Here is a 57,671-nt window from a genome sequence, read left to right on the forward strand (position 1 = left end):
TCTTCGCTCCTGGTCTCCTACCGCTATCTGCCGATGAAGATGGCCACCCACCCGTGGCTGTTCGGACCGCTGCTCCTCCTGGCGATGGCCTCGGTCATCCACGTCTACATGCGCACCACCAGGCTGTGGGAGCCGAAGGCGGCGCCGGCGCCACGGCCCGAACCGCAACCCGAGCTGGTGTGAATCAGGCGGCGCCACCCGCGCCGCTCTGCTGACGGCTAAGACCGGCCTGGCCGGGCCGGTGTGATCACTACAGTCCCGTCTCATGACGACGACGACCGTCACCACACGCACGGTGGAATACCCGGCCGACGGCCTGACGATGATCGGGCACCTCGCGCTCCCCGCCGGTACCGACCGCCGGCCCGCGGTCCTGCTCGGGCCAGAGGGCATGGGGCTCAGCGGCGTCGAGCGCCGCCGGGCCGATGCTCTCGCCGAGCTGGGATACGTAGCGCTGGCCTTCGACCTGCACGGCGGGCGCTATGTGGGCGACCCCGAGGAGATGCTGGCCCGTTGCATGCCGCTGCTCGCCGACCCCGACCGGATGCGGGGCATCGGCCACGCGGCACTCGATGTGCTGCGCGCCGAACCGCGGACCGACCCCGACCGGATCGCCGCCATCGGCTACGGCACCGGGGGAGCGATCGCGCTGGAACTCGGGCGCGACGGGGTCGACCTGCGGGCGATCGGCACGGTCAACGCGCTGACCACGGGCCGACCGGGCGAGGCCGAGCGCATTCGCTGCCCGGTGTGGGCCGGGGTCGGCTCGGAGGACCCGATCATGCCGCCCGCGCAACGGGACGCCTTCACCGCCGAGATGCAGGCCGCGGGCGTCGACTGGCGCCTCGTGGTCTACGGCGGGGCCCTGCACGCCTTCCACCACCCGACGGTCGACCACCCCACGGTCCCCGGCGTCGGCCACCACCCGCTCCACGCGCAGCGGGCCTGGCGCGACATCGTCGGCCTGCTCGCCGAGTGCCTGCCCGTGACGGAGTGACGGAGGGACGGAGGGAGAAGGACCCGGAGACTGAGCACCCGCCGGGGGCGTGATCAGGTCTGGGCCATGTCCACGAAGCGCGAGTAGTGCCCCTGGAAGGCGACCGTGATCGTGGCCGTCGGACCGTTACGGTGCTTGGCCACGATCAGGTCGGCCTCGCCCGCGCGCGGCGACTCTTTCTCGTACGCGTCCTCCCGGTGCAGCAGGATGACCATGTCGGCGTCCTGCTCGATGGAACCACTCTCACGCAGGTCGGAGACCATGGGCTTCTTGTCCGTGCGCTGCTCGGGACCACGGTTGAGCTGCGAGAGCGCGATGACCGGGAGCTCCAGCTCCTTGGCCAGCAGCTTGAGGTTTCGCGACATGTCCGAGACCTCCTGCTGACGGCTCTCGGGGCGCCGGGCGCCGCCGGACTGCATCAGCTGCAGATAGTCGATGACCACCAGCCGCAGATCGTTGCGCTGCTTGAGGCGGCGGCACTTGGCGCGGATCTCCATCATCGACAGGTTCGGGGAGTCGTCGATGTAGAGGGGGGCGGCGGAGACATCGGGCATCCGGCGGGCCAGCCGCGTCCAGTCCTCGTCCGTCATGCTCCCGGACCGCATGTGGTGCAGCGCCACCCGGGCCTCGGCGGACAGCAGTCGCATGGCGATCTCGTTGCGTCCCATCTCGAGCGAGAAGATGACGCTGGGCAGGTTGTTCTTGATCGAGCAGGCCCGCGCGAAGTCCAGGGCGAGGGTGGACTTGCCCATCGCGGGGCGGGCGGCGATGACGATCATCTGGCCGGGGTGCAGCCCGTTGGTCAGGGCGTCCAGGTCGGTGAAGCCGGTGGGCACGCCGGACATCTGGCCGCTGCGCGAGCCGATGGCCTCGATCTCGTCGAGCGCGCCCTCCATGATGTCGCCGAGCGGCAGATAGTCCTCGCTGGTGCGCTGCTCGGTGACGGCGTAGATCTCCGCCTGGGCGTTGTTGACGATCTCATCCACATCGCCGTCGGCCGCGTATCCCATCTGGGTGATGCGGGTGCCGGCCTCGACCAGGCGGCGCAGCACCGCGCGCTCATGGACGATCTCGGCGTAGTACTCGGCGTTGGCGGCGGTGGGGACCGACTGGACGAGGGTGTGGAGATACGAGGCGCCGCCGACGCGGGCGATCTCCCCGCGCTTGGTGAGCTCGGCGGCGACGGTGATCGGATCGGCCGGCTCCCCCTTGGCGTACAGGTCGAGGATGGCCTGGTAGACCGTCTCATGGGCGGGTCGGTAGAAGTCGTTGCCCTTGAGGACCTCGACGACGTCGGCGATGGCGTCCTTGGACAGCAGCATGCCGCCCAGCACCGACTGCTCGGCATCCAGGTCCTGGGGCGGCACCCGCTCGAAGCCCGCTCCGCCGGTCTCCTCCCAGGCCCCCGACTCACGCCCGCGCTCATGCTGCTCGTCGCGGCCGCGTCCGCCTTCGCCGCGGCGGAACCGGGGGGAGGGGAACCGGTCGACCGGGCCGGAGTCCGCCCAGGGGTCGTCCATGGGCTCGGGCATGCTCACCCCGCCACCTCCTCCCGTCCGCGGTGCGGACCTCGCCGCGCGTCTCTTTCTTACGCCACGGCTATGACAAACAGGGCGCCCGACTTCCGGTTCCGACGCGGCGGATTCGAGGGGAATCGAGGCCGGAACGGGCGGCGGGCGCCGGACCACGGTAGGCCCGTCTCCCCCCTCAGCCAACTTGGTTATCCACAGGGCTTGTGGATGATGGAGGCCAACCTGTGGAGAAGTCCCGCGATCCTGTGCACGGGGCGGGGGACAGTGCTGTGGACAAACACACAATCACCCCAGCCTTATGCCCCTGACCTGCGGCTTCTTCATCCAGGGGCTGTGCAGGAGAAAAACTTCGGCACCTGGATCAAGATCGCGACAAACGACGCAGAGGAGAGCGTCCCGTACCATCACATGTAAGGGATGCAAGCCAGTTGTGTCTCTTACCTGTGGAAGATTAGATTGCCCCCATGACTCTGGCCCCCGCGACCGAGCGGAACACCGCCCGGCGACACGATCGCGAGATCGTCGCGCTCGCCCTCCCCGCCTTCGGCGCACTGGTGGCGGAACCCCTCTTCGTCATGGCCGACAGCGCCGTCGTCGGCCATCTCGGCACCCCTCAGCTCGCCGGGCTCGGCGTCGCCGCCGCACTGCTCACCACCGCCGTCAACATCTTCGTCTTCCTCGCCTACGCCACCACGGCCGCCGTGGCCCGCCGGGTCGGCGCGGGCGACCTGGCCGGGGCGCTCCGCCAGGGGCTGGACGGCATCTGGCTCGCCCTCCTCCTCGGCGGCGCCGTCATCGCCGTCACCCTGCCCGCCGCCCCCGGGCTCATCGACCTCTTCGGCGCCTCGGACACCGCGGCCCCGCACGCCGTCACATATCTGCGCATCAGTTCGCTCGGCATCCCCGCGATGCTCATCGTGCTCGCCGCCACCGGCGTACTCCGCGGCCTCCAGGACACCCGGACCCCGCTGTACGTCGCCATCGGCGGCTTCGCCGCCAACGCCGCGCTGAACGCGGCCCTGGTCTACGGCGCCGGACTCGGCATCGCGGGCTCCGCCTGGGGCACGGTCATCGCCCAGTGCGCCATGGCCGCGGTCTATCTCACCGTCGTCGTACGAGGCGCCAGACGCCACGGCGCCACGCTGCGCCCCGACCCGGCCGGGATCCGGGCCTGCGCCCACGCCGGGGTGCCGCTGCTGGTCCGCACGCTGGCCCTGCGCACCGTCATGGTGATCGCGACCGCGGTGGCGGCCCGCCTCGGCGACGACGAGATCGCCGGCCACCAGATCGTTCTGTCCCTGTGGAACCTGCTGGCCTTCGCCCTGGACGCGATCGCCATCGCGGGCCAGGCGATCATCGGGAGATATCTGGGCGCGGGCGACGCCGAGGGGGCCCGCGCCGCCTGTCGCCGCATGGTCCAGTGGGGCATCGCCTCCGGGGTGGTGCTCGGCCTGCTGGTCGTCGCGGCCCGTCCGCTGTTCATCCCTCTGTTCACCTCGGACGCGGCGGTACGGGACACCCTGCTGCCCGCCCTGCTGGTGACGGCCGCCATCCAGCCGGTGGCCGGTGTCGTCTTCGTCCTGGACGGGGTGCTGATGGGCGCGGGCGACGGCGGCTATCTGGCCTGGGCGATGATCGTCACGCTCGCGGTCTTCGCCCCGGTCGCGATGCTGGTCCCCTCGCTCGGCGGCGGGCTGACGACCCTGTGGTGGACCATGGCGCTGATGATGACGGTCCGGCTGGCCACCCTGTGGCTGCGCGCCCGCTCGGGCCGCTGGCTCGTCACCGGCGCGGTGCGCGCCTGACCCCCGAACACACCTGAGGGCCGCGACCCCGGCGTGGGTCGCGGCCCTCAGTCATGTCGTGCAGGTCGTGCCGACGTGTCGTGCCGAAGGCAGCGATCAGGCGGCGATGACCTCGACGCCCACCTTGGCGGCAACCTCGGCGTGCAGACGCACCGACACCTGGTGCGCGCCCAGGGTCTTGATCGGGGCGGCCACCTCGATGCGGCGCTTGTCCACCTCCGGGCCACCCGCGTCCTTGATCGCCGAGGCGATGTCGGCCGGGGTGACGGAGCCGAACAGACGGCCGGCGTCGCCGGCGCGGGTCTTCAGCCGCACCTTGACGCCCTCGAGCTGCGCCTTGACCTCGTTGGCCTGCTCGATCGTGGCGATCTCGCGGATGCGACGACCGCGGCGGATCTGCTCGACGTCCTTCTCGCCGCCCTTGGTCCAGCGGATCGCCAGACCACGCGGAACCAGGTAGTTACGGGCGTAACCGTCCTTGACGTCCACGACGTCACCGGCGGTGCCGAGGCCGGAGACCTCGTGGGTGAGGATGATCTTCATGAATCGGTCACCCTTCCCTTATCGCGCGGTGGAGGTGTAGGGCAGCAGCGCCATCTCACGGCTGTTCTTCACGGCCGTGGCGACGTCACGCTGGTGCTGGGTGCAGTTGCCGGTGACCCGGCGGGCACGGATCTTGCCGCGGTCGGAAATGAACTTCCGCAGCAGGTTCGTGTCCTTGTAGTCGACGTAGGAGATCTTCTCCTTACAGAACACGCAAACCTTCTTCTTAGGCTTGCGAGCAGGCGGCTTCGCCATTGTCTCTCTCCAGTGTGATCAAGAAGTTTGTGCTGGTCGCCCTGACCAGACCGGGCGCTGTTTCACGTGAAACAGCGCATCCGGCTAGAAGGGCGGCTCGTCCGAGTAGCCGCCGGAGTTGCCGGAGCCGCCGCCCCAGCCACCGCCGCCGCCCTGACCGCCGGCCGGGGCGCTGCTCGCCCACGGGTCGTCGGCCGGAGCGCCGCCCTGCTGGCCGCCGCCGGGGCCGCCGCCCCAGCCGCCGCCACCCTGACCGCCGCCCTGGCCACCGCCGTATCCGCCCTGGCCGCCGCGGCCGGCGGTCTTGGTGACCTTCGCCGTGGCGTTGCGCAGGCTGGCACCGACCTCGTCGACGTCCAGCTCATAGACCGTGCGCTTGACCCCCTCGCGGTCCTCGTAGGACCGCTGCTTCAGCCGGCCCTGCACGATGACGCGCATGCCGCGCTGGAGCGACTCGGCGACGTTCTCCGCGGCCTGCCGCCACACCGAGCACGTGAGGAAGAGGCTCTCGCCGTCCTTCCACTCGTTGGTCTGCCGGTCGAAGGTACGGGGAGTGGACGCGACACGGAACTTCGCGACCGCCGCACCGGACGGGGTGAAGCGCAGCTCGGGGTCGTCGACGAGATTGCCGACGACCGTGATGACGGTCTCGCCTGCCATTGGGGGAACCTCTCGGCGGGTACTGCTGGGCTGCTTGCTACTCGTTGCGATTCGGCCCGATGACCGCTGAGCGCTTACGCGGTCAGTGGGTCTCGGGACGGAGGACCTTGGTCCGGAGGACCGACTCGTTCAGGTTCAGCTGGCGGTCGAGCTCCTTGACGACCGCGGGCTCGGCCTGCAGGTCGATGACCGAGTAGATGCCCTCGGGCTTCTTCTTGATCTCGTACGAGAGACGACGACGGCCCCAGGTGTCGACCTTCTCCACCTTGCCGTTGCCCTCGCGGACGACGGAAAGGAAGTTCTCGATCAGCGGGGAGACAGCGCGCTCCTCGAGATCGGGGTCGAGGATGACCATCACCTCGTAGTGACGCATGTGGAACCCACCTCCTTTGGACTCAGCGGCCACGGTCGATCCGTGGCAGGAGGGTCGTGATGCGTACCGCACCGGTGTCTGAGCAGACACCACTGCGGACGGTACACACTACCCGCCGACTGCCGCCGGGTTGAAATCCGGGCGTCTCTCGCCGCAATCTGTACACATCGGGTGTGAGCGGCGTTACAGTTTCGCCGCTTTGCCATATGTGCTCTCCCCGGAGGTACCCCATGGCACAGGCAGCACGACCGCACCGCGGCCTCCTCTCCTTCCTCGACACCGACGGCAAGGCGCATCCCGTCGAGAACCGCTTCGCCGCGGCGACCCTGCTGATCGGCGTCATCGCCTTCATCACCGCCCATTTCCCCGGCCTGCACCTGGTCAGCTCGTGGACGGGCCTGGTGGGCATCGTCACCGGCCTGTGGGGACAGCTGATCTCCGCGACCACCGGTGAGCGCTTCCTGCTGATCATCGGGCTCGGCGCGGCCGGCGTCGGCTTCTATCTCGGCATGGCGCACGGCGGCCTGTTCGGCGGCGTCCTGGGCTGAACTCCGGCCCGGCCCATTGCCCCCGGGCCCAAACGGGGCATGTCCTTGGCGCAGTAGGCTTCGGCGCGAGAGCCGGAGCCCCGACCATGGGGACAAACCTGCCGAGGAGCGCCCCGCATGAGCCTGACCCTGAGGACGATCAGCCGAGAGCAGCATCTGGCGTACATCCAGAGCCTGCCCGCGGCCAGCCACATGCAGGTCCCGGCATGGGCGGACGTCAAGAAGGAGTGGCGCTCGGAGAGCCTCGGCTGGTTCGACGCGACCGGCCAGCTGGTCGGCGTGGGCCTCGTCCTCTACCGGCAGCTCCCCAAGATCAAGCGCTATCTCGCGTACCTCCCCGAGGGCCCGGTCATCAACTGGTACTCGCCCCACCTCGAGGACTGGCTGCGCCCGATGCTCGCGCACCTCAAGCAGCAGGGCGCCTTCTCCGTGAAGATGGGCCCGCCGGTCATCATCCGCCGCTGGGACGCCGCCGCGATCAAGGCCGGCATCCAGAACCCGGATGTGAAGCGGCTGCGCGACATCGAGGCGACCTTCATCGAGCCACGCGCCTTCGAGGTCGCCGACCGGCTGCGCCGCATGGGCTGGCAGCAGGGCGAGGACGGCGGGGCCGGCTTCGGCGACGTCCAGCCGCGGTACGTCTTCCAGGTGCCCCTGGAGAACCGCTCGCTGGAGGACGTCCACAAGGGCTTCAACCAGCTGTGGCGGCGCAACATCAAGAAGGCCGAGAAGGCCGGCGTCGAGGTCGTCCAGGGCCAGTACGAGCACCTGGCCGAGTGGCAGCGGCTGTACGAGATCACCGCGGAGCGCGACCACTTCCGGCCCCGCCCGCTCAGCTACTTCCAGCGGATGTGGCAGGCCCTCAACACCGAGGACCCCAACCGGATGCGGCTGTACTTCGCCATCCACGAGGGCGAGGCCGTCGCCGCCGCCACCATGCTGATCGTCGGCGGCCACGTCTGGTACTCCTACGGCGCCTCCGCCAACCACAAGCGCGAGGTCAGGCCCTCGAACGCGATGCAGTGGCGGATGCTGCGCGACGCCTACGCGCTCGGCGCGACCGTCTACGACCTGCGGGGCATCAGCGACTCGCTGGACGAGAACGACCACCTCTTCGGCCTCATCCAGTTCAAGGTGGGCACCGGCGGCCAGGCCGCCGAATACCTCGGCGAGTGGGACTTCCCCCTCAACAAGCTGCTGCACAAGGCGCTGGACATCTACATGTCCCGCCGCTGACTTCCCCGAATTCTTGACTCTCCACCTACGCTGCATACCTTCAATACACCGCGGCAACGAGAAAGGTTCCGGGACCGGCCAATGGCGCTCACCCTCTATGTCGACACCGCGCGCTGGCGGGCACACCAGCAGTTGGTGATTCAGCAGTTCCCCGGCATAGTCCCGGTCTGCAAGGGCAACGGCTACGGCTTCGGCCACGAGCGGCTGGCCGAGGAGGCCGCCCGCATCGGAGCCGACATCCTGGCGGTGGGGACCACCTACGAGGCCGCCCGGATGAAGGACTTCTTCAGCGGTGACCTGCTGGTGCTCACCCCCTTCCGCCGGGGCGAGGAACCCGTGCCGCTGCCGGACCGGGTGATCCGCTCGGTGTCGTCGGTCGACGGTGTGTACGGCCTGGTGAACGCGCGCGTGGTCATCGAGGTCATGAGCAGCATGAAGCGCCACGGCGTCGCCGAGGAGGACCTCCCCAAGCTGCACGCCGCGATAGAGAACGTCCGGCTGGAGGGCTTCGCCATCCACCTCCCCCTGGACCGCACCGACGGGCTGGACGCGGTCGAGGAGGTCATCGCCTGGATGGACCGGCTGCGCGCCGCCCGGCTGCCGCTGCACACGATGTTCGTCAGCCACCTCAAGTCCGAGGAGCTGGCCCGCCTGCAGCAGCAGTTCCCGCAGACCCGGTTCCGCGCGCGCATCGGCACCCGGCTGTGGCTGGGGGACCACGACGCGACCCAGTACCGGGGCTCGGTGCTCGATGTCACCCGGGTCGCCAAGGGCGACCGCTTCGGCTACCGCCAGCAGAAGGCCGCCTCCGACGGCCATCTGGTGGTCGTGGCCGGCGGCACCTCCCACGGCGTCGGCCTGGAGGCCCCCAAGGCCCTGCACGGTGTGATGCCGCGCGCCAAGGGCGTCGCCCGCGCCGGGCTCGCGACCGTCAACCGCAACCTGTCGCCGTTCGTCTGGGCGGGCAAGCAGCGCTGGTTCGCCGAGCCGCCGCACATGCAGGTGTCCATCCTGTTCGTGCCGGGCGACGTCGCGCCCCCGCAGGTGGGCGACGAGCTGGTGGCCCATCTGCGGCACACCACGACGCAGTTCGACCGGCTGGTCGACCGCTGAGTCACCGGGCCGGAAAGGGCCCGAGGCCGCGACCTTCCGGATCCGGTGGTCGCGGCCTCGGGCCCTTCGCCGTTATCGGGCGCCGGCGGAAGCTCACTCGGGTCTGACGCCCCACTCCACCCGCGCCGTCCCTTCGTACGCCGCCGCGCGCCGCGCCTCGCCCAGGACGAACGCGTCGGGGGCCCGGTCCAGCACGCCGCCCGACGGGTCGTCCGAGCCGTCCCGGCGCACCACGTCCCGCTCGGGCATCAGCACGTCCCGCAGGACCAGCGCGCACAGGTACAGCGTCCCCAGCACATGGACGATCACCGCCAGCTGGTACCCCTCCGGCGGCAGCCCGCGGTGCTTGTCACCGCTGCCCGTGTACGCGAGATACATCCAGATGCCGAGGAAATACATCACCTCGCACGCCTGCCACACCAGGAAGTCGCGCCACCGCGGCCGGGCCAGGGCCGCCAGCGGGATCAACCACAGCACGTACTGCGGCGAGTACACCTTGTTGGTGACCACGAAGGCGGCGACGAGCAGGAAGGCGATCTGCGCCAGGCGGGGGCGCCGCGGCGCGCACAGGACGAGCGCGGCGATGCCGGCGCAGGCCAGCAGCATCAGCAGCGTGGCGTACGTGTTGACGTTGTCGAGGGGGTCGCCGCTGCGCTGGGAGACCACCAGCCACAGGGAGCCGAAGTCGACGGGCCGGTCCCTGCTGAAGGTGTAGAAGGCGAGCCAGCCCTCGCGGAGGTGGAGACCCCCGCGGCTGCTGATCATGACCGGCACGTTCACCACCAGCCAGGCCGCCAGCGCCCCGCCCAGCGCCGTCCCGAAGGCGCGCAGCCGGCCGGCCCGCAGACACAGCACCAGCAGCGCGCCGAGCAGCAGCACCGGATAGAACTTCGCTGCCGTCGCGAGACCCAGCAGGACCCCGGCCGCCAGCGGGCGGCTGCGCGACCACATCAGTATCCCGGCGGACGTGAGCGCGACCGCGAAGAGATCCCAGTTCACGGTCGCGGTCAGGGCCAGGGCGGGGGCGAGGGCGACGAGCAGGGCGTCCCAGGGGCGGCGGCGGTGCGTACGCGAGACACAGACGGCGATGACGACGGCGCAGACCATCAGCATGCCCGCGTTGACCATCCAGTAGATCTGCTCCTGGTGCTGGACCGACCCGCTGTGCGGGGTGAGCCGGGAGGCGACCTCCATGAACAGACCGGTGAGGACCGGATACTCCAGGTAGTCCATTCCGTCCGCGGCGCCCGGTATGCGGTGGAAGTACGGAACGACGTTCTCCGCGAATCCGCGGCCCGCGTACAGGTGCGGGATGTCCGAGTAGCAGGCGTGGGTGTACTGGGCGGTGGCGCCGTAGAACCAGCCGCCGTTGTAGCAGGGCACCTTCTGCACCATGCCCAGCGCGAACATCCCGATGACGACGAGCGCGATGATCCGCACCGGTGTCCACCAGCTCGTCCCGAGCAGCGCACGGCGCCCGGCGGGCCCGCCGATCAGCTCGCTGCCGGCCGCGGCCACCGCGTCCTCGGCGGTCGGCCGTACGGGCTCGGCCTCTCGGTTGCTGCGTCGCACGCTCGTCATGGCCCCATCCTGCCGTACGAGCGGGGCAGGGGCCGTGAGGCCCGCCCCAGGGCCCCGGACGGCCGTCGGAGGGGCTGGGAGGCCCATGAGGCGGGAAAGGCGCCGTGCGGGGCCCACAAGCACCGAGAACGGCGGCGGCCGCGCCGGAGCGGGTGACGCTCCGGCGCGGCCGCCGTGAGGGGGAGGGCGGGGCGCTCGCCGACGGGCTCCGCAGCCCGGGCTAGCCGTTGCCCCCGAACCAGCCGCCGCCGTCGGCCGGCTGCTCCGTGGTCGGCGTACTGGTGCCGCCGCCTGGGCCGCCTCCCCCGTTGCCGTTGCCTCCTCCGTTGCCGTTGCCCCCGCCGTCGTTACCGCCGTTGCCCCCGCCGTTGTCGTTGCAGTTGATGTCCAGCGGGTCGCAGGTGTCCGTCGAGGACGGGGTGGTGGACGGGGTCTCCGAGGTCGGCGTCTCGGAAGGCGACTCCGAGGTCGGCGTCTCGGTAGGCGTCTTCGAGGGCGGCGTGGAAGGCGGCTGGGTGGTCGGGCTCGCGCCGTCCCCGAAGATCTCCTTGCCGATGGGGCCGGGCTTCGGGAAGTCCTTGACCTCCTTGTCCTTCATCGCCGCGCGCATGTAGTCGGCCCAGATCTCGGCCGGGAACGAGGCTCCGTGGATCGACGCGTTCGGTCGACCGGTGCCGACGCCGCGCATGGAGAGGAACTCCTGCTTCTTGGCCTTGTCGTCGACCCGCCACATGCCGATCGCCGTGGACAGCTGCGGGGTGTAGCCGGAGAACCAGGCCGACTTGTTCTCATCGGTGGTACCGGTCTTGCCCGCGGCGGGACGGCCGATCTGCGCCGAGGTTCCGGTGCCGTGCTCCACCACGTTCTTCAGGACGTCGGTGACGTTGTCCGCCACGGCCGCGTCGAACGCCTGCCTGAGCTTGGCGTCGTGCTTGTGGTCGTATTTGGTCTCGCCCTTCCGCTCCACCGTCTCGACCGAGTAGGGGTCGGCCTGCTTGCCGCTGGCCGCGAAGGTCGCGTAAGCCCCGGCGAGCCGGATGGCACTGGGCGCGGAGGTGCCCAGAGAGAACGTCGGGGTGATGGATGCCATCTGGTCCTTGCTGAGGCCCGCGTCGATCGCCGCCTGCTGCACCTTTTCCAAGCCGACGTCCATGCCGAGTTGGATGTACGGGGTGTTCACCGAGAACTGCATCGCGGTACGGAGGGTGATCTTGCCCCGGTTCTCGTCACCGTCGTTCCGCTGGTGCCATTCCTTGCCGTCCTTGTCGTGCCAGACGGCCCCCTTGTAGTCCCGCAGCGTCAGTTTGTTGTCGCCGTTGTAGACGCTCTTGGGGGAGACGCGGGTGCGCATCGAGGCGGGCTGGTCGGGGGGACCGGTCTTGTCGAGGACACCGTCCCTCATGGCGGCGGCCAGCACGAAGGGCTTGAAGGTCGAGCCCACCTGGACACCGGTGTAGTCGGCGTTGTTCCGGTAGTGCTCCAGGGCGTTCTTACCGCCGTAGATGGCGACGATCTTGCCCGTCCTGGGTTCCACCGAGGCGCCGCCGAACTGCACGTACTTGTCATACTTAGGCCGCAGTTTCGGGTTGATGTTCTCCTTGCTCACCTTCTTGACGGCCGCCTCGAGCTGGTTCATCTTCTCCCGGTCGAAGGTGGTCCGGATCTGGTAGCCACCCCTGTCCAGCATCGCCTTGGTGATGTTGGTGTGCGCGATGATGTAGTTGTCGGCGAGATCGGTGAGGTAGCCGATCTGACCTTCCTTGTTCGTCGCGATCTTCGGCTCCCGGGGCGCCGGGAAGCCCTTGTCGATCTGCTGCTGGCTCTTGGCCTTGGACATCCTCCCCACCTCGGCCTCACGCTTGAGGATCCACGCCCAGCGCAGCTTCGCCCGCTTGGTGTTCGCCGTCCTGCTGGCGGCGGCACCGTAGCCCCCTGCCGGGTCGTAGAGGTTGGGGCCGTTGAGGGTCGCGGCGAGGAAGGCGCTCTGGCTCGCGTCCAGGTCCTTGCAGTCCTTGTCGTAGTACGCGCGGGCCGCCGCCTGACAGCCGTAGGCGCCACGCCCGTAGTACGCGGTGTTCAGATAGCCGGCGAGGATCTCGCCCTTGCTCTTGGTCGCGCCGACCTTTATGGAGATGAACAACTCCTTGACCTTGCGCGTGACCGTCTGCGACTGGTCGAGGTAGGTGTTCTTCACGAACTGCTGGGTGATGGTGGAACCGCTCTGCGTCGCCCCGCCCTTGGCCATGTTCACGACGGCGCGTGCGATACCCATCGGGTCGACGCCCGGGTCGTCGTAGAAGCTGGCGTTCTCCGCGGAGATCACCGCGTTCTGCATTTCCTTGGGGATCTCGCTCAGCGGCACGATCTGGCGGTTGTATTCACCCTTGCCGGAGACCACCATCTGCTTGCCGTCGGCCCAGTAGTAGACGTTCTTCTCGACCTGGGAGGCGGCCTGCGCGGTGGGCACCTCCACCAGCCACAGCCCGATGCCCACGGCGCCGACGAGCATCGCGAAGAAGAAGAGGAAGGTCCCGGTCACCAGCTTCCAGGACGGGACCCAACGCCGGAAGCCGGCCTTGCCGGCGCGCGGGTAGTCGATGAAGCGCTTCTTTTTGGGTCGGCCGTCACCGCCCCCGCCACGCCCCCGGCCACCGCCGGCGGCACGCCGACCGCCGCCGTGGCCCCCGCGGCCCGCGCCCCCGGCGTCGGGATCGGCGCCTCGTCGGCGACTGCCGCCGCGCTGTGCGGCGCGCCGGGCTTCGGCCCGGCCGCCGTAGGGACGCTCCTCCCCGTGCGGGGCGGATTCCGACCCGGTGGTGCTTCGCGGCTGGGCCGCGCGGCGTCCTGAAGACTGCTGCGCGGCGCGCCGGGCCGCTGCTCGTCCGCCGCCCTGTGACTGTGGCGGCTTGCGACGGTGCTCGCTCATGGAACGACTACTCCTCGGGCAGGCGCTATCGCCTGAAAGCGGCAGGTGGCTTTCGGTCCCCCCGATGTGCGCGCGGGCCGCTGGTGGGTACCGGGCGCACTGCATCCAGGACGAGGACGCCTGACGGCCTCGCTTGGTTCCCAGTGCTGTGCATGGCGAACAGAGTACGCACGGTCAAAACCCGCCCAGTCATGATCTTCACTCCATAACAGTCAGTTCGCGTCCCGCGAATTGATGATGTGACGCCGTTCACCATGGCCCCCCTTGTCCCATCAGGATCACGGTTCTATCGTCTGGATGTATCGAGCCGATACATCAGCTCGGCATAAGGACCCAGGAGACAGGGGAGGCGGCGTATGGGAAGACGCTCGGGCATCCTTGAGTTCGCCGTCCTGGGCCTGCTCCGCGAGTCCCCGATGCACGGCTATGAGCTGCGGAAACGCCTCAACACCTCGCTAGGGGTGTTCCGTGCGTTCAGCTACGGCAGCCTCTACCCCTGCCTCAAGACGCTGGTCGCCAACGGCTGGCTGATCGAGGAACCCGGCAGCGCCCCCGAGGAAGCTCTCGCGGCGACGCTCGCCGGCCGCCGGGCGAAGATCGTCTACAGATTGACGGCGGAAGGGAAGGAGCGCTTCGAGGAGTTGCTCGCCCACACCGGCCCGGACGCGTGGGAGGACGAGCACTTCGGCGTGCGCTTCGCCTTCTTCGGGCAGACGTCGCGGGATGTGCGGATGCGGGTGCTGGAGGGGCGTCGCAGCCGCCTCGAGGAGCGCCTGGAGAAGATGCGCGCTTCTCTCGCCCGCACCCGTGAGCGGCTCGACGACTACACCCTCGAGCTGCAGCGGCACGGCATGGAGTCGGTGGAACGTGAAGTCCGCTGGCTCAACGAGCTGATTGAGAGCGAGCGGGCCGGGCGCGACCAGCGCGGCGGCCCCGCGGACCAGGATCGGCCGCAGGAGCAGGAGCAGGGCCGGTCCCCCGAGCGGGACCAGTCCCCACCGCAGGACCAGTCAGGAGATACGGACGGCCTGCCCCGGCACCGGGGTGGTTCCCGGCCGGATCCGTCCGATGACACCGCCAAGTGAAGCCCCGCACCCGCAGGGCTTCGTCGAGTACACACAGGGAGCAACCGGAATGGGTTCGGTTCGCGTAGCCATCGTCGGCGTGGGCAACTGCGCCGCCTCGCTGGTGCAGGGCGTCGAGTACTACAAGGACGCCGACCCCGGCACCCGCGTGCCGGGTCTGATGCACGTGCAGTTCGGCGACTACCACGTGCGGGACGTGGAGTTCGTGGCCGCGTTCGACGTGGACGCCAAGAAGGTCGGCCTCGACCTCGCCGACGCGATCGGCGCCAGCGAGAACAACACCATCAAGATCTGCGACGTGCCCTCGACCGGCGTCACGGTCCAGCGCGGCCACACCCTCGACGGCCTGGGCAAGTACTACCGCCAGACGATCGACGAGTCCGAGGAGACCCCGGTCGACGTCGTCCAGGTCCTCAAGGACAAGCAGGTCGACGTCCTGGTCTGCTACCTCCCCGTGGGTTCCGAGGACGCCGCCAAGTTCTACGCCCAGTGCGCCATCGACGCCAAGGTCGCCTTCGTCAACGCGCTCCCGGTCTTCATCGCCGGCACCAAGGAGTGGGCGGACAAGTTCACCGAGGCCGGGGTGCCGATCGTCGGTGACGACATCAAGTCGCAGGTCGGTGCCACGATCACGCACCGCGTGCTGACGAAGCTGTTCGAGGACCGCGGTGTGGTCCTGGACCGCACCATGCAGCTGAACGTCGGCGGCAACATGGACTTCAAGAACATGCTCGAGCGTGAGCGCCTGGAGTCCAAGAAGATCTCCAAGACCCAGGCCGTCACCTCCCAGATCACCGACCGTGAGCTGGGCGAGGACAACGTCCACATCGGCCCGTCGGACTTCGTGGCCTGGCTGGACGACCGCAAGTGGGCCTACGTCCGGCTGGAGGGCCGCGCGTTCGGTGACGTCCCGCTGAACCTGGAGTACAAGCTCGAGGTGTGGGACTCCCCGAACTCGGCGGGCGTCATCATCGACGCGCTGCGCGCCGCGAAGATCGCCAAGGACCGCGGCATCGGCGGCCCGATCCTCTCCGCCTCCTCGTACTTCATGAAGTCGCCGCCGGTCCAGTACTTCGACGACGAGGCGCGGGTGAACGTGGAGAAGTTCATCCGGGGTGAAGTCGAGCGCTAGCGAGACACAGCGCTGCGCGCTAGCGAGACACAACGCTTAGCGAGACACAACGCTGCGCGCTAGCTGGACACGGCGCTACGCCGGGCGCCGCAGAGCACGGCTTGATCACGGGCCTCCGGGGTAATCCCCCTGGAGGCCCGTGTCGTGTGTGAGGCTGACGCCATGCCCGTTGTGCGTGATCTGCGCGTACTGCTCCAGCTGCGCGACTTCCGCCGCCTCCTGGCCGTTCGCCTGCTGTCCCAGTCGGCCGACGGCGTCTACCAGGTCGCGCTGGCCGCCCATGTGGTCTTCTCCCCGGAGAAGGAGACCTCGGCCGCAGCGATCGCCTCCGCCATGGCGGTCCTGCTGCTCCCCTACTCCCTGCTGGGCCCCTTCGCCGGGGTCCTGCTCGACCGGTGGCGCCGCCGCCAGGTCCTGCTCCACGGCAACGCCCTGCGCTGCGGACTGGCGGCGGGAACCGCGGTTCTGATCCTCGCGCAAGTTCCCGACTGGATCTTCTATGTCTCCGCCCTGTCGGTGACGGGCGTCAACCGCTTCGTCCTGGCCGGCCTCTCCGCCTCGCTGCCGCGGGTGGTCGACACCCAGGAGCGCTTGGTCATGGCCAACTCCCTGTCCCCGACGGCGGGAACGCTCGCGGCCACCGTCGGCGGCGCCCTGGCCCTCGTCCTGCGCATCGCGGTCCCGGACGGCTCCTCGTCCGACGCCGTCGTGGTCCTGACGGGTTCGGCGCTCTATCTCGGCGCCGCGACCGCGGCGCTGAGGATGCCACCCGGACTGCTGGGGCCCGAGCCCTCGGCGCTCCAACCCCACCTTCGCGCGGCCGTGTTGAGCACCGTGCGCGGCCTGACCGCGGGGCTGCGTCATCTGTGGGAGCGCCGGGCTCCCACGGTGGCTCTCGCGGCTATGACATCGATGCGCTTCTGCTACGGCGCGCTGACGGTGATGGTGTTGATGCTCTGCCGGTATGCGTGGGCCCGAACCGAGTCGGAGGGTCTGGCGCTCCTCGGACTCGCCGTGGCCGTCTCGGGCGCGGGCTTCTTCGCGGCGGCGGTGGTCACCCCGGGGGCGGTGGCCCGGCTGAGCCCCGCAACCCACCCGGACGGCCGGCTCCGCTGGATCGTGGTGTGTACGGCGGCCGCGACCGTGCTGGTGCCGGGGCTGGGGCTGTTCTTCGAGCCCGCTCCGATGCTCGCCGCCGCCTTCGTTCTCGGCCTCGTCACCCAGGGCGCCAAGATCGCCACCGACACCGTGGTGCAGTCCTCGATCGCCGATGACTTCCGCGGCCGGATCTTCTCCCTGTACGACGTGCTCTTCAACGTGGCCTTCGTAGCGGGAGCCGCGGTCGCGGCACTGGCCCTGCCCCCCGATGGCCGCTCGGCCGTCCTGGTGATCCTGGTGGCCGCGCTCTACGCGGCGACCGCCGTCGTCGTCTTGTTTCACGTGAAACATGGTCCGCGCGAGACCGCTCGGTCCGATGTTTCACGTGAAACCTGAGACGTCAGTCCTGAGGCTGCGCCGCCCACCACTCATGGAGGGCCGCGACGGCGGCCTCCCGCTCCATGGGGCCGTGCTCGAGCCGCAGTTCCAGGAGGTGCTTGTACGCCTTGCCGACCTTCGGGCCCGGCCCGATCCCGAGAATCTTCATGATCTCGTTGCCGTCCAGGTCCGGCCGGATCGCGTCCAGCTCCTCCTGCTCCTGCAGCCGGGCGATGCGCTCCTCCAGCCCGTCGTACGCACGCGACAGAGCGCCGGCCTTCTTCTTGTTCCGCGTGGTGCAGTCCGAGCGGGTCAGCTTGTGCAGCCGCTCCAGCAGCGGGCCCGCATCCCGTACGTAGCGCCGCACCGCCGAGTCCGTCCACTCGCCGGTGCCGTAGCCGTGGAAGCGCAGATGCAGCTCGACCAGGCGCGAGACGTCCTTGACCAGTTCATTGGAGTACTTGAGCTTGGTCATCCGCGACTTGGTCAGCTTGGCGCCCACCACCTCATGGTGGTGGAAGGAGACCCGACCGTCCTTCTCGAACCGGCGCGTCTTGGGCTTCCCGATGTCATGCAGCAGCGCCGCCAGCCGCAGCACCAGGTCGGGTCCGTCCTGTTCCAGGGCGATGGCCTGCTCCAGCACGGTCAGAGTGTGCTCGTACACATCCTTGTGCCGGTGGTGCTCATCACGCTCCAGGCGCAGCGCCGGAAGCTCCGGCAGAACATGCTCGGCGAGGCCGGTGTCGACGAGGAGCCGGAGCCCCTTCACGGGGCGGGCGCCCAGGATGAGCTTGTTGAGCTCGTCCCGTACCCGCTCGGCCGAGACGATCTCGATCCGGCCCGCCATCGCCTTCATCGCGGCGATCACGTCGGGCGCCACATCGAAGTCGAGCTGGGCCGCGAAGCGCGCGGCGCGCATCATCCGCAGCGGATCGTCGGAGAAGGAGTCCTCAGGGGTGCCGGGAGTGCGCAGCACTCGGGCGGCGAGGTCCTCGAGGCCGTGGTGCGGATCGATGAATTCCTTGCGCGGCAGCGCGACGGCCATGGCGTTGACGGTGAAGTCCCGACGGACCAGGTCCTCGTCGATGGAGTCGCCGTAGGAGACCTCGGGCTTCCGTGACGTACGGTCGTACGCCTCCGACCGATAAGTCGTGATTTCGATCTGGAAGCTCTGACTCGCCCCATCTCCGATCCGGCCCTCCTTGCGGCAGCCGACCGTGCCGAAGGCGATGCCGACCTCCCAGACCGCGTCGGCCCAGGGTCGGACGATCTTGAGCACATCGTCCGGCCGCGCGTCCGTGGTGAAGTCCAGATCGTTACCGAGACGGCCCAGCAGCGCGTCCCGTACCGATCCGCCGACCAGGGCAAGGCCGAACCCGGCCGCTTCGAAGCGGCGGGCGAGATCGTCGGCTACGGGAGACACCCGCAGAAGCTCGCCCACGGCGCGGCGCTGCACCTGGCTGAGCTCGTTGGTCGACTGCGGGTGGTGGCTGTCATTGTTGGCGTTCGGCACAACAGAACAGGGTACGTGTCCGCCCGCCCCGGGGCCTCCTCCGCGATCCGACGCATCGAACCGGTGACGATCTTGTGGAGCCCTCCACAGCACTTCGTCACAGCGGGCATCGTTACCATTTCGTGGACGCATTCAGCGGTGACCACTGACGACCACTGACGACGAGGGACGGGCGAGCGCGTGGCCGAGCCGGCAGAGCTCAAGGGGACAACTTCCGCTCGCGCCCGTCGCTGGCTGCGGCGCACCGCGGCACTGCTGACCGCGGCGCCCCTCCTCGCGGGCGTCCTGCAGATCCCGGCGGCTCCCGGCGCCCATGCTCAGCCCGCCCCCACGCAGGCCAAGGCGAGCGGCTCGCGCACCGTCGACGTCTCCGTCGATTCGCTCACGCCCACCACCCCCTCGAAGGACGACACACTCACCGTCCGGGGCACGGTCACCAACCGCGGCGACTCGACGATCAACACCTCCTACGTGGGGCTCCGGGTCGGCCAGTCGATGAACGGCCGCAACGACATCGACACGGTCGCCAAACGGACGGGCTACTCGCCCACCCTCGACGGCACCGAGGTCGCCGAGAAGTACGAGCAGAAGATCGGCAAGCTGCCCGTCGGCATCAGCCGTGACTTCACCCTCTCCATACCGGTGAAGGAGCTGCACCTCGGCGCGAACGGCGTGTACCAGATCGGCGTCTCACTCACCGGACAGACCAAGAGCCGTCCCTGGCCGCAGGTCATGGGCATCCAGCGGACCTTCCTCCCCTGGCAGCAGACCGCCGCCCCCAAGAAGAGCAAGCTCACCTATCTGTGGCCGCTCATCTCCACCACCCACCTCACCGCCCGGACCGGTGCCGATGAGCAGCAGACGCCGATCTTCCAGAACGACGATCTCGCGGCGGAGCTCGCCCCGGGCGGGCGGCTGCAGCAGCTGGTGGCCCTGGGCAAGAACCTGCCCGTCACCTGGGTGATCGACCCCGACCTGCTCGCCACCGTCGAGGCGATGACCAAGCGGTACGAGGTCCAGGGCCAGACGGACGAGGACACGACGGAGGGCCGGGGCCAGGCCGTGGCCATGCAGTGGCTCAACGACCTGGAGCAGGCCGTCCAGGGACACCAGGTGGTGGCCCTGCCCTTCGCCGACCCCGACCTCGCCTCGCTCGCACACCGCGGCAAGAACGTCACGGGCGCCCTCAGCCACCTCCAGAGCGCCACGGCGCTGGCCTCCACGACCGTGGACACCATCCTCCATGTGAAGCCGCGCACGGACTTCGCCTGGCCGGTGAACGGCGCCATCGACTCCTCGATCGTGGACGTCGCCACCTCCGCCGGCGCACACAACATCATCGCCCGCAGCGACAGCCTCCGCGAGACCGGCGACCTGCAGTACACCCCCACCGCCGCCCGTCAGATCGGCGGGGGCAACACGGCGGTGGTCGCGGACGCGCGGCTGTCCACCGCCTTCACGGGCGACATGACGAGGGCGGAGAACGCCACCCTCGCCATCCAGAGGTTCCTCGCCCAGAGCCAGATGCTGACCCTCCAGGCGCCGGACAAGCAGCGCAGCGTCGTCGTGGCCCCGCAGCGGATGCCCACCGCCACCCAGGCGCAGGCCATGGCGGCGGCCCTGGGCGCCCTGTCGGGCCGCTGGACGCAGCCGGCCAGCCTGGGGGAGGCCGCCAAGGCCCAGCCCGACCCGCGCGCCACCCAGCGGGTGCCGGGAGCCCGCTCGTACCCGGCCGCGCTGCGTCGCCAGGAGCTGCCGACCGACGGATTCCGCAAGATCCAGCAGACCCAGTCCACCCTCGACAAGTTCGAGGTGATCCTCACCGCCAAGGGACGCGTGGTCACCCCGTTCGGCACCGCGATCATGCGGGAGATGTCCACCTCGTGGCGCACCGACCCGCGCGGCTCGGCCGGCTTCCGTGACTCCGTCCAGGCGTACCTCCAGGGGCTCACCGAGAAGGTGCGACTCGTCAAGAAGACGGACGTGACCCTGTCCGGGCGCAGCGCCACGATCCCCGTGACCGTGCAGAACAACCTTCTGCAACCCGTCGAGTTGCGGCTGGTCCTCCGGTCCCAGCAGGGCAACCGTCTGGCGGTCAGCGACCCCCAGGTGGTCACGGTCCAGGGCGGGCACACCCAGTCGGTGAAGTTCGGCACCACGGCCAACGCCAACGGACGCGCCTGGGTGACCGCCCAGCTGTACACCGTGGACGACCAGGCCTACGGCCCCGAGATGTCCTTCAAGGTGAATGTCACCGAAATCACGTCCACGGTCATCCTGGTGATCGCGGGCGGGGTGCTGCTGCTCGTTCTCGCCGGGATCCGGATCTACCTCCAGCGCAAGCGGTCCGCCGCCAGGAGTGGTGAAGACGGCGCGGGGAACAGCGAGAAGCAGGACGAAGAGGCGGCCGAGGGCGAGCACGCCGAGCCCGACGAGGGCGAGCGTGCGCGCGCCCTGGTGCCCGGGCAGCCGAGTGACCCGGCACCGGACACCGGATCGCAAAGCGCTGACCCATCCGGCTCGGGTGAGAAAGTGGAGCGTTGAGCAATGGCGCGGCCGGCCGGCCGCAGCGGATGATGAGGTGGGGTAGCGATGAACGCGCCGTATGACGGTGATCGCGGCCATGGCGCGGGCAATGACCCCGCCGGCCGGGTACCGCCGCCGCAGAGCGGCCCGCACGCTCACCAGAACCCTTACGGACCAGAGCCGCACCAGCAGGATCCGTATCTGGGCGACCCCCGCGACATCTCCTACAGCCGGCTCCCGCACGTGCAGGACCCCTATATGCAGGATCCGTACGTCACCGGCTCCTTCACGCCCTACCCCTACGCGACACAGGACTCATACCCTGCCCAGGGCTCGTACCCCACGCAGGACTCCTACGGACACGACCCGCTGACGGATCCCCTGTACGACCGGCACCGCCAGTACCCCGCGCCCCAGGCCGGCGGCTACGAGCAGCACTACCAGCAGCCGCCCGCCTCCCCGCAGGGACACGACCCGCGGCTGTGGTCCGCCGATCCCGCGGCGGCGCCGGAGCACCACCCCCACCAGCAGTACGGCGGCGACCCGGAGGCCACGCAGTATCTGGGCACCGGCCCGCAGGCCGGCTACGCCGCCGAGGAGCAGCAGCCGGACGCCTTCGCGCACCTCTTCCGCGACCAGCAGCCCTACGAGCCCCAGCGCCCCCAGCAGCCCTCATCCGGCTATCCGCCCGCCGCGCCCCCACAGGGGGCCGCGCCGTCCGCCGGCCCGGCCGGGCCCGTGCCTCCCCAGCCCGCCGCCCCCCTGGGGACGGCCGAGGCGGTGGCCGAGCCGGAGACGGACGCGCCCGAGAAGAAGCGCTCAGGAGGCCGCGCGGGGAACCTGCTGAAGTCCAGCGCGGTGATGGCGGCCGGGACGCTGGTCTCCCGGCTCACCGGTTTCGTCCGCCAGATGGTGATCGTCGCCGCCATCGGCGCGGCCACCCTCGGCGACACCTACGCCGTCGCCTACCAGCTGCCCGCGATGATCTACTTCCTCACCGTGGGCGGCGGCCTCAACTCCGTCTTCGTCCCGCAGCTGGTGCGCTCCATGAAGGAGGACGAGGACGGCGGCGACGCCTACGCCAACCGGCTGCTCACGCTGGTGATGGTGGTCCTCGGGGCCCTCGTCGCGGTGTCCGTCTTCGCGGCGCCCACCCTGGTCCGCATGCTGTCGCCGTCGATCGCGGGCAACGCCTACTCCAACGAGGCCGCGGTCACCTTCGCCCGCTACTGCCTGCCCACCATCTTCTTCATGGGCATTCACGTCGTGGTCGGCCAGATCCTCAACGCCCGGGGCAGCTTCGGCGCCATGATGTGGACCCCGGTCCTCAACAACATCGTCGTCATCACCACCTTCGGCCTGTTCATCTGGGTCTTCGGCACCTCCAGCTCTTCCCATATGGACGAAACCAGGATCACGCCGGAAGGGGTCCGGCTGCTCGGTGTCGGCACCCTTCTGGGCCTCACCGTCCAGGCGCTGGCGATGTTCCCCTACCTACGGGCGGCCGGCTTCCGCTTCCGGCCCCGCTTCGACTGGCGCGGCCACGGCCTCGGCAAAGCGGCCAAGCTCGCCAAGTGGACCTTCCTGTTCGTGCTCGCCAACCAGGCGGGCAACGTCGTGGTCACCCGGCTCGCCACCGCGGCGGGTGCCAAGGCCCAGGACGAAGGCTTCCCCGGCACGGGCCTCATCGGCTACCAGAGCGCCCAGCTCATCTGGGGCATGCCGCAGGCGATCATCACCGTCTCCGTCATGGCCGCCCTGCTGCCCCGGATCTCCCGCGCGGCCCACGACGGCGACACCGGCGCGGTCCGCGACGACATCTCCCAGGGCCTGCGCACCTCCGCCGTCGCCATCGTCCCGCTCGCCCTCGGGTTCGTCGCGCTCGGCATCCCCATGTGCACCCTGCTGTTCGGCTCCTCCGGCGCCGAACAGGCCCGGTCCATGGGCTACATCCTGATGGCGTTCGGCCTCGGACTCATCCCGTTCTCGGTGCAGTACGTCGTCCTGCGCGGCTTCTACGCCTACGAGGACACCCGCACCCCCTTCTACAACACGGTGATCGTCGCCGCCGTCAACGCCGCCGCCTCCGGGCTCTGCTACCTGATCCTCCCCGCCCGCTGGGCCGTGGCCGGCATGGCGGCCTCCTACGGCCTGGCCTACGCCATCGGTGTGGGCGTGGCCTGGAAGCGCCTCCGCAAGCGACTGGGCGGCGATCTGGACGGACGGCACGTCGTGCGCACGTACACCCGTCTGGTGGGAGCCGGCATTCCCGCCGCCCTCGTCGGCGGAGGAGCCGGCTACGCCATCACGGGGGCCCTCGGCTCGGGGATCACCGGCTCCGTAGCGGCTCTGGCGGGTGGCGGTCTCGTTCTTGTCGCGGTCTTCTACATTGCGGCGAAACGGATGCGCGTTGAGGAGCTGACCGCCATGGTCGGTATGGTCCGCGGACGACTCGGTCGCTGATCGCCCAGCACAACCTTCGTCTGCCACCGTGTGTCGTGCATAGCGGCGGACTGTGGGCACAATTGTCTTGGCTCGGAGTAGGCGCAACGGATGGGGAGGCAGGAACGACGGTGGCGGAACGGAGCACGGCTGCCGTCGACGTGGCCGACAACAGCGGGAATGAACCGCTGACCGCCGAGGCGGGCAAGGCCACGTCCGACGGGGTGGGAACCGAAACGAAAGCCGATACGGAAGCGAAGGCCGCGGGCACCGACATCAAGGGCGCCGCGGCCGACACAAGCGCCCCCGAGCTGCACAGCGGCCACAAGCTGGCCAGACGCTACCGCCTGGAGGAATGCGTCACCCGTCTGGACGGATTCAGCAGTTGGCGTGCCGTGGACGAGAAACTCCGCCGAGCCGTCGGAGTCCACGTCCTGCCGGCCGACCATCCGCGGGCCCGCCCGGTACTGGCCGCCGCCCGTTCGGCGGCGCTGCTGGGCGACCCCCGATTCGTCCAAGTCCTCGACGCCGTCGAGGACAACGACCTCGTCTACGTGGTCCACGAGTGGCTTCCGGACGCCACCGAACTCACCGCCGTCCTCGCCTCCGGGCCGCTCGAGCCGCATGACGCCTACCAGCTCGTCAGCCAGGTGTCCCAGGCCATGGCCGCGGCCCACCGTGAGGGCCTGGCCCATCTGCGGCTCAACCCCGGCTCCGTCCTGCGCACCGAGACGGGCCAGTACCGCATCCGCGGGCTCGCCGTCATGGCCGCGCTGCGCGGCATCAGCTCCGACCACCCCCAGCGCACCGACACCGAAGCCATCGGCGCTCTGCTGTACGCGGCCCTGACCCAGCGCTGGCCGTACGAGACGGACGCCTACGGCCTGTCCGGGCTGCCCAAGGGCGTCGGCCTGATCGCGCCCGACCAGGTCCGCGCGGGGGTCCACCGCGGCCTGTCCGAGCTGGCGATGCGCGCGCTCGTCAACGACGGCGCCACCGCCTCCCGGCAGGACCAGCCCTGCACCACCCCCGAGGAGCTGGCCAAGGCCGTCGCCGCCATGCCGCGGATCCGCCCGCCGGAGCCCGCCTTCACGGCCCCCGAGGTCTTCCAGCGCACCACCTACACGCAGGGCGCCTACGGTCAGCCGCCCCACCGCGGCCGCCAGCCCCTCGCCCCCGGACCGGCCGCACCCGTGCCGCCGCCTCCGCTGCAGAGTCGCACGGGCAAGGCCCTCAAGTGGACCGTCTCCGCCCTGCTGATCGCGGCACTCGGCCTCGGCAGCTGGCAGCTCGCGGACACTCTGCTGAAGGAGGAGAAGAAGTCTCCGCCCAGCAGGTCCCAGCAGAAGGGGGACGACGACAAGCCCACGAAGCCGGCCAGCAAGCCGATCACGATCGTCAACGCCCGGGAGTTCGCCCCCGACGGCAGCGCGCAGAAGCCCGGCCAGGTGAAACTCACCTATGACGGAGACCCCTCGACGTCCTGGCGCACCAACAGCTTCATCGAGGGCCCGGCGTTCGCCCCCAGCGTCAAGAAGGGCGTCGGGATCATCTATGACCTCGGCTCGAAGCAGACGCTGAGCGGTGCGTCCATCGGGCTGCACTACGGAGGCTCGTACACGGAGATCTCCCTGTACGCCACGGACTCACTGTCCCCGTACGTCTCGGCGTCCGACCCGGTCGCTTCCTTCGAGAAGCTCGGCTCGAAGAAGACCACGGGCAAGTCCGTCGATCTCACGGTCAAGAGCAAGGCCAAGACCCGCTACGTCCTCGTCTGGCTCACCGCCCTTCCCTTCTCCCCTCCAGAGCCGAACTACGCCAACCACTACAAGCAAGCGATCACCAACGTGAAGTTCACCGGCTGAGCCGGCCGGGTGGGGAGGGGGCTTCAGGGTGGATGACGCCAGGTGCGGCGGCATGAGCGACGGCGAGCTCCTCAAGCGCCATGTCGCCGGCGACCCGGACGCCTTCGGTGAAATCGTGCGGCGCCACCGCGACCGGCTCTGGGCGGTGGCGCTCCGCACGCTCGGCGACCGCGAGGAAGCCGCCGACGCGGTCCAGGACGCGCTGGTGTCCGCCTACCGGGCCGCTCATACCTTCCGTGGCCAGTCGGCCGTCACGACCTGGCTCCACCGCATCACCGTGAACGCCTGCCTGGACCGGGCCCGCAAGGCCGCCTCCCGCCGCACCTCCCCCCTCGCGGAAACCGAGCGGCTCGAGCAGCTCCTGGAACCCCACGAGTCGGCCGCCGCACCGGCGGAGCGGGGAGATCTCCACCGCGAGCTGCTCAGTGCTCTTGCCACCCTGCCGCCCGAGCAGCGGGCAGCCCTCGTCCTCGTGGATATGCAGGGCTACCCGGTGGCCGAAGCCGCGAGAGTTCTGGACGTCCCCACCGGCACGGTCAAAAGCCGCTGCGCCCGGGGACGCGCACGCCTGGTGCCCCTGCTGTCACATCTCCGTCCGAACGGGAGGGGTAGCGACTCGCCGGACGGGGCAAGGAACCGGACGCAGAGGACTTCCGTCCCACCGGCGGCAGGACCGAACGACGCAGATGCCGTGAAGGGCGGAGGTGGCCGAGCGTGACATCGTCGACCGACACGGACGAGCACCCGGAGGTCACAGAGATCTCCGCGCTCACCGAGGGGTTGCTGCCCCCCGACCGCACCGCCCATGTCCGCGACCACCTCGCCGCGTGCGTCCTGTGTGCCGATGTGCGAGCCTCGCTGGATGAGATCCGGTCGCTGCTGGGGACCCTTCCCGGGCCGGTGCAGATGCCCGCGGATATCGCGGGGCGCATAGACGCGGCACTCGCCGCCGAAGCGCTCCTCGACGCGACCGCCCCGGACGACCGGGTCGATGTTTCACGTGAAACTTCAGCCCTCGACGCAGAGCTCGAGGCACCGCCGAGCGTTTCACGTGAAACCTCGAAGTCCGCGCCCGTCCGGAAGCCGCTCGCTGAAGCAGAGCCGACCCCGGCCGGCACCGCGGAACGGCCGGCGGAGCGCCCGGCGGGACGCCCGCGCGCCGGCACCGGGCCAGGGCGCTGGAAGTCCCGGTCTGACGGCCGGCCCGACACCCGACCTGGCACCCGACCTGGCACCCGGCGCAATCAGCCCCGACGCTGGCCCAGGACCGTCCTGGGCGCCGCCTGCGCGGCTGCTGTGATCGGCCTCGGCTCCTTCCTCGTCCAGTCGGGCTCCACCACGCACGACAGCGCGGGCTCCGACACCCAGACCACAGGAAAGCAATCCACGTCCGACGCGGAAGCGCTCTCCGCGGCGACCCTCAAGGCCCGGGTGCACGCTCTCCTCGCCGACCAGAAGAGGACCACCTCCTCCAGCGATGTGAACTCACAGGACACCCCGGACATGCCCCTGCGCGCCGAGGACCCCCTGGTGCCCTCCTGCGTCCAGGCGGGCACCGGCCGCTCGGATGTCCCTCTCGCCGCTCAGCAGGACACCTACGCCGGCAAGGACGTCTATCTCGTGGTGCTGCCGCACCACGCCGACAGTGAGCTCGTCGACGCCTTCGTGATCGACTCGACGTGCGTCAAGCACTCGCCGTCGACCGCCGGTGATCGCCTGGTCTCGCGCACCTACCCGCGGCACTGAGGCGCGCGGGACTGAGGCACACGGCACACGGAGGGGTCGCCTGACGCCACCCGGGAATGCGGGCCCCGTAGGATCCGTTGGGTGGGGTGGCGGCGGTTTTCCGGGGAACTCCGGACGTCGCCGCTCTGAGTCAGCAGTCAGCAGTCGGCACTCGGCAGAGACAAGGAAGACATCCGTGAGCGACGTCCGCAACGTGATCATCATCGGTTCCGGGCCCGCGGGCTATACGGCCGCGCTCTACACCGCCCGGGCTTCCTTGAAGCCGCTGGTTTTCGAAGGCTCCGTGACCGCTGGTGGCGCCCTGATGAACACCACCGACGTGGAGAACTTCCCCGGCTTCCGCGAGGGGATCATGGGCCCCGACCTGATGGACAACATGCGGGCCCAGGCGGAGCGCTTCGGCGCCGAGCTGGTCCCGGACGACATCGTCTCGGTCGATCTCTCGGAGGACATCAAGACCGTCACCGACTCCTCCGGTACGGTCCACCGGGCCAAGACGGTCATCGTCACCACCGGCTCGCAGCACCGCAAGCTCGGCCTGCCGCACGAGGACGAGCTCTCCGGCCGTGGCGTCTCCTGGTGTGCCACCTGCGACGGGTTCTTCTTCAAGGACCAGGACATCGCCGTCATCGGCGGCGGCGACACCGCCATGGAGGAAGCGACCTTCCTGTCCCGCTTCGCCAAGTCGGTCACCGTCGTCCACCGCCGTGACACCCTGCGGGCCAGCAAGGCGATGCAGGATCGCGCCTTCGCCGACCCCAAGATCTCGTTCATCTGGGACAGCGAGGTCACCGAGATCCACGGAGACAACAACAAGCTCTCCGGCCTGACCCTGCGGGACGTCAAGACCGGGGAGACCTCCCAGCTTCCGGTGACCGGTCTGTTCATCGCCATCGGCCACGACCCCCGCACCGAGCTCTTCAAGGGCCAGCTCGACCTGGACGACGAGGGCTACCTGAAGGTCGCAGCGCCTTCGACCCGGACCAACCTGCCCGGTGTCTTCGCCGCGGGCGATGTCGTGGACCACACCTACCGCCAGGCGATCACCGCGGCCGGCACGGGCTGCTCCGCCGCCCTGGACGCCGAGCGCTACCTCGCCGCTCTCGCCGACAGCGCCAACACCACCGCCTGACCACGCCTTCCGCCCTGCAGCAACCGATAAAGGAGAGAACCATGGCCGGTGCCACGGTGACCGTGACAGATGCCGACTTCGAGGAGAAGGTCCTCAAGAGCGACAAGCCGGTGCTCGTCGACTTCTGGGCCGCGTGGTGCGGTCCGTGCCGCCAGATCGCCCCGTCCCTGGAGGCGATCGCGGCCGAGCACGCCGACAAGATCATCATTGCGAAGCTCAACATCGATGAGAACCCGGCGACCGCCGCGAAGTACGGCGTGATGTCGATCCCGACGCTGAACGTCTACCAGGGCGGCGAGGTCGCCAAGACCATCGTCGGCGCCAAGCCGAAGGCAGCCATCGAGCGCGACCTGGCGGACTTCATCGGCTGAACCGTCAGCCTTCGCTCCACCACGAAGGGGCTGCCCGTTGGGGCAGCCCCTTCGCGTTTCACGTGAAACCTACGGCCGACGGCTCACAGCGGGCGAAGCGCGGGCTCCTTCTGCACCGCACCGAGCAGCCGGTCCAGAGCCAGCTCGACGTCCTCCTTCCAGGAGATCGTCGTCCTCAGCTCCAGCCTCAACCTCGGATACCGCGGGTGCGGCCGCACGGTCTTGAAGCCCACGGCAAGCAGATGATCCGCGGGCAGCACACACGCCGGTTCCTTCCAGGTGGCGTCCCCGAAGGCCTCGATCGCCTTGAAGCCGCGCCGTATCAGATCCTTGGCCACCGTCTGCACCATCACCCGGCCGAGGCCCTGCCCCTGATACCCGGGCATCAGCCATGCGGTCATGAGCTGTACGGCGTCCGCCGCCACCGGACTCGTCGGAAAGGCCGTGGAGCGTGGCACATACGCCGGCGGAGCGTAGAGCACAAAGCCCACCGGCACATCGTCCACATAGACCACCCGGCCGCAGGAACCCCACTCCAGCAGAACAGCCGAGATCCAGGCTTCCTTCTCCAGCTCCGGACGTCCGGCCCTTACCGCGGCCTCGCCGCTGACCGGGTCGAGCTCCCAGAAGACACAGGCGCGACAGCGCTTGGGGATGTCCGGGAGGTTGTCCAGCGTGAGCGGTACGAGCCGACGCCCCATGAAGCCAGTCCCTCATTTCCGTCGCCGGCCGCGGTACGAGCGGCCGACAGCGCATTGCGCTCCCTGAGCAGACTGCCGACGAATCCGCCGACGGCCCCCAGTCCCAATCCCGTGGCCAGCAGCCCCGTGCGGCTCACCGTCCGCATGGCCTTGCCCTCCACATGAAACGCCTCCACATGGATCCGCTCTACCTGATCGCATCGTATCCGTGCCGAGATTGCACCGATACCGACCTTGAGCAAAGAGCGGGTCGTGTTCCGACCACCACCGCCGGAATACGACCCGCTCCGCCTCGTCCGTAAGTCCGGTGTCCTACTCTTCCTCGTCCGCCGCTTCAGAGAGCCGCTGCTCGAGAACCGGCCCCTCGCCCGGGGCGAGCGTGCCGAGGATGCGCTCAAGATCCTCTATCGAGGCGAACTCGACGACAATCTTCCCCTTCTTCTGACCGAGGTCCACCTTCACCCGGGTCTCGAAGCGGTCGGAGAGCCTGGAAGCGAGGTCCGTCAGCGCGGGGGAGATCTTGGTGCCCGCGCGCGGGCCCTTCGCCTTCGTCGCACCGCCCGCTCGCGAGCCCATCAGGGTCACGATCTCCTCGACCGACCGCACCGAGAGCCCCTCGGCGACGATCCGGTACGCCAGCCGATCCTGCTCCTCGGGGTCGTCGACGCCGAGGAGCGCCCGGGCGTGGCCCGCGGAGAGCACCCCTGCCGCGACCCGCTTCTGCACCTTGGGGGACAGCTTCAGCAGCCGGAGCGTATTGGAGACCTGGGGACGCGAGCGCCCGATGCGGTCCGCCAGCTCGTCATGCGTGCACTCGAAGTCCTTGAGCAACTGGTCGTAGGCGGCCGCCTCTTCCAGGGGGTTGAGCTGTGCGCGATGCAGATTCTCCAGAAGCGCGTCCAGCAGGAGCTTCTCGTCCTCGGTCGCCCTGACGATCGCCGGAATCTTCTCCAGCCCCGCCTCCCGGCAAGCCCGCCAGCGCCGCTCACCCATGATGAGCTCGTAGCGCTCGGGAGCCAACTGCCGTACCACGATGGGCTGGAGGAGCCCCACCTCCTGGATCGAGGTGACCAGTTCGGCGAGAGCGTCCTCGTCGAACACCTCACGCGGCTGCCTCGGATTGGGCGTGATGGAGTCCAGCGGCAGCTCGGCGAAGTGGGCTCCGGCCACCGCATCGAGGACGGGCGGAAGCACCTCCTCCTGCTGCTGCGGAGCAGCCTCGTTCTCCTGAGGGAGGCCATGAGGGGGCAGCGCAGCGACCTTGGCCGCCGCCACACCGCGCTCCGGCGTCAGCGCCGGGATCGCCGATGGTGAGGTGGAGACTCCCGTCGCCGTGACCGTTCCCGCCGCCGGAGCGGGCCCGGAGCCATCCGTCCCCTTCGGCGGGGGAGGGATCAGGGCGCCGAGCCCACGGCCCAGCCCTCTGCGTCGCTCACTCACTGAATCCCCTCCTGCATGCTGTGCTGGTCGTGCTGGCTGATCTCTGGGATAGTGTGGGCCCGCTGGGCGTCATAGTGCACACTGACCCCCCTGAGCGCGATCTCCCGGGCCGCTTCCAGATAGGACAGCGCTCCGCTGGACCCCGGGTCATAGGTGAGGACCGTCTGCCCATAGCTGGGGGCCTCGGAGATACGCACCGATCTCGGGATGCTGGTCCTCAGCACCTCATGGCCGAAGTGGCTGCGTACCTCATCGGCGACCTGCGAGGCCAGCCGGGTCCTGCCGTCGTACATCGTGAGCAGGATCGTCGAGACATGAAGCTTGGGATTGAGATGGCCCCGCACCAGGTCGACGTTGCGCAGCAGCTGCCCCAGGCCCTCCAGGGCGTAGTACTCACACTGGATCGGGATCAGCACCTCGGCGCCGGCGACGAGCGCGTTGACCGTCAGGAGGCCGAGCGACGGAGGGCAGTCGATGAGGATGTAGTCCAGGGGCTGCTCATAGGCCTGAATGGCCCGATCCAGCCGGCTCTCCCGGGCCACCAGCGAGACCAGCTCGATCTCCGCGCCCGCCAGATCGATCGTGGCCGGAGCACAGAACAGCCCCTCCACATCGGGAACGGGCTGCACGACATCCGACAGCGGCTTGCTGTCCACCAGGACGTCATAGATCGACGGGACCTCGGAGTGATGATCGATTCCCAGCGCCGTCGAGGCATTGCCCTGCGGGTCGAGGTCGATGACCAGCACCCGAGCCCCATGGAGGGCGAGAGAAGCGGCCAGATTGACGGTGGTGGTGGTCTTGCCCACCCCGCCCTTCTGGTTGGCGACCACGATCACCCGGGTCTGCTCCGGCCTGGGAAGTCCCTCGCCCGCGCGACCAAGGGCTTGGACCGCCAGTTCAGCGGCACGGCCAATGGGGGTGTCGTCCATCGGGGGCGGCGTTTCACGTGAAACATCCTCCCCCGCCGATTCAGTACGGGGGCCGGGGACCGGGTCGGTCATCGGCCCCGCGATGTTGGCGTCGGACCGCAAGGATTCACTCTCCTCGACATCAGGCTCGCGATGAGGAGAGCCTGCCATGCTTTGGGGGTTGTGAACCAGCGAGGCCCGTTCTCCTGTGGATGAATCCACGTCCCGTCGAGGCCGGCGGTCGCGCGGCGATGCGGCCGCACGCCCACGACTGATGATTCCATGCAGCAAGGAGCGACGTTTCACGTGAAACACGATGCACGGACAGCATCGCCGATTCGCCGCGACACTCCGGTATGCGTAGTTTAGGCAGCTTGTATGGAGCAGCCGAGCCCGTCCTCCGGAGCAACGCGACGGGGCCTACCGCCCTCGCCGCGAGATCCACTCAGCGGCGGCGGCGAGGCCCCTTCCGGGCCGCCTTGGCCCGCTTGGCCGCGAAGCGCACCCCACCAGGGCTCTCCCCGACCTCGACCCGCACCACCGTGGAGAGCGGATCCACGATCCCCTCCCCGACATGGAGCACCGACGTCCCGACGACCCCGAGCTTGCTCAGCGCGGCACGGGCGTGCTTCAGCTCCTCCTCCGCCGTGTCGCCCTTGAGGAGCAGCATCTCCCCGTACGGGCGCAGCAGCGGGACGCCCCAGCCGGCCAGGCGGTCCAGCGGGGCCACGGCGCGCGCGGTCACCACATGCATCGGCGGCAGCTTCCCCAGGACCTCCTCGGCCCGGCCCCGCACCACCGTCACATGCTCCAGCCCCAGCAGCTCGACCACTTCCTGGAGGAAGTTCGTACGGCGCAGCAGCGGCTCCAGCAGCGTGATCCGCAAATCCGGGCGGGTCAGGGCCAGCGGGATGCCGGGGAGCCCGGCGCCCGAGCCCACATCGCACACCGTGACCCCCTCGGGCACCACCTCGGAGAGCACCGCGCAGTTCAGCAGGTGGCGCTCCCACAGCCGCGGCACCTCCCGCGGCCCGATCAGACCGCGGGTCACCCCGATGTCGGCGAGCAGTTCGGCGTAGCGGACGGCCTCCAAGAAGCGCTCGCCGAATACCTCCCGCGCCTCCTCGGGGGCCGGGGGGAGCTCCGCTGCTTCCGTCACGGGGACCGTCCTTCCATACCGAACACTGTGGTGAACGCTGATGCGAGGCTGACCGCTGATGCAAGGCTGACAAGATTCGGCCCCGCCTGCGAGCAGACGGGGCCGTGTGGTTCATGAGGGGGGACCGGTTCAGACCGGAAGCACGACGACCCGGCGCTGGGGCTCCTCGCCCTCCGACTCGCTGCGCAGTCCGGCGGCCGCCACCGCGTCGTGCACGACCTTCCGCTCGAACGGCGTCATCGCCTTCAGCTTCACCGGCTGACCGGTGCCCTTGGCCTCCTCGGCGGCCTTGGTGCCCAGCTCCGTGAGCTCGGCGCGCTTACGGGCCCGGTAGCCGGCGATGTCGAGCATCAGCCGACTGCGGTCACCGGTCTCGCGGTGCACCGCGAGCCGGGTCAGCTCCTGGATAGCCTCCAGCACCTCGCCGTCCCGGCCCACCAGCTTCTGCAGGTCGCGGCTGGTCGAATCGCTGATGATCGACACCGCGGCGCGGTCGGCCTCGACGTCCATGTCGATGTCGCCGTCGAGGTCCGCGATGTCCAGCAGCCCCTCGAGGTAGTCGGCCGCGATCTCCCCTTCCTGCTCGAGGCGGGTCAGGGTGTCGACACCCTCGGCAGCCGGGGTGGTGCCTTCCGTCACGGATGGACTCCTTCTTACTTCTTGGACGGGTGCTTGGGGCGCTGCTGGCCCTTGCGCTGCCCGGACTTGGCGGTGCGGGAGGAGCCGGAAGCCGAGCCGCCGGCCGGCTTACCGCCCTGCGCCCCCTTCTTCTGCGGCCCGGACTTCTCCAGTCCGGTCCCCTCCGAGTCGGACTTCTCCAGCGAGGGCTTGGCGGCCGCCTGCTGGGACTGCGCCGTGGCCCTGGCGTGGCCCGAGGCGCCCGACTGGCGCTGCGACTTGCTCTGCCGCTTGGGCTGCTGCCGGTTCGCGCGAGCCGCCTCGGCCACCTTCTTGGCCTCGACCTCGGCCGGCTCCTCCTTGATCTTCCCCTTCTCCCGCAGCCGCTCCTGGCGGGCCTTGTAGGCGAGGCTGCCGGGGGTGGGGTTGCGGCGGATGACGTACATCTGCTGACCCATGGTCCACACGTTGGTGGTCAGCCAGTAGACGAGGACACCGACGGGGAAGTTGATGCCGAAGACGGCGAACATCACCGGGAAGACGTACATCAGCATCTTCTGCTGCTGCATGAACGGCGTCTTCACCGACAGGTCGACGTTCTTGGTCATCAGCTGGCGCTGGGTGAAGAACTGCGACGCCGACATCAGGACGATCATGATGACCGTCACGACCCGCACATCCGTCAGCGAAGCGCCGAGGGACTCGACCTTCGAGGCGGACGACATGAACTTCACGGACAGCGGAGCGCCGAAGATGTGCGCCTGGCGGGCGCTGTCCAGCAGCGCCTGGTCAATGAAGCCGACGGTGCGGTTGTTCGCGATGTGGTTCAGGACCTGGTACAGCGAGATGAAGAACGGTGACTGGGCCAGGATCGGGAGACAGCTCGAGAGCGGGTTGGTGCCCGTCTCCTTGTAGAGCTTCATCATCTCTTCGGACTGGCGCTGCCGGTCGTTCTTGTAGCGCTCCTGGATCGCCTTCATCTTCGGCTGGAGCGCCTGCATGTTCCGCGTCGCCTTGATCTGCTTCACGAAGAGCGGGATCAGGCAGATACGGATCAGTACCACCAGCGAAACGATGGACAGACCCCACGCCCAGCCACTGTTCTTGTCGAAGACGAGACTGTAGAACGCGTGGAACTGGACGATGATCCAGGAAACTACGTAATAAAGAGGACCGAGGATCGTGTCCACGAATCAGGCTCCTTGGGCGTTGGGCTGGGTCTCGGGCTGTGCGGCGGGCTCCCCGGCGGGGTGCCCACCGAGGCGGTTGCGCAGCCGCTGGTGCCAGACCGGACGCTTCCGGGGAGGCACGTGGTCGACGCCACCGAGCGACCACGGGTTGCAGCGCAGGATCCGCCACGCCGTCAGCGCCGTTCCTTTCACCGCGCCGTGCCTGTCAATGGCCGTATAGCCGTAGTGCGAGCACGACGGGTAGTACTTGCAGACCGGTCCCAGCATCGGGCTGATGGTCCACTGGTACAGCTTGATCAACCACAGCAGCGGGTACTTCATCGCGGCACCCCTCCCAGTAGCCGCCGCACTGCGGTGTCGAGGTCGCGGGCCAGCTGGTCGTGACCCGCCTCGCCCGCACCGGGCAGCGCCCGTACGACCACAAGGCTACCTGCGGGAAAAAGATCGAGACGATCGCGCATGAGATGGCGCAGTCTCCGCTTCACCAGGTTGCGTACGACGGCACCGCCGACCGCCTTGCTCACGACGAAACCCGCACGCGCCGGGGGAGCACTCTCCCCAGGTGCGTGCGGGTCCGTTTCACCGCTGACAAGACCGCTGCGATAGTGCACGACGAGAAGTGGGCGTCCGGCCCTGCGCCCTCGGCGTACCGCGGCTGCAAAGTCCTCGCGCCGCCTCAGCCGATTTTCGGTAGGCAGCACGTCATGGACCTTGGGTCAGGCTGCTCAGGCCGACAGACGGGCGCGACCCTTGCTACGGCGGGACGCGAGAATCGCGCGGCCGGCGCGGGTGCGCATACGCAGCCGGAAGCCGTGGGTCTTCGCGCGGCGGCGGTTGTTCGGCTGGAAGGTGCGCTTGCTCACTCGGGGGCTCCAGAAATGAATCGTGTGGTGGCGGGACATCGCCTGGCTGTCACCGTGCGCCCACGAGTAGCTCGCAATACGCCCGAGTGCACCGCTTCACGATCGCCGGACCCCGGGGTCCGCGACCCTTGCCCATCGGAGGCAGGCGGCAGCAGCCATCGACAACTCGACCTGGTTACGGTACGCGCGATTACGCCATCCGGTCAAACCGGCAGGGCCCTGTGGAGCGGCCGGGCCGCCCTCCCGGCGGACGCGCACCCGCGCGGCCGGGGGCAGGGGGAACACACGGCGACATCGCATGGCACATTTGTACACACCCTGTGGACAACGACTTGAACCGCGTACCTCGGCCTGACTACCGTGGCTGAGCTCCGATTCCTTCCCGCCCGTCCCGAGAACCGCGCATTCGTGGACCTGTCGGCGTCCCCCACCCAGCGAGTGAGAGAGCGTGCCCTGTGGCTGACGTACCCGCCGATCTTGCCGCAGTGTGGCCACGCGTGCTCGAGCGGCTGCTAGGAGAGGGCGCGGGCCAGGGCGGACAAGGCGTCGAGGCCAAGGACGAGCACTGGATCAAGCGGTGCCAGCCGCTCGCTCTCGTCGCCGACACCGCGCTGCTGGCCGTGCCCAACGAATTCGCCAAGGGCGTGCTGGAGGGCAGGCTGGCCCCCATCGTCAGCGAGACGCTCAGCCGCGAGTGCGGCCGCCCGATCCGGATCGCGATCACCGTCGACGACTCCGCCGCCGAGCCCGTGGTCCCCCAGCAGCCCCAGCGCGAGACCTACGAAAGCCGCGAGACCTACGAGAACCGCGACGCCTACGACGGTTACGACGGCCGGGACGGTTACGACGGCCGGGACGGCTACGACAAGCGGGAGGGCTACGACGGCCGGGACGGCTACGGCCGCCCGGCGGGCGACGACCTGCCGACGGCCCGCCCCGCCTACCCCGGCTATGAGCAGCACCGGCCCGAGCCCGGCGCCTGGCCCCGGCCGCGTGACGACTACGGCTGGCAGCAGCCCCGGCTCGGCGGCTTCCCCGAAGCGGACCCGTACGCCTCACAGCGTCCCCAGCCCGGCTATGACCAGCAGCTCTACGACCACCAGCCGCACTCCGACTACCGGGGGCCGGGCGCGGAGCGGCCCGGACACGACCGGTCGCCCTACGAGCAGCCGCGCCGGGAACTCCCCGACCCGCTCGAGCGCTCCCGCGGCGGCCCGCCGGTGCTGCCCTCGCAGACCGGCGCCCCCGGCCCGCTCGCGGCGCAGCCCGCGCCCGCGCCCGGCCCCGGCGAGCCGACCGCGCGCCTGAACCCGAAGTACCTCTTCGACACCTTCGTCATCGGCGCGTCCAACCGCTTCGCGCACGCCGCGGCGGTCGCGGTCGCCGAGGCGCCGGCCAAGGCCTACAACCCCTTGTTCATCTACGGGGAGTCCGGGCTCGGCAAGACCCACCTGCTGCACGCGATCGGGCACTACGCCCGCAGCCTCTACCCGGGGACGCGGGTGCGCTATGTGAGCTCCGAGGAGTTCACCAACGAGTTCATCAACTCCATCCGCGACGGCAAGGCGGACGCGTTCCGCAAGCGCTACCGCGACATGGACATCCTCCTCGTCGACGACATCCAGTTCCTCGCGAGCAAGGAGTCGACGCAGGAGGAGTTCTTCCACACCTTCAATACGCTGCACAACGCCAACAAGCAGATCGTGCTGTCCTCCGACCGGCCGCCCAAGCAGCTGGTCACCCTGGAGGACCGGCTCCGCAACCGCTTCGAGTGGGGTCTGATCACCGATGTGCAGCCGCCGGAGCTGGAGACGCGCATCGCGATCCTGCGCAAGAAGGCGGTCCAGGAGCAGCTGAACGCGCCCCCCGAGGTGCTGGAGTTCATCGCCTCCCGCATCTCGCGCAACATCCGCGAGCTCGAGGGGGCGCTGATCCGGGTCACGGCCTTCGCCAGCCTCAACCGGCAGCCGGTGGACCTCGGCCTCACCGAGATCGTGCTGAAGGACCTGATTCCCGGCGGCGAGGACGCGGCCCCGGAGATCACCGCCACCGCGATCATGGCCGCGACCGCCGACTACTTCGGGCACACGGTCGACGACCTGTGCGGGGCCTCACGCAGCCGGGTGCTGGTCACCGCGCGGCAGATCGCGATGTACCTGTGCCGAGAGCTGACCGATCTTTCCCTGCCGAAGATCGGGGCGCAGTTCGGCGGGCGGGACCATACGACCGTCATGCACGCCGACCGCAAGATCCGGGCGCTGATGGCCGAGCGGCGTTCCATCTACAACCAGGTGACCGAGCTGACGAACCGCATCAAGAACGGCTGACGCGGCGGACGGCGCGGCGCATGCGCCGCGATTCCACCCAGGGCGCTCCGGGAGAACGACTCCCGAGGCGCCCTTCGCCGTTTCCGGCCCCCGCTCGGGAGCGCTCCGGCCCCGCTACAGGGCGCCTCGGGGCGCCCCGGGCGAGCCACCACCGCGCTTCGCCGCCGCCCCGGCGCCGGCGGCCCCGCTCCGGCCTGTTCGAATTCATGGCCGCGGAGCCCGATTCTCCACAGATCCTGGGCCGATCCCCCGTCCACACCCTGGGGACACCCAGGTTGTCCCGACTGTGTCCACAGGCAGGCTCGCCGGAGCGGCATCCGGGGAGGTCAGCGGGGTGTGGAATTGTGACAATCGACAGTCCACAGACTGTGGACGACGGCGATACCCACAGAGCGGGCTCCGCGTTGTCCACCGCCCGCCCACAGCCGAGGGCCCGTAACCCACAGCTTCTCCACACCCTCATCCACTGTTCGGCAAGGAAACGGGCCCGGTCACCGGGACGAGTGAAAGGCATCACACCAACGAGCCGGGTTGGGCTGTGGGGAAGGTGGGTAAAACTGGGGACGCAGCTGGGGAGAACCGGGCCGCGCCTGTGCATCGGGTGTGCAGAACTCGGCGCCGTCCACAGAGACCCCCGGTTGTCCACCGGCGTCGCCCACAGGGCCGGTGGATAAAAAATCGCTGCTGACCTGCGAAAAGTCAGTTGTCCACGGTTTCCACAGGGCCTACTACTACGACCACTGAGAGATAGCGGGAAACTCGCTTCGAAGTGGGGCCTGTGCACAACCGGGCTCCGAGCCGCCCGACGCCCCGGGCGCCGATTTGACCCCGAGCCGCACCGAGTGTCGGTGGCGTGCGTCAGACTGGTCTCCGGCGATTGCGCCGACGACGAAGGCCAGCAGGGCGAGCCAGCAACAGCAGGAGGCGGTTCCGGTGAAGATCCGGGTGGAGCGCGATGTACTCGCGGAGGCAGTGGCCTGGGCGGCCCGCAGCCTTCCGGCCCGTCCGCCGGTGCCCGTCCTCGCGGGGCTGCTGCTGAAGGCGGAGGACAGTGCCCTGAGCCTCTCCGGCTTCGACTACGAGGTCTCGGCCCGGGTGTCGGTGGAAGCGGATGTGGAGGAGGGCGGCACGGTCCTGGTCTCCGGCCGTCTGCTCGCCGACATCTGCCGCGCCCTCCCCAACCGCCCTGTGGAGATCTCCAGCGACGGCGTGCGCGTGACCGTGGTCTGCGGATCCTCGCGATTCACACTCCACACGCTCCCTGTGGAGGAGTACCCCGCCCTGCCCCAGATGCCGACGGCGACCGGCACGGTCCCCGGCGATGTCTTCGCCGCCGCCGCGGCCCAGGTGGCCATCGCGGCCGGCCGGGACGACACCCTGCCGGTGCTCACCGGTGTGCGGATCGAGATCGAGGGCGACACCGTCACCCTGGCCTCCACCGACCGTTACCGCTTCGCGGTCCGCGAGTTCCTGTGGAAGCCCGAGACGCCCGACGTCTCCGCCGTCGCGCTGGTACCCGCCAAGACGCTTCTGGACACCGCCAAGTCCCTGACCAGCGGTGACACCGTGGCCCTGGCGCTGTCCGGCTCGGGTGCCGGTGAGGGCCTGATCGGCTTCGAGGGCGCCGGGCGCCGCACCACGACCCGGCTGCTCGAGGGCGACCTCCCCAAGTACCGCACGCTCTTCCCGACCGAGTTCAACTCCGTCGCGGTGATCGAGACGGCTCCGTTCGTGGAGGCCGTCAAGCGCGTCGCGCTGGTCGCCGAGCGAAACACCCCGGTCCGGCTCACCTTCGAGCAGGGTGTGCTGATCCTGGAGGCCGGGTCCAGCGACGACGCACAGGCTGTGGAGCGCGTCGACGCCCAGCTCGACGGCGACGACATCTCGATCGCCTTCAACCCGACCTTCCTGCTGGACGGGCTGAGCGCGATCGACTCCCCGGTCGCCCAGCTGTCGTTCACCACCTCGACCAAGCCCGCTCTGCTGGGCGGGAAGCCTGCCGTGGACGCCGAGGCGGACGAGTCCTACAAGTACCTGATCATGCCGGTGCGTCTCAGCGGATGAGCGGGTGTGGCCCACAGCTGAGCGGTAACCCGTGGGCGTAGGCTCGGACTCAGGTGCGAAACGCAATGACTACGGCATAAAGGATCACTGATGGAGCTCGGTCTCGTCGGTCTCGGCAAGATGGGCGGCAATATGCGCGAGCGCATCCGCCGCGCAGGTCACACCGTCATCGGATACGACCGCAACCCGGACCTCGCCGACGTCCACAGCCTCGGCGACCTTGTGGACAAGCTCAAGGGACCGCGCGTGGTGTGGGTCATGGTCCCGGCGGGGGTCGCGACCCAGACCACCATCGACGAGCTGGCCGAGCTGCTGTCGCCCGGCGACATCGTGGTCGACGGCGGCAACTCCCGCTGGACCGACGACGAGAAGCACGCCGAGCAGCTCAACGCCAAGGGCATCGGCTTTGTCGACTGCGGCGTCTCCGGCGGCGTCTGGGGCCTGGAGAACGGCTACGCGCTGATGTACGGCGGCGCCGCCGAGCATGTGGCCAGGGTCCAGCCGATCTTCGACGCGCTCAAGCCCGAGGGCGAGTTCGGCTCCGTCCACGCCGGGAAGGTGGGCGCCGGCCACTTCGCGAAGATGGTCCACAACGGCATCGAGTACGCGATGATGCAGGCCTACGCCGAGGGCTGGGAGCTGCTGGAGGCCGTGGACTCGGTGGAGAACGTGCGCGAGGTCTTCCGCTCCTGGCGGGAGGGCACGGTCATCCGCTCCTGGCTGCTGGACCTGGCGGTGGGCGCCCTGGACGACGACGAGCACCTGGAGAAGCTGCGCGGCTACGCGGAGGACTCCGGCGAGGGCCGCTGGACCGTGGAGGCCGCGATCGACAAGGCCGTGCCGCTGCCCGCCATCACCGCCTCGCTCTTCGCCCGCTTCGCGTCCCGCCAGGACGACTCCCCGCAGATGAAGATGATCGCCGCGCTGCGCAACCAGTTCGGCGGCCACGCGGTCGAGAACAAGAAGTAACCAGCTCCCGCGAGGGAGCCGCCGGGGGAGGTCGGCGCGCCACCATGCATGTCACGCATCTGTCGCTCGCCGACTTCCGCTCGTACGCCCGGGCGGAGGTCGCCCTCGGCCCGGGCGTCACGGCGTTCGTGGGCCCCAACGGCCAGGGGAAGACCAACCTCGTCGAGGCCATCGGCTATGTGGCCACGCTCGGCAGTCACCGTGTCTCCTCCGACGCCCCGCTGGTGCGGATGGGCGCGGACCGGGCGATCGTGCGGGCCGCCATCGCCGAGGGCGACCGGCAGCAGCTGGTCGAGCTCGAGCTGAACCCCGGCAAGGCCAACCGGGCCAGAATCAACAGGTCCTCTCAGGTCAGGCCGCGTGATGTGCTGGGCATCCTGCGCACGGTGCTGTTCGCGCCCGAGGACCTGGCCCTGGTCAAGGGGGATCCGGGCGAGCGCCGCCGGTTCCTGGACGAGCTGATCACCGCCCGCTCACCGCGGATGGCCGGGGTCCGCTCCGACTACGAGCGGGTGCTCAAGCAGCGCAACACCCTGCTCAAGACCGCCGCGATGGCGCGGCGCCACGGCGGCGGCCGCGGCTCCGGCGGCGAGGCGGCGCTGTCCACCCTCGACGTATGGGACCAGCACCTGGCGCGGGCCGGTGCCGAGTTGCTCGCCCAGCGCCTCGATCTGATCTCCGCCCTGCAGCCGCTGACCGACAAGGCGTACGAGCAACTGGCGCCCGGCGGTGGGCCGGTGGGATTCGACTACCGCAGCTCCGTCGGCGAGGGCCTGGCGGCCGCGGGCACCCGGGAGGAGCTGTACGAGCAGCTCTCGGCCGCGCTCGCCGCCGCCCGCAGACAGGAGATCGAGCGCGGGGTCACCCTGGTCGGCCCGCACCGCGACGACCTGGTGCTCCGGCTCGGGCAGCTTCCGGCGAAGGGGTACGCGAGCCATGGCGAGTCCTGGTCGTACGCGCTGGCCCTGCGCCTGGCCTCGTACGACCTGCTGCGCGCCGACGTCGCGTGGGGCACCGGCAGCCCGTCGGCCGGGACAGCCGAGGCCGGCGCCGCTGGGGCCGGTGGGCAGGGCGGGGGCCGAAGGGCGGGTGAGCCGGTGCTGGTGCTCGACGATGTCTTCGCGGAGCTCGACGAGCGGCGCCGGGAGCGGCTGGCCGAGCTGGTCGCGCCTGGGGAGCAGGTGCTGGTGACGGCGGCCGTGGAGGACGACGTACCCGGGGTGCTGGCGGGCGCTCGCTACGCGGTGTCCCACGGGGAGGTGCGGCCCCTGTGACCGAGCAGCCCGCACGGCCCGCCCGGCCGACCACCCCCGCGGAGCCCTCGGGGGTCGATCTGGCGCGCGTGGCGCTGCGCGCCGCCAAGGAACAGGCGCGCGCCCGGGGCGCGGCGGCGCAGCAGAAGAAGCAGGCGCGTCGAGGGGGCTTGCGCTCCGGAGCGCGCGCCGATGGACGCGATCCGCTTCCGCTCGGTGCCGCGATCAGCCGGCTGATCACCGAGCGGGGCTGGGAGACCCCGGCCGCCGTCGGCGGGGTCATGGGCCGCTGGCCGCAGATGGTGGGGCCGGAGGTGGCGCAGCACTGCGAGCCGCAGCGGTACGACGAGGACGCGCGGGTGCTGACGGTGCGGTGCGACTCGACGGCGTGGGCGACCCAGCTGAGGCTGCTGGCCCCGCAGCTGGTGGCCCGGCTCAACGCGGACCTGGGCCAGGGCACGGTCAAGCTGATCAAGGTGCTGGGCCCGGGCGGCCCGGCCCGCCGCTACGGTCCGCTGCGCGCCCCCGGCAGCAGGGGCCCGGGGGACACCTACGGCTGACGCGGACCGCGCGTGCGCCCCCCCGGCCGGACCGGCCCCGGGGGCGGTGGGTGACGTTCGTGAACGGGGTGGCGTACGGGGTGCCCGTCATGGTTGCCGGTGGTTGACGGCCCGAAGCGCTGAGTGGCGGCGTGAGCCTCTTGGACCCCGTCCCCAGATATGGGGAGTCGGCGGCGACCGGTTCAGGGCGGCACATGCGTACTCAGGCACCGGCAAGCCCCCATTCTTGTCGGTGCTACCGGTAGACTGGGGCCGTACACCGTCGCCGCTTGCGCACCGAGCGCTCGCGGAAACATGTTGAACGACGCAGCCGCTCCCGCTTGCCCCGGAGTCGGCTCGTGCTGTGCCAGAAAGGGCGCTTCGTGGCCGATTCCGGCAACCCCAACGAGAACATCCCGTCCGAGTCCGAGATCCCGTCCGAGGACGGCGCGGAGGCCCTGGCCCCGCCGTCGTACGACGCCAGTGCGATCACCGTCCTGGAGGGCCTGGACGCGGTCCGCAAGCGACCCGGTATGTACATCGGTTCCACCGGCGAGCGCGGCCTCCACCACCTCGTGTACGAGGTGGTGGACAACTCCGTGGACGAGGCCCTGGCCGGTCACGCGGACACCATCGAGGTGACGATCCTGGCCGATGGCGGGGTCCGCGTGGTCGACAACGGCCGCGGTATCCCGGTCGACCTCCACCCGGTGGAGAAGAAGCCGGCCATCGAGGTCGTGCTGACCGTGCTGCACGCGGGCGGCAAGTTCGGAGGCGGGGGTTACGCCGTCTCCGGCGGTCTGCACGGCGTCGGCGTCTCCGTGGTCAACGCGCTGTCGTCGAAGGTCGCGGTCGAGGTCAAGCGGGACGGCTACCGCTGGACCCAGGACTACAAGCTGGGCGCCCCGACCGCGCCGCTGGCGAAGAACGAGCCGGTCTCGGAGACCGGTACGACGGTCACCTTCTGGGCCGACCCGGACGTCTTCGAGACGACCGAGTACTCCTTCGAGACGCTGTCGCGGCGCTTCCAGGAGATGGCGTTCCTGAACAAGGGCCTGACCATCTCGCTGAAGGACGAGCGCGCGGCCCATGTGGACGAGGAGGGCAATCCGCTCTCCGTCTCGTACTGCTACGAGGGCGGCATCGTCGACTTCGTGAAGTACCTGAACTCCCGCAAGGGGGAGCTGGTCCACCCCACGGTCATCGGCTTCGAGGCCGAGGACAGGGAGCGGATGCTCTCGGTGGAGATCGCGATGCAGTGGAACACCCAGTACACCGAGGGTGTCTACAGCTTCGCGAACACCATCCACACCCATGAGGGCGGTACCCACGAGGAGGGCTTCCGCGCCGCGCTGACGTACCTGATCAACAAGTACGCGCGGGACAAGAAGCTGCTCCGGGAGAAGGACGACAACCTCACCGGTGAGGACATCCGCGAGGGCCTGACCGCGATCATCTCGGTCAAGCTCGGCGAGCCGCAGTTCGAGGGCCAGACGAAGACGAAGCTGGGCAACACGGAGGCGAAGACCTTCGTCCAGAAGATCGTCCATGAGCATCTGGCCGACTGGCTGGACCGCAACCCCAACGAGGCGGCGGACATCGTCCGCAAGTCCATCCAGGCGGCGACGGCCCGGGTGGCGGCGCGCAAGGCGCGCGACCTGACCCGCCGCAAGGGGCTGCTGGAGACCGCCTCGCTGCCGGGCAAGCTGGCGGACTGCCAGTCCAACGACCCGGCCAAGTGCGAGATCTTCATCGTCGAGGGTGACTCCGCCGGCGGCTCGGCCAAGGCCGGCCGGAACCCGCAGTACCAGGCGATCCTGCCCATCCGAGGCAAGATCCTCAATGTCGAGAAGGCCCGGGTCGACAAGATCCTCCAGAACAACGAGGTCCAGGCGCTGATCTCGGCGTTCGGCACCGGTGTGCACGAGGACTTCGACATCAGCAAGCTCCGCTACCACAAGATCATTCTGATGGCGGACGCCGACGTCGACGGTCAGCACATCAACACCCTGCTGCTCACCTTCCTCTTCCGCTTCATGCGTCCGCTGGTCGAGGCGGGCCATGTCTTCCTGTCCCGCCCGCCGCTGTACAAGATCAAGTGGGGCCGGGACGACTTCGAGTACGCGTACTCGGACCGCGAGCGGGACGCGCTGATCCAGGCCGGCCGTGAGCAGGGCAAGCGCATCAAGGAGGACTCGGTCCAGCGCTTCAAGGGCCTGGGCGAGATGAACGCCGAGGAGCTGCGGGTGACCACCATGGACGTCGATCACCGCGTCCTGGGCCAGGTCACCCTGGACGACGCGGCGCAGGCCGACGACCTGTTCTCGGTCCTGATGGGTGAGGACGTCGAGGCCCGGCGCTCGTTCATCCAGCGCAACGCCAAGGACGTCCGCTTCCTCGACATCTGAGTCGGCCGAGCAGCCGCAGACGACAGAAGGACTTGACCAGCAATGGCCGACGAGAACACCCCGAACACGCCCGAAGACACCGCCCAGGGGGCCGCCCTCCGCGTCGAGCCGGTGGGCCTCGAGACGGAGATGCAGCGCTCGTACCTCGACTACGCGATGAGCGTGATCGTGAGCCGCGCGCTGCCCGACGTCCGGGACGGCCTCAAGCCGGTGCACCGGCGCGTGCTGTACGCGATGTACGACGGCGGGTACCGCCCCGAGAAGGGCTTCTACAAGTGCGCGCGCGTCGTCGGCGACGTGATGGGCACCTACCACCCGCACGGCGACTCGTCCATCTATGACGCCCTGGTGCGGCTGGCCCAGTCGTGGTCGATGCGGATGCCGCTGGTCGACTCCAACGGCAACTTCGGCTCCCCGGGCAACGACCCCGCCGCGGCCATGCGCTACACCGAGTGCAAGATGGCCCCGCTGTCCATGGAGATGCTCCGGGACATCGACGAGGAGACCGTCGATTTCCAGGACAACTACGACGGACGCAACCAGGAGCCGACGGTCCTGCCGTCCCGCTTCCCGAACCTGCTGATCAACGGCTCGGCGGGGATCGCGGTGGGCATGGCCACCAACATCCCGCCGCACAACCTCCGCGAGGTGGCCGAGGGCGCCCAGTGGTTCCTGGCGAACCCGGAGGCCACGTCGGAGGAGCTGCTCGACGCGCTGATCGACCGGATCAAGGGCCCGGACTTCCCGACCGGTGCCCTGGTCGTCGGCCGCAAGGGCATCGAGGAGGCGTACCGCACCGGCCGTGGCTCGATCACGATGCGCGCGGTCGTGGAGGTCGAGGAGATCCAGGGCCGGCAGTGCCTGGTGGTCACCGAGCTGCCGTACCAGGTCAACCCGGACAACCTGGCACAGAAGATCGCCGACCTGGTGAAGGAGGCCAGGATCGGCGGCATCGCGGACGTCCGCGACGAGACGTCCTCGCGTACGGGCCAGCGTCTGGTCATCGTGTTGAAGCGGGACGCGGTCGCCAAGGTTGTCCTCAACAACCTCTACAAGCACACCGATCTGCAGACCAACTTCGGCGCGAACATGCTGGCGCTGGTCGACGGGGTGCCGCGCACCCTCTCGCTGGACGCCTTCATCCGCAACTGGGTCACGCACCAGATCGAGGTCATCGTCCGGCGGACGCGCTTCCGGCTGCGCAAGGCGGAGGAGCGGGCCCACATCCTGCGCGGTCTGCTCAAGGCGCTGGACGCGATCGACGAGGTCATCGCGCTGATCCGGCGCAGTGACACGGTCGAGACGGCGCGCGGCGGCCTGATGGACCTGCTGACGATCGACGAGATCCAGGCGAACGCGATCCTGGAGATGCAGCTGCGGCGGCTGGCCGCCCTGGAGCGTCAGAAGATCATCCAGGAGCACGACGAGCTGCAGGCCAAGATCAACGAGTACACCGCGATCCTGGCCTCGCCCGAGCGGCAGCGGCAGATCATCAGCGAGGAGCTGACCGCGATCGTCGAGAAGTACGGCGACGACCGGCGCACCAAGCTGATCCCCTTCGACGGGGACATGTCCATCGAGGACCTGATCGCCGAGGAGGACATCGTCGTCACGATCACCCGTGGCGGCTATGTGAAGCGGACGAAGACCGAGGACTACCGCTCGCAGAAGCGCGGCGGCAAGGGCGTGCGCGGCACGAAGCTCAAGCAGGACGACATCGTCGACCACTTCTTCGTCTCGACCACCCACCACTGGCTGCTGTTCTTCACCAACAAGGGCCGGGTCTACCGGGCGAAGGCGTACGAGCTGCCGGACGCGGGCCGGGAGGCGCGCGGCCAGCACGTCGCGAACCTGCTGGCGTTCCAGCCGGACGAGCAGATCGCGCAGATCCTGGCGATCCGGGACTACGAGGCGGCGCCGTATCTGGTGCTGGCCACGAAGTCGGGCCTGGTGAAGAAGACCCCGCTCAAGGACTACGACTCGCCGCGGTCGGGTGGTGTGATCGCCATCAACCTCCGGGAGACGGAGGACGGCCGGGAGGACGAGCTGATCGGAGCCGAGCTGGTTTCGGCCGACGACGATCTGCTGCTGATCAGCAAGAAGGCACAGTCGATCAGGTTCACGGCCACGGACGAGTCGCTGCGGCCCATGGGGCGGGCGACCTCGGGCGTGAAGGGCATGAGCTTCCGCGAGGGGGACGAGCTCCTCTCGATGAATGTCGTCCGGCCCGGTACGTTCGTGTTCACCGCCACCGACGGCGGGTACGCGAAGCGGTCGAACGTCGACGAGTACCGCGTCCAGGGCCGTGGCGGCCTCGGCATCAAGGCCGCCAAGATCGTGGAGGACCGCGGTTCGCTGGTCGGTGCGCTGGTGGTCGAGGAGAGTGATGAGATCCTTGCCATCACGCTCAGCGGTGGCGTGATCCGTACTCGTGTGAGCGAGGTCAGGGAGACGGGCCGTGACACCATGGGCGTCCAACTGATCAACCTGGGCAAGCGCGATGCCGTCGTCGGCATCGCCCGGAACGCCGAGGCCGGTCGTGAGGCTGAAGAGGTCGAGGACGAGTCCGAGACCGGGAGCGAGGCAGCCGAGGGGGCCGCGTCCGAGGCGGCCGGGGGCACACCGTCCCCGGCCGACGAGACCGAGGAGTAAGTCGTGAGTGGAGCCACGGGTGCCGCGGCGGGCGGCGGCGGAGCAGGTGCCGGCAAGCGGCCGGTGCCGGGAACCGCGTCCGCCGGGAGCGGATCATCCGCTTCGGGAGGCGCCCGTGACTCCGCCGCCGACTCCCATGGGGGAACCGTGACGGACATCAGGCAGCCGCAGCCGCCCTACGAGGGCTACACCGGGAGTCCGCTGCCCGGTGAGCGGCCGTCCCAGCAGCAGCCCGCGCAGCCGTACCACCCGCCGCAGGCCTATGCGCCGCCGAGCGGCGGCGGGGCCGCGCGGGGCGCCTCCGGGCAGAAGCAGACGGCGGCGCGCCGCCCGCGCCCGGAGGCGGGCGCCCGCTCGGCTCCGCGCACCCGCAAGGCGCGGCTGCGGGTCTCCCGGGTGGACCCGTGGTCGGTGATGAAGGTCAGCTTCCTGCTCGCGATCGCGCTCGGCATCTGCACCGTGGTCGCCGCGGCGGTGCTGTGGATGGTCATGGACGGGATGGGCGTCTTCAGCGCCGTGGGCGGCACGATCAGCGAGGCCACGGAGTCGAAGAAGGGCAGCGGCTTCGATCTGGAGTCGTTCCTGTCGCTGCCGCGGGTGCTGGTCTTCACCGGGGTCATCGCCGCGATCAACGTGGTGCTGGCGACGGCCCTGGCCACCCTGGGGGCCTTCATCTACAACCTGTCGGCGGGCTTCGTCGGCGGTGTGGAGGTCACGCTCGCCGAGGACGAGTAGCGGCCGTCCGTTACCGATTTTGGGACAGGGCTGGTCGTGCGCTAATCTTTCGGTGCAGCGCGGGGCTATAGCTCAGACGGTTAGAGCGCTTCCCTGATAAGGAAGAGGCCACAGGTTCAAGTCCTGTTAGCCCCACCGGCGCGATCGGCCCGGACGGAGATCACCTCTCCCTCCGGGCCGATTCCGTCCGCGCCGATTCCGTAAATGCGCCCGGTCAGTTGGGACCGGCCGTCGTTCGGCCCATGCCGGGCATAGGTCACCGATCGGTATCGGCCGGTGTGTATCATCGGGCGCCAGAGGTCCCCTACGTCAAGGAAAGAGACGAGGTAGCGCGGTGAAGAAGCTTCTCCTGGTCGCACTGGCCGCCATCGGCGGGCTCCTCGTGTACCGCCAGATCCAGGCGGATCGCGCCGAGCAGGATCTGTGGACGGAGGCGACCGACTCCGTGCCCGCAGGTTCGGGTGTGTGAGACCAACAGCTCCGTACAGGGCCCCGATCGCTGGAGCGGTCGGGGCCCTGTCGGCTTTACTGGCGGCCGTCGCGGGAAACGCGGCGACCGCCGGCCGTTTTATTCACTCTTGCGAATGAAAAGCTTGCATAAGCAAAGTTGAACGGGCCGTACGGCCGGTACGACGAGGAGTGACCCGCGATGAACGACCGCAGCACGGTCAGGACCGGCCTCGCCGCGGTGGCGGCGCTGTGCGCGGTGGCCACGGCGCCGTGGCCGGCCGGTCAGGCCTGGGCCGCGCCCGTGGACGGGGCCGCCGGGGCCCGGCCGTATCGGGCCCAGGGGACCTCAATCGAGGGCACGAGCGACGCTCAGGGAGCCCCGCCGCTGAAGCCGGGGTTCGGCTACGTCGACAGCATCGCGGCGGGCCAGAAGCGGCACTACGAGGTCCGGCTGGACGCCACCTCCTCGGCGTACGTCTCGGCCGTCGCGGCACCCCGGCCGGGGGCGGGCGTCGCCTCGTACCGCGACGGCCTCAAGGTGACGCTGGAGAGCCCCGACGGCGCCACCTGCGGCAGCTCCGACCGGAAGATCGAGGCGAGCGGCGTGGCCTACCCGCTCGCCGACTACGCCGCACGCCTGGCCGAACCGGGCTCGGTGGCCTCCTGCCGCAAGGCGGGCCGGTACGTCGTCACGGTGGAGCGCGGGACCGGCTCCCAGGACCCCGGCCGCTGGCCGCTGGAACTCCGGCTGATGGTGGAGCCGCCGGTGAAGGGCGGCGACAGGGGCCAGGCGCCGGAGGGGAGTTGGCGCACGCCCGCGCCCGAACCGCCCGAGGGCCAGGCGCGGTGGCGGCAGGGCGGCACGGGATTCAACGACGCCCGCCCCCTGTCCACAGGGGTGTGGGCGGATCAGATAAAGCCGGGAGAGACCCACTTCTACCGGGTGCCGGTCGACTGGGGACAGCGGCTGAACGCCATTGCCGAACTCCCCGCCTCGAAGACCGGAGAGGGGGCCGGGGTGAACGACGCCCTCGGGATGCGGGCGTTCAACCCGGCGCGCGGCCTGACCAAAAAGACCTCCTTCGCCGCCTACGACGGCCGGAAGGCCCGGGCCGAACTGGACACCGCCCCCGTGGCGTACGGCAACCGCACCGCGCGGGCCGAGTACTCGGTGCGCACCATGAGCTTCTCGGGCTGGTACTACCTCGCGGTCACGGTGAACCCGGAGGTCACACGGTTCTTCAAGGGCGCGGTGCCGCTCACCCTGCGGGTGCGGGTCTCGGGCGACCCGGCGGCCGGGCCCACGTACGACGGGGACGCGGTCCGGGCGGGCTTCGGCCTGACGGCCGCCGACAAGCGGGAGGCCGCCCGGGCGCCGGCCACCGGGGACGACGCCATGGCGGTGCCCGCCGGCAGGAGTGAGGACCGGCTGCGGCTGGTGGCCTACGCCAGCTACGCGGCCGGCGCGCTGCTGCTGATCGGGCTCGGGGGGTGGACGCTGGTGGCCCGGCGCCGCGCCCCGGTGGCCGCGGCAGGGACCCCCGGCCCGGGCAGGCACCGGCGGCCGGGCCCGCCGCCGCCCGCCCGGTAGCCCGGCCCCCGTAGCGCGGCGCGGCCGCCGCCCGGTGGCCCGGCGGGGGCCGGTCGGTCAGCTTCTCGCCCGGCTGCAGGGCGAACCGGTCGGCTGCGCCCGCCTGAAGCTGCCGCCCCGGGGTGCCCGCCTGGTCGGCCCCGCTCGGCCGGCCCGGTAGCTCGCCTGCTCGGCCGGCCCGGTCGGTCAGCCGGCGGCCAGCAGCGCCCAGGTGCCCACCGCGAAGCAGACGGCGGCGGCGATGAGGATCGCGATCGCCGCCTTCCGGGACGGGCCGGGACGCCGCTCGGGCCCGGCGAGTGGAACCTGCGGCTGGGGAGCGGTGTATGGACGAGTAGGAGGGTATTCGGGCCGGACCGCCGGAGCGGGAGCCGTGGCGGGAGTGGGGGTGGGCGTATGCGTATGCGTATGCGAGGGCTGGGGTCCTGGCCGGCGCGGATCGAGCGGGGTCTGCGGCGGCTGTGCGGGCGGTACGGGGCTCGGGGGCGGTGGGGGCTGCGCGGGCCCGGGGCGAGGGGTCTGCGGCTGCGGGACCCCGGAGTACGGGGTGTGTGGGGTGAGCGGGGCGTACGGGGCCTGGGGCTGCCCCGCCGGGTGCTGGGCCGCCGAGTGCTGGGCCGCCGGGTGCTGTCCGGTCGTGTGCTGGCCGGTGTGCGGCTGCGCGGCGGGCGGGGGTGGGGTGTGTGGTGGTGGGGTGTGCGGCGGTGGGGTCGGTGGCGGTGGGGTCGGTGGCTGCGGCGGGATCCCGGTGTGCGGCGTCTGGGGCTGGGGCGGGGGCAGTTGGAAGCTGCCGGTGTCCGACATCGACGGCTGCGACGGCTGCGACGGGTGCGACGGCTGCGACGGCTGCGACTGCGAGGACTGTGGCTGCCCGGGCTGTGGCTGCGACGGCTGCGATACGGACGGTTGTGGTTCGGACGGCCCTGGCGTCATCGGCGTCTGGGGAAACGGGGGTGGGGGCGTGGCGGCGCCGTGCCGGCGGTTCGCGCCCCCGCCGGTGTCCCCGCCCGTGCTCCCGCCCTCGTCAGCGCTCGTGACGGCGCCCGTGCCCGTGCCCGTGCCCGCGACCATGCCCGCCGCGACCGTGCCCGTGTCCGGGTCGGCCTGTCGGGCCGTCCGGAGGGGCCCCTCGGGGCCGAAACCCTCGGGGAGCGGCCCGAGATGGTCGAAGACCTCGATGACCTCGTCGTCGATGCCGGGCTCGGGCAGCAGCTCCGCGGCCGCGAGAAGCGCCTTGCGCGCCCCCGTGGCCGAGCGGAACCGGTCCTCGGGATCGGGCTGCAGCAGATTCGCTATCACCTGCCACAGCGGCTCAGGCACCCCTTCCGGCGCGTGCGGCACGCCCTGCTCGAAGAGCTTGACCAAGGCGTCCGCGTCCGGCTTGTGGCCGCTGAGCAGATACAGCGCCACCAGCCCGACCGCGAAGAGGTCCGCGGGGAAGTCCGGCTCCTCGCCCATCATCTGCTCGGGCGCGAAGTAACCGGGCGTCCCCATCACGAAGTTGGCCTCGGTGAGCCGGGGCTCCCCCTTGGTCAGCGCGATACCGAAATCTCCCAGCCGCACATGCGGCCGGCCGGTCCCGGTGGCCTCCAGCAGGATGTTCGCGGGCTTGATGTCGCGGTGCACCACGTTTTCCGCGTGCACCGCCGCCAGGCCGGAGAGCAACTGGTCCAGCAGCGTGCACACATAGCGCGGCGGCAGCGGACCGTAGTCGCCGATGAGGTGGGCCAGCGAGCCGCCGCCCACCAGGTCCATGGTGAACAGGACCTTGTCGTCGTCCGCGGCCCAGCTCGCCGGTGCCAGCACATAGGGGTGGTCGATGCGCAGCGCCTGCTCCCGCACGAAGCGCAGCAAGGTGTGCGCGTCGCGCTGCTGGAGCACCTTCGCCGCGACGTACCGGCGGCGCCGGTGGTCCCAGACGCGCCATACGGCGCCCACGCCGCCGCGTCCGATCGGGTCGACCAGCTCGTACCGGCCCGCGAAGATCTCACCCATCGCGCGGCCCCCGCCCCCTCATCGGCTCGTCAGCAGTCCTTCGGCCCGTCAGCTCTGGTGCGCCTCGTAGTGGGCGACCGCCTCGGCGGTCCGCCCGGCGCCGTACACCCGGAGGAACTCCGCCAGCTCCGGGTGGGTGGGGGCGAGGGTGTCGGCGGCGTCGATGATGTCGCCGGCGGCGGAGACCGAGCGCAGCAGCGACTGGATCTCGCGGACCACGCGCCGCACGGTCGGGGCGCCGGTGCTGGCGGTGGTCTGGGTGGTGTTCAGCACGGAGCCCCCCGCGGACTTCTTGATCTCCTCCATGCGCTCGGCCGCCTCGGCGGCGCTGACCCGGCCGTCCGCCGCCTGGCTCGACAGCTCCTGCAGGGCCTGCACCCGCTGGACGACGGCCGGGTTGCCGATCTTCGCGCGCTGGCCGCTCATCAGCTGCGAGAGCATCGGCGCGGACAGACCGAGGACGGCGGCGAGGCGGGCCTGGTTGAGGCCGAGGTCGTCGATGAGACGGCGGAAGAGCGCCCCCAGCGGTTCCCCGTACCAGCTGCGCTGCAGCTCCCGTGCGCGGGCGGTGGCATCCTGCTGTGCTGCGTCCATTCGCTCTCCCCTTCGCTTCGCTGCAGCGAATCTTGCGTGGCATCCTACGGAGGGCGGTACGCGCGAGCGATACCCGGTCGGGAAAGGCGGCCGCGAGCAGGTATCCTGATCGGCGACGGGGCCTTAGCTCAGTTGGTAGAGCGCCGTCTTTGCATGGCGGATGTCAGGAGTTCGACTCTCCTAGGCTCCACTGTCGTCACCGGTCAGGACATCGGAAGGTGCCCTGGCCGGTGTTTTGTGCTTGCCGCGGCGGAGCCGGCGCGGGGCATTGTCCTCCCGGGTGTTGCCCGATGTTGCCGCTCTCGCCCTTGTCCTGCGCAACACCCGGTCGATGCCCCACGCTGGGCTCAACTCGGGCAAACGGCCCGGGAATCGGGTGGTCGGCGCGGTCCGCCGCGCAGGGAGACAAGATGCGTGAGCTGCGGCCATTGGGTGATGGTCTGAGCCAGGAATGCCGGGATTTCGCCTTGGCGCTGCGGGACCTGTTCAAGGGGCTCGATGTGTCGGTGCGCAGATACGCGGCGCGCAGGCATCGCGATCCGGGCACGTTCTCGCGCTATCTGAGCGGGACGCGCATCCCGCCGTGGGAATTCGTGCAGGACCTGTTCACCGATCTCGCCGAGCGGCGGGGCAGCGCGGCGACCCCGGCCGCGATCGAGCTGGTGCGGGAGCTGCACCGGGCGGCGGTGCACACGAGTGGGTCGCCCGGTCACGCCATGGAGATCCTCCAGCACCAGCTGGCGGACGCCGACCGGGAGGCCCGGGCGTCCAGCGTGAAGGAGGACGCGCTCGGTGAGGCGCTGCTCGACCGGCAGCATCGCATCGCCGATCTCGAGGTTCGGCTGAGCCAGATGGAAGGCGCGTGGGTGACGGAGCGCACCCGGGCGGACGCGCTGGAGCTGGGCCTGCCCGATCACGCGGAGCTGGTCAAGGAGCGGGACATGCTCCGGCGTGAGGTGAAGCGCCTCACGGAGGAGCTGGAGGATGTGCGGCTGCGCGGCATGCTGGCGGAGGACCGCTGCCAGATGCTGGAGCGGCAGCTGGCGATGGTGGAGTCCCAGCGCCCGGACACGGCTCGGGAGCCGGAGGAGGTGCCCGACGCACCCGTCGGGCCCGCGATGTCCAAGCCCTGCTCGGGGCCCCGTCCCAAGATCCTCGTGGTCGACGACCAGCCGAACAACCTGCTGGCCATGGAGGCCGTGCTGGCCACGCTGGACCAGGAGCTGGTGACCGCGTCCTCCGGGCAGGAGGCCCTCAAGGCGCTGCTCGACCACGACGACTTCGCGGTGATCCTGCTGGATGTGCAGATGCCGGAGATGGACGGCTACGAGACGGCGGCGCACATCCAGCGGCGGCCGCGCAACCGGGACATCCCGATCATCTTCCTGACCGCGATGGGCGCCGATCCCGAGCACTCCTCCCGGGGGTACGCGGCCGGTGCGGTGGACTACATCGCCAAGCCGTTCGACCCCTGGGCGCTGCGTGCCAAGGTCTCGGTGTTCACCGAGATCTTCCTGGAGAGGCGCCGGTACAGCGAGCGCGCCGCCGCCCACTGATCGGGCGGCGGCGGGCGGTGCGCGGCGAGGGCCGCTGCGAGGGCCGGGGCCGGGGCCAGGGTCGGGGCCCGGGTGCTCGGCTGCGACCCGGCCGGGCTCAGCGCTCCTTCTCGTCCGTCTGCTTGGCCTGCGCCTCCGGGTCCAGGGCGGACTGGTCGCTGCCGTCCACCGCGGTCAGCGGCTCGCGCTCGCTCACCTCGGTCGCCGCCGGGGGCTCGACCAGCCAGTCGGGGTTGGCCTGCTTGTCCCACCACTTCCACGCGGTGAAGACACCGGCGCCCACGATGCCGACGAAGGTGGCGCGCTTGGCGATGCGGCCGGTGCGCGTCCTGCGGCGGCGCCGCCTGGCGAGCTTGTTGATGTCCTCCGCGGTCACGTGCACGCGCAGGGCGGCGAGGGCCGCGGCGCTGCGGGTGACGGCCTCCTCGCGCACCGGCCCGGCGGCGGCCACCGCGTGCTCGATGCGCGGCGCGGTGTACCGGGCGGCCTGGCGGGCCGCCTTGCGGGTGCTGAGGGCGGCCCGGGTGGCGGCGGCGTCGACCCCTCGGGGCAGGGTGCGGCGGGCTTTGGTGAGCCGTGGCGCGATGTGCGCGTGGTATTGGCTGCCCGCGGTGTGGCAGGCCTGGTGTGCGGCGTGCGAAACCTTCGGCGCCAGCCGTACGCGGGCCGTGTGCGCGTAGCGCGCGGCGGCGTCCTTGGCCGTGCCGGCGTAAGGCGCCACCGCCTCCGCTGCGTGCAGGACGCTGCCCTTGGCGGTGCCGGTCGCGGCTCGCACGCTGTCCATGCGGGTCACGGGATCCTCCTCCTCGCTGGCGGTGCTACGGGTCCTGAGGGGTTGGGTCTGTCCTGAGGCTGTTCTGTAGGGTGTTCCGTCCTTAATATGCGCAGTTTCGTCTATCCATCTCATGGAAGTTCATACCTGTTTGTGAAGATCATGCCCGTTCGCAGGACACCGGGCACGCGCGGCCGGGCATCCGGGGCACATACGGGTTCCCGCACGCGGCGGCATGAATCGCGGTGCCGCGCACGGCTTCGGCGGGTACGCGTCGTCAGGGCGTCCGTGCGAGGATCGGGGGACCGCACTGAGAACTATGGAAGGTAGATCGTGGCTGAGCAGCTCTACGCCACCCTGAAGACGAACAACGGCGACATCGTGGTCCGGCTGCTGCCGAACCACGCGCCGAAGACGGTCAAGAACTTCGTGGAGCTCGCCGAGGGCACCCGCGAGTGGACCCACCCGGCGACCGGCAAGCGGGCCAAGGAGAAGCTGTACGACGGCACCGTCTTCCACCGCGTGATCAGCGGCTTCATGATCCAGGGCGGTGACCCGCTGGGGAACGGCACCGGTGGCCCGGGCTACGAGTTCGCCGACGAGTTCCACCCGGACCTGGCGTTCAACAAGCCGTACCTGCTGGCCATGGCCAACGCCGGCCCGGGCACCAACGGCTCGCAGTTCTTCATCACCGTCGCGCCGACCGCGTGGCTGACCGGCAAGCACACCATCTTCGGCGAGGTCGCCGACGAGGCCAGCAAGAAGGTCGTCGACGCGATCGCGGGCACGTCGACCAACCCGCGCACCGACCGCCCGCTCAACGACGTCGTCATCGAGTCGGTCGTCGTGGAGACCCGCGAGGGCTGAGCCCGTACGGGAACTCCGCGCCCCGCCTGTCCGTCTTGACGGCAGGCAGGCGGGCACGCGGAGCCCGGTGCGAGCATGGAGTGCAGGGCAAGGGGAGACGATGGAGGACCAGGCGGTCTGCTGCTACCGGCACCCGCAGCGGGAGACCGGCATAAGCTGCGTCCGCTGCGAGCGGCCGATCTGCCCGGAGTGCATGATCAGCGCCTCGGTCGGTTTCCAGTGCCCTGAGTGCGTGCGCGGCGGCGCGCCCGGCCCTTCCGGCGGCCCCGCCCCGGCCGGGCACCCGGTGCGGTCGGCGCGGCCGCGCACGATAGCGGGCGGTGCGCTCACCGCCGATCCGCGGCTGGTCACCAAGATCCTCATCGGCGTCAACGTGGCCGTGTGGTTCGTGGCGCTCGCCCTGGGTGACCGGTTCGTCAACGCCCTCGATCTGGTGGGCCGGGCGTACGACCCGGGCACCACCAGCCTGGTGGGGGTCGCCGAGGGGCAGTGGTACCGGCTGCTCACCGCGGTCTTCCTGCACCAGCAGCCCATCCACATCGCGTTCAACATGCTGTCGCTGTGGTGGCTCGGCGGACCGCTGGAGGCGGCGCTCGGCCGGGCCCGCTATCTCACGCTGTATCTGCTGTCGGGGCTCGGCGGCAGCGCGCTGTCGTATCTGCTCGCCGCGCAGAACCAGCCCTCGCTGGGCGCCTCCGGGGCGATCTTCGGCCTGCTCGGCGCGACGGCGGTCCTGATGCGCCGCCTCAACTACGACATGCGGCCGGTCATCGCGCTGCTGGTGCTGAATCTGCTCTTCACCTTCACCTGGGCCAATATCGCCTGGCAGGCCCATGTGGGCGGGCTGGTCGTCGGCACCGTGGTGGCGTACGGGATGGTCCACGCGCCGCGGGAGCGGCGCGCGCTGGTCCAGCAGGGCACCTGCGCGCTGGCGCTGCTGGTGATCGTCGCGCTGGTGTGGATGCGGACGGTGCAGCTCACCGGCTGACCGTCGGCCGTGCCGTCCCGGTGGAATATCTACAGTGCAGTTGTCCACAGCGAGTGGCCGATCTTGTGCAAACTGTGGAGAACATCAGTGCGGCTCCGAGCTCATCCGCGTTCTCGCAGGCAGGAGCGGGTGTGAACGGTCGAACGGATGTGCTCGGCCGATCACACCGGCG

48 protein-coding genes, 2 tRNA genes and 1 pseudogene are annotated in these 57,671 nt (G+C 70.0%); 31 read left to right on the plus strand and 20 right to left on the minus strand.

Annotated elements, in window-relative coordinates:
• Window positions 1-183: pseudogene (locus tag BBH68_RS13150) on the plus strand (inositol phosphorylceramide synthase); the annotation flags it as partial.
• 82 nt (window positions 184-265) lie between these two features.
• Window positions 266-997, plus strand: coding sequence for a dienelactone hydrolase family protein (locus BBH68_RS13155; RefSeq protein WP_065961970.1), 732 nt, complete (start codon window positions 266-268; stop codon window positions 995-997).
• 53 nt (window positions 998-1,050) lie between these two features.
• Here the strand turns inward: BBH68_RS13155 and dnaB are convergent, their stop codons facing one another.
• Window positions 1,051-2,517, minus strand: coding sequence for a replicative DNA helicase (gene dnaB / locus BBH68_RS13160; RefSeq protein WP_065962116.1), 1,467 nt, complete (start codon window positions 2,515-2,517; stop codon window positions 1,051-1,053).
• A gap of 476 nt (window positions 2,518-2,993) precedes the next feature.
• Between dnaB and BBH68_RS13165 the strand changes: the two genes are divergently transcribed.
• On the plus strand, window positions 2,994-4,334 hold the full coding sequence (locus BBH68_RS13165; RefSeq protein WP_065961972.1) for an MATE family efflux transporter: 1,341 nt from the start codon (window positions 2,994-2,996) through the stop codon (window positions 4,332-4,334).
• A gap of 96 nt (window positions 4,335-4,430) precedes the next feature.
• On the opposite strand, the gene rplI is transcribed toward BBH68_RS13165, so the two are convergent.
• From rplI to rpsF, 4 genes are all read right to left on the minus strand, one after another.
• Window positions 4,431-4,877 (minus strand): 50S ribosomal protein L9, encoded by a 447-nt coding sequence (rplI, locus tag BBH68_RS13170; RefSeq protein ID WP_065961975.1) that lies wholly within the window; start codon window positions 4,875-4,877, stop codon window positions 4,431-4,433.
• Window positions 4,878-4,895: 18 nt separating this feature from the next.
• A complete protein-coding gene (rpsR, locus tag BBH68_RS13175) occupies window positions 4,896-5,132 on the minus strand; it encodes a 30S ribosomal protein S18 (RefSeq protein WP_003978893.1) in 237 nt (78 codons plus the stop codon).
• 84 nt (window positions 5,133-5,216) lie between these two features.
• Complete coding sequence (locus tag BBH68_RS13180) at window positions 5,217-5,792, minus strand: single-stranded DNA-binding protein (RefSeq protein WP_065961976.1); 576 nt, start codon at window positions 5,790-5,792, stop codon at window positions 5,217-5,219.
• An 82-nt stretch (window positions 5,793-5,874) separates the two neighbouring features.
• Complete coding sequence (rpsF, locus tag BBH68_RS13185; RefSeq protein WP_030827724.1) at window positions 5,875-6,165, minus strand: 30S ribosomal protein S6; 291 nt, start codon at window positions 6,163-6,165, stop codon at window positions 5,875-5,877.
• 230 nt (window positions 6,166-6,395) lie between these two features.
• Here rpsF and BBH68_RS13190 point away from each other — a divergent pair, with 230 nt between their 5' ends.
• From BBH68_RS13190 to BBH68_RS13200, 3 genes are all read left to right on the plus strand, one after another.
• The gene (locus BBH68_RS13190) at window positions 6,396-6,713 is read left to right on the plus strand and encodes a hypothetical protein (RefSeq protein ID WP_065961978.1); all 318 of its coding nucleotides are present in this window, start codon (window positions 6,396-6,398) and stop codon (window positions 6,711-6,713) included.
• Between the two features lie 117 nt (window positions 6,714-6,830).
• Window positions 6,831-7,949: a lipid II:glycine glycyltransferase FemX gene (locus BBH68_RS13195; protein WP_065961980.1), complete on the plus strand. Its 1,119-nt coding sequence runs from the start codon at window positions 6,831-6,833 to the stop codon at window positions 7,947-7,949.
• 81 nt (window positions 7,950-8,030) lie between these two features.
• Window positions 8,031-9,062, plus strand: coding sequence for an alanine racemase (locus BBH68_RS13200; RefSeq protein WP_065961981.1), 1,032 nt, complete (start codon window positions 8,031-8,033; stop codon window positions 9,060-9,062).
• 93 nt (window positions 9,063-9,155) lie between these two features.
• Here the strand turns inward: BBH68_RS13200 and BBH68_RS13205 are convergent, their stop codons facing one another.
• Together BBH68_RS13205 and BBH68_RS13210 are read right to left on the minus strand one after the other, a co-directional pair.
• Window positions 9,156-10,643 carry a glycosyltransferase family 87 protein gene (locus tag BBH68_RS13205; protein ID WP_065961982.1) on the minus strand — a complete coding sequence of 496 codons (1,488 nt, stop codon included), beginning with the start codon at window positions 10,641-10,643 and terminating at the stop codon, window positions 9,156-9,158.
• A 220-nt stretch (window positions 10,644-10,863) separates the two neighbouring features.
• On the minus strand, window positions 10,864-13,569 hold the full coding sequence (locus BBH68_RS13210; protein WP_065961984.1) for a transglycosylase domain-containing protein: 2,706 nt from the start codon (window positions 13,567-13,569) through the stop codon (window positions 10,864-10,866).
• Between the two features lie 356 nt (window positions 13,570-13,925).
• Between BBH68_RS13210 and BBH68_RS13215 the strand changes: the two genes are divergently transcribed.
• The 3 genes from BBH68_RS13215 (at window position 13,926) to BBH68_RS13225 (ending at window position 17,280) form a co-directional block, all read left to right on the plus strand.
• Window positions 13,926-14,654, plus strand: a complete 729-nt coding sequence (locus BBH68_RS13215; RefSeq protein ID WP_065961985.1) for a PadR family transcriptional regulator — start codon at window positions 13,926-13,928, stop codon at window positions 14,652-14,654.
• Between the two features lie 49 nt (window positions 14,655-14,703).
• Window positions 14,704-15,786 carry an inositol-3-phosphate synthase gene (locus tag BBH68_RS13220; RefSeq protein WP_065961988.1) on the plus strand — a complete coding sequence of 361 codons (1,083 nt, stop codon included), beginning with the start codon at window positions 14,704-14,706 and terminating at the stop codon, window positions 15,784-15,786.
• Window positions 15,787-15,948: 162 nt separating this feature from the next.
• Window positions 15,949-17,280, plus strand: coding sequence for an MFS transporter (locus BBH68_RS13225; protein ID WP_065961990.1), 1,332 nt, complete (start codon window positions 15,949-15,951; stop codon window positions 17,278-17,280).
• Between the two features lie 4 nt (window positions 17,281-17,284).
• Here BBH68_RS13225 and BBH68_RS13230 read toward each other — a convergent pair whose 3' ends face one another.
• Window positions 17,285-18,775 carry a CCA tRNA nucleotidyltransferase gene (locus tag BBH68_RS13230; protein ID WP_065961991.1) on the minus strand — a complete coding sequence of 497 codons (1,491 nt, stop codon included), beginning with the start codon at window positions 18,773-18,775 and terminating at the stop codon, window positions 17,285-17,287.
• A gap of 180 nt (window positions 18,776-18,955) precedes the next feature.
• On the opposite strand from BBH68_RS13230, the gene BBH68_RS13235 reads away from it, so the two are divergent.
• The 7 genes from BBH68_RS13235 to trxA all read left to right on the plus strand — a co-directional run bounded on the left by BBH68_RS13235 (window position 18,956) and on the right by trxA (window position 28,857).
• Complete coding sequence (locus BBH68_RS13235; protein WP_174589019.1) at window positions 18,956-21,319, plus strand: DUF6049 family protein; 2,364 nt, start codon at window positions 18,956-18,958, stop codon at window positions 21,317-21,319.
• Window positions 21,320-21,367: 48 nt separating this feature from the next.
• On the plus strand, window positions 21,368-23,764 hold the full coding sequence (murJ, locus tag BBH68_RS13240) for a murein biosynthesis integral membrane protein MurJ (RefSeq protein WP_065961992.1): 2,397 nt from the start codon (window positions 21,368-21,370) through the stop codon (window positions 23,762-23,764).
• Window positions 23,765-23,874: 110 nt separating this feature from the next.
• Window positions 23,875-25,608, plus strand: a complete 1,734-nt coding sequence (locus tag BBH68_RS13245; RefSeq protein ID WP_065961994.1) for a protein kinase family protein — start codon at window positions 23,875-23,877, stop codon at window positions 25,606-25,608.
• 28 nt (window positions 25,609-25,636) lie between these two features.
• Window positions 25,637-26,326: an RNA polymerase sigma factor SigM gene (sigM, locus tag BBH68_RS13250; RefSeq protein ID WP_065961997.1), complete on the plus strand. Its 690-nt coding sequence runs from the start codon at window positions 25,637-25,639 to the stop codon at window positions 26,324-26,326.
• Complete coding sequence (locus tag BBH68_RS13255) at window positions 26,323-27,354, plus strand: anti-sigma factor (RefSeq protein WP_065961999.1); 1,032 nt, start codon at window positions 26,323-26,325, stop codon at window positions 27,352-27,354. Before sigM ends, BBH68_RS13255 begins: the two co-directional genes overlap by 4 nt.
• Window positions 27,355-27,529: 175 nt before the next feature.
• A complete protein-coding gene (gene trxB / locus BBH68_RS13260) occupies window positions 27,530-28,486 on the plus strand; it encodes a thioredoxin-disulfide reductase (protein ID WP_065962002.1) in 957 nt (318 codons plus the stop codon).
• A 41-nt stretch (window positions 28,487-28,527) separates the two neighbouring features.
• The gene (trxA, locus tag BBH68_RS13265) at window positions 28,528-28,857 is read left to right on the plus strand and encodes a thioredoxin (protein ID WP_065962004.1); all 330 of its coding nucleotides are present in this window, start codon (window positions 28,528-28,530) and stop codon (window positions 28,855-28,857) included.
• 83 nt (window positions 28,858-28,940) lie between these two features.
• Here the strand turns inward: trxA and BBH68_RS13270 are convergent, their stop codons facing one another.
• The 9 genes from BBH68_RS13270 to rpmH all read right to left on the minus strand — a co-directional run bounded on the left by BBH68_RS13270 (window position 28,941) and on the right by rpmH (window position 35,739).
• Window positions 28,941-29,558 carry a GNAT family N-acetyltransferase gene (locus tag BBH68_RS13270; protein WP_055545947.1) on the minus strand — a complete coding sequence of 206 codons (618 nt, stop codon included), beginning with the start codon at window positions 29,556-29,558 and terminating at the stop codon, window positions 28,941-28,943.
• A 312-nt stretch (window positions 29,559-29,870) separates the two neighbouring features.
• Complete coding sequence (locus BBH68_RS13275; protein WP_076970917.1) at window positions 29,871-30,998, minus strand: ParB/RepB/Spo0J family partition protein; 1,128 nt, start codon at window positions 30,996-30,998, stop codon at window positions 29,871-29,873.
• Entirely contained in the window at window positions 30,995-32,080 is a 1,086-nt protein-coding gene (locus BBH68_RS13280; protein ID WP_076970916.1) for a ParA family protein, read from the minus strand. The genes BBH68_RS13275 and BBH68_RS13280 overlap by 4 nt, the downstream gene beginning before the upstream one ends.
• Before the next feature lie 274 nt (window positions 32,081-32,354).
• Window positions 32,355-33,068 (minus strand): 16S rRNA (guanine(527)-N(7))-methyltransferase RsmG, encoded by a 714-nt coding sequence (rsmG, locus tag BBH68_RS13285; protein WP_065962009.1) that lies wholly within the window; start codon window positions 33,066-33,068, stop codon window positions 32,355-32,357.
• A 129-nt stretch (window positions 33,069-33,197) separates the two neighbouring features.
• The gene (locus BBH68_RS13290; RefSeq protein WP_065962011.1) at window positions 33,198-33,707 is read right to left on the minus strand and encodes a Jag family protein; all 510 of its coding nucleotides are present in this window, start codon (window positions 33,705-33,707) and stop codon (window positions 33,198-33,200) included.
• Between the two features lie 14 nt (window positions 33,708-33,721).
• Window positions 33,722-34,876, minus strand: a complete 1,155-nt coding sequence (gene yidC, locus BBH68_RS13295) for a membrane protein insertase YidC (RefSeq protein WP_065962013.1) — start codon at window positions 34,874-34,876, stop codon at window positions 33,722-33,724.
• Window positions 34,877-34,879: 3 nt separating this feature from the next.
• Window positions 34,880-35,197: a membrane protein insertion efficiency factor YidD gene (gene yidD, locus BBH68_RS13300; protein WP_065962016.1), complete on the minus strand. Its 318-nt coding sequence runs from the start codon at window positions 35,195-35,197 to the stop codon at window positions 34,880-34,882.
• Window positions 35,194-35,577, minus strand: coding sequence for a ribonuclease P protein component (rnpA, locus tag BBH68_RS39275; RefSeq protein ID WP_076970915.1), 384 nt, complete (start codon window positions 35,575-35,577; stop codon window positions 35,194-35,196). Before rnpA ends, yidD begins: the two co-directional genes overlap by 4 nt.
• Window positions 35,578-35,601: 24 nt before the next feature.
• On the minus strand, window positions 35,602-35,739 hold the full coding sequence (gene rpmH, locus BBH68_RS13305; protein ID WP_003956500.1) for a 50S ribosomal protein L34: 138 nt from the start codon (window positions 35,737-35,739) through the stop codon (window positions 35,602-35,604).
• A 455-nt stretch (window positions 35,740-36,194) separates the two neighbouring features.
• Between rpmH and dnaA the strand changes: the two genes are divergently transcribed.
• From dnaA to BBH68_RS13355, 11 genes are all read left to right on the plus strand, one after another.
• Window positions 36,195-38,066 (plus strand): chromosomal replication initiator protein DnaA, encoded by a 1,872-nt coding sequence (gene dnaA, locus BBH68_RS13310; RefSeq protein ID WP_065962017.1) that lies wholly within the window; start codon window positions 36,195-36,197, stop codon window positions 38,064-38,066.
• Window positions 38,067-38,999: 933 nt separating this feature from the next.
• Window positions 39,000-40,130 carry a DNA polymerase III subunit beta gene (gene dnaN, locus BBH68_RS13315; protein WP_065962020.1) on the plus strand — a complete coding sequence of 377 codons (1,131 nt, stop codon included), beginning with the start codon at window positions 39,000-39,002 and terminating at the stop codon, window positions 40,128-40,130.
• A 90-nt stretch (window positions 40,131-40,220) separates the two neighbouring features.
• Window positions 40,221-41,099: a phosphogluconate dehydrogenase (NAD(+)-dependent, decarboxylating) gene (gene gnd, locus BBH68_RS13320; protein ID WP_065962022.1), complete on the plus strand. Its 879-nt coding sequence runs from the start codon at window positions 40,221-40,223 to the stop codon at window positions 41,097-41,099.
• Between the two features lie 44 nt (window positions 41,100-41,143).
• A complete protein-coding gene (gene recF / locus BBH68_RS13325; RefSeq protein WP_065962024.1) occupies window positions 41,144-42,373 on the plus strand; it encodes a DNA replication/repair protein RecF in 1,230 nt (409 codons plus the stop codon).
• The gene (locus BBH68_RS13330; RefSeq protein WP_065962026.1) at window positions 42,370-42,912 is read left to right on the plus strand and encodes a DciA family protein; all 543 of its coding nucleotides are present in this window, start codon (window positions 42,370-42,372) and stop codon (window positions 42,910-42,912) included. The genes recF and BBH68_RS13330 overlap by 4 nt, the downstream gene beginning before the upstream one ends.
• A gap of 338 nt (window positions 42,913-43,250) precedes the next feature.
• Window positions 43,251-45,299 carry a DNA topoisomerase (ATP-hydrolyzing) subunit B gene (gene gyrB, locus BBH68_RS13335; protein WP_065962028.1) on the plus strand — a complete coding sequence of 683 codons (2,049 nt, stop codon included), beginning with the start codon at window positions 43,251-43,253 and terminating at the stop codon, window positions 45,297-45,299.
• Window positions 45,300-45,341: 42 nt separating this feature from the next.
• Complete coding sequence (gyrA, locus tag BBH68_RS13340) at window positions 45,342-47,951, plus strand: DNA gyrase subunit A (RefSeq protein WP_065962031.1); 2,610 nt, start codon at window positions 45,342-45,344, stop codon at window positions 47,949-47,951.
• A 147-nt stretch (window positions 47,952-48,098) separates the two neighbouring features.
• Entirely contained in the window at window positions 48,099-48,686 is a 588-nt protein-coding gene (locus tag BBH68_RS13345; RefSeq protein ID WP_065962032.1) for a DUF3566 domain-containing protein, read from the plus strand.
• Window positions 48,687-48,747: 61 nt separating this feature from the next.
• Window positions 48,748-48,821: transfer RNA gene (locus BBH68_RS13350), tRNA-Ile, on the plus strand.
• A gap of 199 nt (window positions 48,822-49,020) precedes the next feature.
• On the plus strand, window positions 49,021-49,155 hold the full coding sequence (locus BBH68_RS42740) for a DLW-39 family protein (protein WP_003958712.1): 135 nt from the start codon (window positions 49,021-49,023) through the stop codon (window positions 49,153-49,155).
• 180 nt (window positions 49,156-49,335) lie between these two features.
• Complete coding sequence (locus BBH68_RS13355) at window positions 49,336-50,727, plus strand: hypothetical protein (protein ID WP_065962034.1); 1,392 nt, start codon at window positions 49,336-49,338, stop codon at window positions 50,725-50,727.
• 186 nt (window positions 50,728-50,913) lie between these two features.
• Here the strand turns inward: BBH68_RS13355 and BBH68_RS13360 are convergent, their stop codons facing one another.
• Together BBH68_RS13360 and BBH68_RS13365 are read right to left on the minus strand one after the other, a co-directional pair.
• Window positions 50,914-52,722 carry a serine/threonine-protein kinase gene (locus BBH68_RS13360; protein ID WP_065962035.1) on the minus strand — a complete coding sequence of 603 codons (1,809 nt, stop codon included), beginning with the start codon at window positions 52,720-52,722 and terminating at the stop codon, window positions 50,914-50,916.
• A gap of 48 nt (window positions 52,723-52,770) precedes the next feature.
• Window positions 52,771-53,316 carry a helix-turn-helix domain-containing protein gene (locus BBH68_RS13365; RefSeq protein WP_065962037.1) on the minus strand — a complete coding sequence of 182 codons (546 nt, stop codon included), beginning with the start codon at window positions 53,314-53,316 and terminating at the stop codon, window positions 52,771-52,773.
• A gap of 117 nt (window positions 53,317-53,433) precedes the next feature.
• Here BBH68_RS13365 and BBH68_RS13370 point away from each other — a divergent pair.
• Both BBH68_RS13370 and BBH68_RS13375 read left to right on the plus strand, forming a co-directional pair.
• A tRNA-Ala gene (locus BBH68_RS13370) sits at window positions 53,434-53,506 on the plus strand.
• 220 nt (window positions 53,507-53,726) lie between these two features.
• Window positions 53,727-54,872: a response regulator gene (locus BBH68_RS13375; protein ID WP_065962038.1), complete on the plus strand. Its 1,146-nt coding sequence runs from the start codon at window positions 53,727-53,729 to the stop codon at window positions 54,870-54,872.
• A 97-nt stretch (window positions 54,873-54,969) separates the two neighbouring features.
• Here the strand turns inward: BBH68_RS13375 and BBH68_RS13380 are convergent, their stop codons facing one another.
• Window positions 54,970-55,665 carry a DUF5324 family protein gene (locus tag BBH68_RS13380; protein ID WP_065962040.1) on the minus strand — a complete coding sequence of 232 codons (696 nt, stop codon included), beginning with the start codon at window positions 55,663-55,665 and terminating at the stop codon, window positions 54,970-54,972.
• Between the two features lie 312 nt (window positions 55,666-55,977).
• Between BBH68_RS13380 and BBH68_RS13385 the strand changes: the two genes are divergently transcribed.
• Both BBH68_RS13385 and BBH68_RS13390 read left to right on the plus strand, forming a co-directional pair.
• Window positions 55,978-56,511, plus strand: coding sequence for a peptidylprolyl isomerase (locus tag BBH68_RS13385; RefSeq protein WP_065962045.1), 534 nt, complete (start codon window positions 55,978-55,980; stop codon window positions 56,509-56,511).
• Window positions 56,512-56,611: 100 nt separating this feature from the next.
• Entirely contained in the window at window positions 56,612-57,499 is an 888-nt protein-coding gene (locus tag BBH68_RS13390) for a rhomboid family intramembrane serine protease (RefSeq protein ID WP_065962046.1), read from the plus strand.
• The last annotated feature ends 172 nt before the right edge of the window (window positions 57,500-57,671 follow it).

Source organism: Streptomyces sparsogenes, assembly GCF_001704635.1.
GTDB lineage: Bacteria > Actinomycetota > Actinomycetes > Streptomycetales > Streptomycetaceae > Streptomyces > Streptomyces sparsogenes.

Bases quoted from the DNA above. Each gene is read 5' to 3' on its own strand.
- trxA (WP_065962004.1), top strand. From the start codon at position 28,528: ATGGCCGGTGCCACGGTGACCGTGACAGATGCCGACTTCGAGGAGAAG.
- BBH68_RS13355 (WP_065962034.1), top strand. From the start codon at position 49,336: ATGAACGACCGCAGCACGGTCAGGACCGGCCTCGCCGCGGTGGCGGCG.
- BBH68_RS13360 (WP_065962035.1), bottom strand. From the start codon at position 52,722: ATGGGTGAGATCTTCGCGGGCCGGTACGAGCTGGTCGACCCGATCGGA.
- BBH68_RS13195 (WP_065961980.1), top strand. From the start codon at position 6,831: ATGAGCCTGACCCTGAGGACGATCAGCCGAGAGCAGCATCTGGCGTAC.
- recF (WP_065962024.1), top strand. From the start codon at position 41,144: ATGCATGTCACGCATCTGTCGCTCGCCGACTTCCGCTCGTACGCCCGG.
- dnaB (WP_065962116.1), bottom strand. From the start codon at position 2,517: ATGGACGACCCCTGGGCGGACTCCGGCCCGGTCGACCGGTTCCCCTCC.
- BBH68_RS13215 (WP_065961985.1), top strand. From the start codon at position 13,926: ATGGGAAGACGCTCGGGCATCCTTGAGTTCGCCGTCCTGGGCCTGCTC.
- BBH68_RS13220 (WP_065961988.1), top strand. From the start codon at position 14,704: ATGGGTTCGGTTCGCGTAGCCATCGTCGGCGTGGGCAACTGCGCCGCC.
- yidD (WP_065962016.1), bottom strand. From the start codon at position 35,197: ATGAAGTACCCGCTGCTGTGGTTGATCAAGCTGTACCAGTGGACCATC.
- murJ (WP_065961992.1), top strand. From the start codon at position 21,368: ATGAACGCGCCGTATGACGGTGATCGCGGCCATGGCGCGGGCAATGAC.
- BBH68_RS13200 (WP_065961981.1), top strand. From the start codon at position 8,031: ATGGCGCTCACCCTCTATGTCGACACCGCGCGCTGGCGGGCACACCAG.
- BBH68_RS13205 (WP_065961982.1), bottom strand. From the start codon at position 10,643: ATGACGAGCGTGCGACGCAGCAACCGAGAGGCCGAGCCCGTACGGCCG.
- BBH68_RS13365 (WP_065962037.1), bottom strand. From the start codon at position 53,316: ATGGACGCAGCACAGCAGGATGCCACCGCCCGCGCACGGGAGCTGCAG.
- BBH68_RS13375 (WP_065962038.1), top strand. From the start codon at position 53,727: ATGCGTGAGCTGCGGCCATTGGGTGATGGTCTGAGCCAGGAATGCCGG.
- BBH68_RS13155 (WP_065961970.1), top strand. From the start codon at position 266: ATGACGACGACGACCGTCACCACACGCACGGTGGAATACCCGGCCGAC.
- BBH68_RS13270 (WP_055545947.1), bottom strand. From the start codon at position 29,558: ATGGGGCGTCGGCTCGTACCGCTCACGCTGGACAACCTCCCGGACATC.
- BBH68_RS13165 (WP_065961972.1), top strand. From the start codon at position 2,994: ATGACTCTGGCCCCCGCGACCGAGCGGAACACCGCCCGGCGACACGAT.
- BBH68_RS13280 (WP_076970916.1), bottom strand. From the start codon at position 32,080: ATGGCAGGCTCTCCTCATCGCGAGCCTGATGTCGAGGAGAGTGAATCC.
- BBH68_RS13190 (WP_065961978.1), top strand. From the start codon at position 6,396: ATGGCACAGGCAGCACGACCGCACCGCGGCCTCCTCTCCTTCCTCGAC.
- BBH68_RS13390 (WP_065962046.1), top strand. From the start codon at position 56,612: ATGGAGGACCAGGCGGTCTGCTGCTACCGGCACCCGCAGCGGGAGACC.
- rpsR (WP_003978893.1), bottom strand. From the start codon at position 5,132: ATGGCGAAGCCGCCTGCTCGCAAGCCTAAGAAGAAGGTTTGCGTGTTC.
- rpsF (WP_030827724.1), bottom strand. From the start codon at position 6,165: ATGCGTCACTACGAGGTGATGGTCATCCTCGACCCCGATCTCGAGGAG.
- BBH68_RS13180 (WP_065961976.1), bottom strand. From the start codon at position 5,792: ATGGCAGGCGAGACCGTCATCACGGTCGTCGGCAATCTCGTCGACGAC.
- rplI (WP_065961975.1), bottom strand. From the start codon at position 4,877: ATGAAGATCATCCTCACCCACGAGGTCTCCGGCCTCGGCACCGCCGGT.
- BBH68_RS13225 (WP_065961990.1), top strand. From the start codon at position 15,949: ATGCCCGTTGTGCGTGATCTGCGCGTACTGCTCCAGCTGCGCGACTTC.
- gyrA (WP_065962031.1), top strand. From the start codon at position 45,342: ATGGCCGACGAGAACACCCCGAACACGCCCGAAGACACCGCCCAGGGG.
- BBH68_RS13210 (WP_065961984.1), bottom strand. From the start codon at position 13,569: ATGAGCGAGCACCGTCGCAAGCCGCCACAGTCACAGGGCGGCGGACGA.
- gnd (WP_065962022.1), top strand. From the start codon at position 40,221: ATGGAGCTCGGTCTCGTCGGTCTCGGCAAGATGGGCGGCAATATGCGC.